Here is a 57,671-nt window from a genome sequence, read left to right as displayed (position 1 = left end):
TAATTCCCAAAGTTTTAATGACATCAAAGCAATGGCTAAGAAAATGGATAAACCTACGCTACCTAAGACATCAATAGCGGAATCTGCCACACGGAATTTGAAAATATGTGCCAATACATTACGAATAATAACGCCAGTAAACAAACACCAAACGAAAGTTGGCAATTGTAATGCCGTGCCTTTTGTTATGCTATCTAGATATTGACCGATTAACAAACAGAAAGACATCATTGCAATGGTTTCAATGATGGAACGTGCATTGACTTTACGTTGGTAGGTTGGATGCTCAAAGGCTTCCTGTACATCATCAACTTCATCATTTTCCGGGTTTTCCCCTTGTTTTTGACGATTTAATAAGAAACGTGCCACCGGGCCGCCAATAATTCCCCCAAAAACTAAGCCGAATGTTGCACAGGCCATTGCGATTTCTGTCGCCGCCGGTAAGTTAAATTTTTTGATGAAGGTTTCAGCCCAAGCCACGCCGGTACCATGACCACCGGTTAAAGTGACGGATCCGGCTAATAAACCATAGGCGGGATCAATCCCTAAAATTTGAGCACCGACAATGCCGATCACGTTTTGGAAGAAAATTAATGCCGCTGCAATAAATAGGAAAATAATGAGTGGTTTACCGCCCTTAATTAAACGGGCAAAGTTCGCACTTAAACCGATTGATGAGAAAAAAACTAACATCATTGTAGTTTGTAAACTTTTTTCAAAGGTAAATGAAGTACCATCCACTTGGTACCAAATTGACAGTGCGATAGCGATAATAAAACCGCCGACAACCGGTTCGGGAATGTTAAAGTTTTTAAGTACGCTAATGCGTTTTACTAAAAAATAGCCTAATAATAAAACAAGGCTGGCGAGTGCAAGTGTTTGATAAGTATCAAATACAATATTCACGAAATATCCTCCTGTAACTGGTTTCGAATAATTTAATTATGTGCAGGTTCGACGACCACAATATCCACATTACTATGTAAGCCACGGGGTAGTGGTGATCCTTTTCTGCCGCGTTCCGCTCGGAATTTTTGCAGTTCCTCCGGCTTTAATGTGATTTTTCTTTTGCCGGAGTGGAACTCAAGAGCGGCTTGATCTGAAATGAGCAATAATTTCACTAATAATTCGCTACGATCTTTTGCATGCGTCGCGGAAATACTCACGATTTTATTGCCTTTACCTTTTGATAATACCGGTAAATCTTGTACCGGGAAAATTAACATTCTGCCGGCTGAAGTCAAGGCAACGAGAAGTGCGCTTGAATCCGACAGAATTTTTGGCGCCAACACTTTGGCATTTTCCGGTAAAGAAATCAAGGCTTTTCCTGCTTTGTTACGTGCAATTAGATCTTCAAATTTACAAATGAAGCCATAGCCCGCATCAGATGACATTAATAATTCCTGCTGTTCCGGTTCCATGATGACATGCTCAATAGTGGCACCGACAGGCAGGGTTAATCTACCGGTGAGAGGTTCGCCCTGTGAACGGGCTGAAGGCAGGGTAAGCGGATCAACGGCATAGCTGCGTCCGGTGCTGTCAATAAATACGGCAGCTTGATTGCTTTTACCATAAGCATGCGCGCGATACTGATCACCGGCTTTATAACTTAATGCTTTCGGATCAATATCGTGCCCTTTCGCACAGCGTACCCAGCCCATTTCCGATAAAATGACGGTGACCGGTTCTGCCGGTGTCATCTCGCTTTCTGAAATGGCTTTTGCTTCTTCGCGCTCGACTAATTGCGACATCCGCGGACTGGCGTATTTTTGGGCATCTTCTTGGATTTCTTTTTTGATAAGCGTATTTAGACGGCGTTCAGAGCCTAAAATCGTTTCTAAATTTGACCGCTCTTTTTCCAACTCATTTTGTTCGGCACGGAGTTGGTGTTCCTCTAATTTTGCTAAGTGACGCAAGCGTAAGTTTAAAATCGCATCGGCTTGTTCATCGCTTAAATTGAAACGCGCCATGAGCTCCGCTTTCGGTTCGTCTTCGTGACGAATAATTTCAATCACGTCATCAATATTCAAAAATGCGATCATTAAGCCTTCTAAAATATGCAGACGGGAAAGCACTTTATCCAAGCGATATTGTAAACGGCGTGTGACGGTAGTACGGCGGAAATGTAGCCACTCATTGAGAATTTGCAATAACCCTTTTACTGCCGGTTTATGATCAAGCCCGATCATATTCATATTCACCCGATAGCTTTTTTCAAGATCGGTGGTGGCGAATAAATGTGCCATGAGGGCGTCGGTATCCACCCGATTGGAACGAGGCACGATGACAATACGAATCGGGTTTTCGTGATCGGCTTCATCACGAATATCTTCCACCATCGGCAATTTTTTTGCCGTCATTTGATCGGCAATTTGCGCAATGATTTTAGAGGGAGAAGCCTGATGTGGCAGGGCAGAAATAATGATTTCTCCGTCTTCTTTTTTCCATGTCGCACGCATCTTAATTGATCCGCGGCCTTGTTCGTAAATTTTACGAATTTCTGTTTTTGGCGAAATAATTTCCGCTTCCGTTGGAAAATCCGGCCCTTGTACAATGTTTAATAGATCATCAAGATTAGCTTTAGGATTATCAAGTAATAAAACGGCTGCATCGGCAATTTCATTAATATTATGAGGGGGAATATCCGTTGCCATTCCCACCGCAATCCCTGTTGTACCGTTAAGCAAGATATGCGGTAAACGTGCAGGCAAATATTGCGGTTCTTCTAACGTGCCGTCAAAGTTCGGTTGATAATCTACTGTGCCTTGGCCGAGTTCGGAAAGTAAAATTTCAGAAATTTTGGAAAGGCGTGATTCTGTATAACGCATTGCCGCAAAAGATTTAGGATCATCAGGCGCGCCCCAGTTACCTTGACCGTCCACCAACGGATAACGATAAGAAAAGGGCTGGGCCATCAATACCATCGCTTCATAGCAAGCGGAATCGCCGTGCGGATGGAATTTACCCAATACATCACCCACAGTACGGGCGGACTTTTTGTATTTTGCGGTGGCATTCAAGCCAAGCTCCGACATCGCATAGACAATACGGCGTTGAACGGGTTTTAATCCGTCACCGATAAAAGGTAACGCACGATCCATAATGACGTACATGGAATAATTAAGATAGGCACTTTCGGTAAAAGTGCGGAGCGGCATTTGTTCGATGCCTTCGTAGTTGATATTTGTGCTCATATAATTTTTTTCGGTTTATAAAATTCTTCTTCGTGATTAATCGGGGTTAAATGCTATCCCCAAAAAAATTATTAAAAATTTGACCGCATTTTATTGATTCTTTTCGATTATTTCTTGGTCGAGCCACTTTCCATATCTGCGTGGTAGTGCTGTGTCATCCCTTTGTGGCTATCGATTTCATAAGGAACGGGTTGTGGTTTTTGGGGATTAGGATCATTTTTAATTGGTTCATCTTTTAATTTGCCGGAATAAATTGACGGATTTTTTTCTCCCGTCACGATAATTTGCCCCATTGTTCCTTTGTTAGCAGCACGAAATATAGAATGATCCATAAAGACATAAGTGCCGGACACATCAATTTGGGTTTCGACAATGGTTGCACCGCCCGATGGAATGAGTGTGGTTTGAACATTGTGGTTGATTAATGTACCACCTTCCACATATACGTTATCAAACACCGCACCGATTAAATGGAATGATGAAATCAAGTTAGGGCCGGCATTGCCGATAAATAAACGAATTTTTTCACCGGTTTTGGCTTTGAGTGCATTTTCCCCCATCATTGCGCCGACTTTTCCATTGAACAGCACATAATCGGGGCGTTCATCAATGGCTTTACTCATGCTAAAGGGTTGCAGACCGGACTCACCAAATCGTCCTTTCGTATAAAATTCACTTTGCATAATATAGAATTCACGCTCGACTTTTGGTAAGCCTTCCTTCGGTTCAACTAAAATTAAGCCGTACATTCCCTTAGCAAGATGAACAGCAACCGGCTGACTACCGCAATGGTATAAATAAATGCCCGAACGCAATGCTTTAAACTGAAACGTACCGGTTCTGGTTGGGGCGGTTTCACTGGCGATAGCGCCCCCCATGGGTACGGCTGCCGCATGAAAATCAATACTATGCGACATCATCGAACTGGCTGAGTTGGAAAGCTGTACTTCCACTATATCCCCTTCCCGAACCCGAATAAACGGCGCCGGCACATTGCCATTAAACGTCCAAAATTTATATTGGACGCCGTTCATTAATTCCATAATTTTTTCAAGTGCGGTCAGTTTTACTACCACTTTTGCCGGATAATTACGCTCGATCGGTTTGGGTACTTCCGGTGCCAAGGTGATTTCCGCCTCTATTTCCGGTAGGGGTTGTTCCGGCGATATTGGGGAATTGTTGTCTTCTGTTGCTTGCGCAGGCGGCATTTGTATTAAGCCGGCACCCAGTGTGAGCGTAGCGATACTTAATGTACTGTTTTTAAGGAAATCACGGCGTTGTTCATTCATTTTTTTACCTGCTTTGTTGTCAATTACACCGCTAAATCCACTTGATCGCCTTTGGTTTGTAGCCAATTTTTTCGATCTTCGGAACGTTTTTTCGCTAAAAGCATATCCATTAATTCTAGGGTTTCCGCCCCTTGTTCTTCATCGAAATGATAGGTTAATTGCACCAAACGACGGGTATTCGGATCCATGGTGGTTTCCCGTAATTGAGAAGGATTCATTTCGCCTAACCCTTTAAAACGTTGCACGTTTGGCTTACCTTTTTTGTTTTTTAGGCGATCTAAAATTGCCTCTTTTTCGCTTTCATCCAAGGCATAGAATACTTCTTTATTTAAATCAATGCGGTAAAGTGGCGGCATTGCCACATAAACATGTCCGTTTTGCACTAATTTTGGGAAATGACGTAAGAACAACGCGCAGAGCAGGGTGGCAATGTGTAAACCGTCTGAGTCCGCATCGGCGAGGATACAGACTTTGCCGTAGCGTAATTGGGATAGATCATCACTATCCGGATCGATTCCTAAGGCAACGGCAATGTCGTGAATTTCAGTGGAGCCGAGCACCTGTTCCGGTGAAACTTCCCACGTATTTAAAATTTTTCCCCGCAACGGCAAAATTGCCTGATATTCACGATCTCGGGCTTGCTTTGCTGAACCGCCCGCAGAATCGCCTTCTACTAAAAAAAGCTCGGTTTTTTCCAGATCTTGAGATCCGCAATCCGCTAATTTACCCGGTAATGCCGGGCCGCTAACGAGTTTTTTCCGCACTACTTTTTTGGCAGCTCGCAAACGGCGTTGGGCAGAGCTGATCGCCATTTCGGCAAGTTTTTCCGCATCTTGTACATTTTGGTTAAGCCATAGGCTAAAGGAATCTTTTAACACACCGCTGACAAAGACCGCACTTTGGCGTGATGACAGGCGCTCTTTAGTTTGACCGGCAAATTGGGCATCTTGCATTTTTAGCGAAAGGATATAAGCACAGCGATCCCAAATATCATCGGCAGTGAGTTTTACGCCGCGAGGGAGTAAATTGCGGAATTCGCAAAATTCCCGTATCGCATCCAGTAAGCCTTGACGCAAACCATTGACATGTGTACCGCCTTGAATGGTGGGAATTAAATTTACATAGCTTTCGCCAATGAGTTCCCCTCCTTGTGGTAGCCACAATAATGCCCAGCTTACGGCTTCGTTTGTGCCTTTAAATTCACCGACAAAGGGTTTTTCAGGCAAGGTTTCTTCACCATTAACGGCTTCAATGAGATAGTCGGATAAGCCGTCTTCATACAACCACACATCTTGCGTATTATTGACTTTATCAATAAATTTGATTTCAAGTCCGGAGCAGAGAACCGCCTTGGCGCGCAATAAATGGCGCAGGCGGCTGACGGAAAATTTTGCACTGTCGAAATATTTCGGATTGGGTTTGAAATGAACGGTAGTTCCGGTAGTGCGTCTGCCGCAAGTGCCGATCACCTCAAGTTCTTCCACTTTTACGCCGTTTTCAAAGGCGATTTTATACACTTCGCCATTGCGTTTTACTTGAATATCAACCCGTTCGGAAAGGGCGTTCACCACAGAAATCCCCACACCGTGTAAGCCACCGGCAAATTCATAGTTCTTACTGGAAAATTTACCGCCCGCATGGAGTTTGGTTAAGATCACCTCTACACCGGAAACGCCTTCTGTGGGATGAATATCCACCGGCATTCCCCGACCGTTATCAATAACTTCGAGAGATTGATCGGCGTGTAAAATCACTTCAATTTTTGTTGCAAAACCGGCAAGGGCTTCGTCCACGCTATTATCAATGACCTCTTGTGCGAGGTGGTTTGGACGGGTGGTGTCGGTGTACATACCAGGGCGAATTTGCACCGGTTCGAGATCTTTTAAAACCGTAATTTCTTGAGCTGAATACTGAGTTGTCATTTTTAGGTTATTCATTAGATATAGAAAAATTGCGAGAGAGTGTATCAAAAAGTGCGGTTATTTTCGACCGCACTTTTTAGTTATATAAACTTGGATCACTTTCATTCGGGCGTGTTTTAAAACGACGATGTAGCCACATATATTGCTCTATGCCTTTCAGAATTTCTTTTTCTACCAGGCGGTTCATTCGTGTGCTAATGCTCGTTTCCTCCTCTAAATCCGTGAAATCTACCGGTGGCGAAATGCTTACCGTATAGCCGGAACCGTCTCGATTGCGAAGTGGCGCAAAGGGGATGATTTTGCTTTTCGGAGAGGATTTTAATAAATAGTAGCTGCCGGTGGTGGTACAAGCGTCGGGTACGGCAAAAAACGGCACAAATACGGCATTTTTTCGGCCATAATCGTGATCTGGCGCATACCAAATGGTTTCCCCATGGCGTAACGCTTTAATCATGCCGCGAAGATCTTTACGATCCAACATATCCTTGTTAGAACGCAAGCGTCCTTGTGTTTGTAACCAGTCCAAAAGCGGGTTGTCATTCGGGCGATATACCCCTAATCCGGGGTGATGTAACCCCACAATACGGGCACCGAGCTCTAAGGTGAGAAAATGTACCCCCACAAAAATAATGCCGTCCTGTTGATGATCTTTTAGATGATGTAGCCCCTCAATTTTCGACCACTTCTTTATGCGCGCATCAGACCAAAACCATGCCATACCGGTTTCAATAATTGCCATGCCGACGGCACGCAAATTTTCTTGTAATAGGATTTCCCGTTCATTTTCCGGCATATCGGGAAAGCAAAGCTCAAGATTGCGGCGTGTAATCGCGACACGGCGTTTGCCGATTTTTAAGTGGGAAAAAAGCCACCCCAAGCCGTTACCAATGTGGCGTAAAATCGGGTAGGGTAGGAGTAAAATTGCACGCCAAAGGGCAACGCCAAACCAGAATCCCCAATATTTAGGCGCAAGAAAAGCACGTTGAAATGTAGGGAGTTTGTTATTTTTCATTATCATTCTCCGTGAAATTGCGCGGTAGTTTAACGCAAAAATGACTTGTGGTAAAATCACGCCAATTTTTTACAAGAGAGAATAGCATGGCTCAGTATTTAGCAGAATTTAAACAGGCAAAAGTCCTTGTATTAGGCGATGTAATGCTTGATCGTTATTGGTTTGGCGCAACCAACCGAATTTCACCGGAGGCACCGGTGCCGGTGGTACGTGTGCAAGAAAATGAGGAACGTGCCGGTGGGGCGGCGAATGTCGCGATGAATATCGCTTCACTGAATGTACCGGTTCAGTTGATGGGATTAATTGGGCAGGATGAGACCGGCGCGGCGTTATCTGATTTGCTGAACGATCAACATATTGATTGTAATTTTGTGGCATTAAGCAGCCATCCGACGATTACCAAATTGCGTATTTTATCCCGTCATCAGCAGCTTTTACGCCTTGATTTTGAAGAAGATTTTAATAATGTAGATTGTCAGGATTTACTTGCTAAACTGGAAAGTGCGGTCAAAAATTACGGTGCTTTAGTGCTTTCCGATTATGGCAAAGGTACGTTAAAAGAAGTGCAAAAAATGATTCGGATTGCACGTAAAGCTAATGTGCCAGTGTTAATTGATCCGAAAGGCACGGATTTTGAGCGTTACCGTGGGGCGACCTTACTCACACCAAATATGACGGAATTTGAAGCCGTAGTGGGCAAGTGCAATACGGAAGAAGAAATCATTGAAAAAGGCTTGAAATTGATTTCAGACATCGAATTGACCGCACTTTTGATCACCCGTTCTGAAAAAGGGATGACCTTACTTCGTCCAAATCAAGAGCCTTATCATTTGCCAACGGTGGCGAAAGAAGTCTTTGATGTAACTGGCGCAGGCGATACGGTAATTAGTGTGTTGGCGACAGCTCTGGCAGATGCCCGTTCTTTTGAAGAAGCCTGTTATTTGGCGAATGTCGCCGCGGGTATTGTAGTAGGTAAATTGGGTACTTCAACAGTGTCTAATGTGGAACTTGAAAATGCGATTCATGCCCGCCCGGAAAGCGGTTTCGGTATCATGACTGAAACACAGCTCAAAGAGGTTGTCGCACAAGCGAAAGCCCGTGGTGAAAAAATTGTGATGACAAATGGCTGTTTTGATATTTTGCACCCGGGACACGTGTCTTATCTTGAAAATGCCCGTAAATTGGGGGATCGTTTAATCGTTGCGGTAAACAGTGATGAATCTGTAAAACGATTAAAAGGCGAAAGTCGCCCTATCAACAATCTTGATACCCGTATGGCTGTATTGGCAGGATTATCGTCGGTAGATTGGCTTGTTCCTTTTACGGAAGATACGCCGCAACGCTTGATTGGTGATGTATTACCGGATTTATTAGTGAAAGGCGGTGATTATAAACCGGAAGAGATTGCCGGTAGCCAAGAAGTTTGGGCAAATGGCGGGGAGGTGAAAGTGCTAAATTTTGAAAACGGTTGTTCCACCACAAATGTGATTGAGAAAATTAAATTGCTAAAAGATTAATAGAGGAAAGGTTGGAAAATTCCAACCTTTTTACTTTAATGTTTTTTTCATCATAATATCTGTTTGCGGATCGGTTCCCATCATAAAAGTATGCTTATCAAATTTGACGAAGCCGTTTTTTCGATAGAAATTTTGTGCTTTGTAATTATGCTCCCATACGCCAAGCCAGATATAATCCGCCTGATGTTGCTCGGCAAGTTTTAAGGCTTTGCGATACAAGACTTGCCCCACGCCTTTGCCGTGATATTGATTTAATACATAAATACGCTGAATTTCTACCGCACTTGGATCTTGTAATTCCGTTTGCGCTGCGCCGAAATTGACTTTGAGATAGCCGAGCATTTCTCCTTGTTGCTCTGCGACATAAAAATGCATTTCTTCATTTTTTAATTCGCTCTCAAGTTGGGTGAGATTAAAGCTATTTTCTAAATAATGTTGCATATCTTCATCGCTACAAGTGCCGACGAAAGTCTCAAAAAAAGTTTGTTTGCCTAGCGTTTGGAGCGATTCAAGATCGTTTAAGGTGAGTTTCCTAATATTTAATTGATTTTCCATTCGTAATTTAACCATTCGTTATTTTGTTGTGCGCCGAGTTTTTCGTAAAAATGCTTTCCGGCTTCATTCCAAGGAGCAACCGTCCATTTTATTTGCAGGCAACCGTGATTTTGAGCTTCTACTTTTAGGGCTTGCATTAATTTTTCACCGATTTGTTGTCCACGGTAATGTTCGTCAATATAGAGTTCTTTGAGATAAATAGCAGGGCGGTTTTGAGCGGTATAAGGCAGAAAATAATAAACGGCAATGCCAACAATATTTTCCTTATCAGCGGCAACGAGACAATAAAAATCCGGCGGATTTTTATTAAAACCACATTCTTCTACAATTTCAGGTGTAATTGCAAAGCTATCAATATAGTGTTCAAAAATGGCGAGTTCTTTCATTAAACGCCACATTTTGTTGCAATCTTGCCGTTGAGCTTTTCTAATTAGAATATTCATTGTCATCTCCTCGTTTTTGGTTAAGTTGGTGTGAAAAAATATTGAGTAACTGCTCAACCTCTGTTAAAAGTGCGGTCAATTTTTCGGGAGAATATTGCTGTTCGGTTTGCCATTCAATTTGAGTAATCTCTGAGATGATTGGCTCAATAAACATTTTGCCTTGTTCGGTCAATCCAATTTGTTTGCTGCGTTTATCTTTTTCATCGGTGATAAATTGAAGATAGCCTTTGCTATCAAGTTGTTTACAGATTGATGTAACGGTTTGTTTTGGTAAACTCCAACGTTCCCCAATGGCTGTTGGGGAAGATGTCCCATTGCGTCCAATATGGTAGAGAAAATGGAGTTCGTTTAAGGTGATGCCTCGCTGTTTCGCCCAATTTGCATAGAGAGAGGATAGTTTTGCTGAAAGATCAGAAAGTTTATCGAATTGTGTTAGCATTATTAGTCCTATTTCGGTGTTTTTGATATTTTAGTACGAAATAATATTAAATCAAGAGTATGATGGGGGATATGGTAGGTATTACTTGCTTTTACCATACACAATAGATAGAATGCCACTTCCTTGTCATCGCTGGGTTAGAGATCGGCGAATGATGTATCAACAACACTACCTTTTAGGAGTAAAAAATGTCTCTAAGTACTGAAAAAAAAGCGGCAATCGTTGCTGAATTTGGTCGCGATGCGAAAGATACCGGTTCTTCCGAAGTTCAAATCGCATTATTAACTGCACAAATCAACCACTTACAAGCTCATTTTGCAGAGCATAAAAAAGACCACCATGGTCGTCGTGGTTTATTACGTATGGTTTCTCGTCGTCGTAAACTTTTAGACTACTTAAAACGTACGGATCTTGCTTTATATCAAAGCACCATCGCACGTTTAGGTTTACGTCGCTAATTTTTATTACGATAAAAAACAATTTAGCCCTCAATTTTTGAGGGCTTTTTGTATCTACGGTATCTTGAAATAGTCGTTTTTGTGTACCTGATACATAATGCCGGAAAAAAATAAAAAGTGCGGTCGAAATTAACCGCACTTTTACTATTCGGGTTTTGCTTCTTCAATGGGGATGTTATCTAACACCTCCCATAAGCTACCACTAGGGGTTGATTGATTAGTTGGGGAAAGAGAATCTGTCGCTGAAGACGAGCAAAAACTTTGTCCTTTATTCGCCCAGACAGGAATAATTCGGCTGCTGCCGCAATCCCAACTGCCATATTGGCTAATGCCAACCCATTTTATTGCGGCGGGCTTTTGCAGTTTTAATTTTTCAATATAAACACGGTTGAGATAGTCTTTATAAATTTGTAATGCGCCGGAGGCTCCGGTGAGTTTAGTTTCTCCGTTATCATCGCGTCCCAGCCAGATGGTGCTGACATTTCGCCCGTCAATTCCAACAAACCAAGTATCTCGCGCATCATTTGTCGTTCCGGTTTTACCGGCAAGTTGAAGTCCGGCATAATCATTTTGTAGGCTGCGTGCCGTGCCGCGTTCGACTGTTTTTTGCATAGCAAATAAAGTTTGGAATGCCGCCTCTTGTGGCACCACTTGTTTAGCGCTTTTATCATGCTGATAAATCAGATTGCCTTGACGATCGGTAATACTGTCTATCGTGGTTAATTCAATCCTACCGCCTTGGTTTGCAATAGTCTGATAAAGTTTTGTTACGTCATAAGGTGAAATCGTATAAGCGCCGAGCAACATCGCAGGCACTTTAGGGATTTCTACATTATCCCAGCCCATCGCTTTTTGTGTGTCGATAACATTTTTCAAACCCACTTTCATACCAATATTCACCGTTGGGATATTTAACGAACGGGCGAGCGCATCCATCAGCATTACCGAACCGCTATATTTACGATCATAGTTACGCGGTTGCCAAGGCGGGCTCCCTTTTATATTAATTGTGATCGGTTGGTTATTAATCGGCGTGTTCAAACGGAATTGTTCGGGGTTGGAAAGTGCGGCCAAATAAATGGACGGTTTTACCAGTGAGCCAATTTGGCGTTTTGCCATTAATGCACGGTTGAAACCGGCATACTGTGTTTGTAATCCGCCTACGACCGAACGAATTTCGCCAGTGTGATAATCAGCCACAATCATCGCCCCTTCCAAATGAGGATTTTTCGTTTGTACTTGCAATTTAGAAACCGTATTTACCACGGCATTTTCCGATTGTTCTTGTTGTTTTAAATCCATTGTGGTGAAAATGCGTGCACCGAGTAAACCGGATATTTTGAGATCGCCAAGTTGGCGGCGTAAATCACTTTGTAAGGTTTGAATAAATGCCGGATATTTACGTGAAATTTGTCCTTTGGCTTGCACGCCGAGCGGGCGTTTACTGAGTAATTCATAAAGCTCGCCACCGATCATTTGATGATCCAGCATTAACTTTAATACCACATTGCGACGTTCAAGGGCATTTTGCGGGTTACGCCAAGGATTATACAGTGAAGGGCCTTTTACCATGCCCACTAGTAAGGCGATTTGATCGAGGCTAATTTCACGAATGGAACGCCCGAAATAAAATTGACTGGCAAGTTCAAAACCATGGATTTGAGTATCACCATTTTGCCCGAGGTAAATTTCATTGAGGTAGGTTTCAAGGATACGGTTTTTGTTATAACGCCAGTCTAAAATGAGGGACATTAACGCTTCATTGGCTTTGCGTATAATGGTACGTTCGCTTGATAAAAAAAGGTTTTTGACTAATTGTTGGGTTAATGTACTACCGCCTTGTACGGTTTGTCCAGCACGAATATTGGCAATTAATGCCCGAATGATCCCAATAGGATTGATCCCGCTATGTTCGTAAAAACGGCGATCCTCAGTTAAAATTAGCGCGTCAATCAATAAACGCGGGTAATTTTGTAGGGGAATCGCAAGACGATCTTCGTTGTCTGATTCCAACATCGCGATAAGTTTTGGAGCAAGGCGAAATTCATCAATAGCTTGTACTGCGACAAGATCTTCAATTCGGCTTAATTTATTGTTGCTAAAACGCAGGCGTAATACCCGTTGCGGCTCAGGTTTGTCAGGGAAAGGGAAAGCACGGCGTAGAACCACGATAGTGTCATCTTCTAATTTAAAATCGCCGGGTGCTGCAACCATCGTTGTTTGACGGTATTCGTTATCAAGCAAAATTCGAACGACTTCATCAAACGCAAGATTATCGGCGATTTTGACACGTTCAATACGGCTATATACTTCGGCCGGTAAATGCCAAATTTGCCCATCCATTTTTGAACGAATTTGCCAATCCAAATAGCCGCCATAAAATATTGCAAGGACGGTTGCTGTGAAACCGGCTTTGAGTAGAAATATCTTAAAAGCGCGACGTTTTCTTGGATTCGTCTGTTGATTTTCTTCTTGGTCGTGATTCTCTGTGGTCATAGCGGGTTATTCGATAAAATCAATATAGGCTTCAAGAAAATGAATAAAATCTTGTGTACCGCAAAAAGCGATACTTTCTTCATCATAATAATGGAAATTATCTTCTAATATTGTCTCGGATTCTATAACAAGATTATTGGCACGCACCATTACTTCGTCAGCATTGAGAAAGAGTGAGTATTCCGCACCGATTAAGCGTTTTTCTTGGTTTTCGGTTAATTGCCGTGCAGTAGAAAGTGCGGTCAAAATCGCTGTTGGATTTGACCGCACTTCAGTATTAAACCAGTTTGCAAGAGCAATATGTTCCATTGAGCATTTCGCTGAAATATTGCCTTGGTGAGAGGTAAATTGAAAATCCATGTTAAATGCTAAAAGACGAGCCACAGCCGCAAGTGCTGGTGGCGTTCGGATTATCTACGACGAAACGGGAGCCTTCCAATCCTTCGATATAATCCACCGTACCACCGATTAAGTATTGTAAACTCATTGGATCAATCACAAGCTGAACACCGGATTTTTCAATGGTTAAGTCCCCCTCGTTTACTTTTTCATCAAAGGTAAAACCATATTGGAAACCGCTGCAACCACCGCCGGTGATGTACACACGAAGTTTGAGGGCACTATTTTCTTCCTCGCTAATTAAACTTTTTACTTTATTCGCTGCCGCATCGGTAAATGTTAGCGGCACAGCAATATTATCTGTCATAATATTTCCCACTTTCCTAAATTTGAATTGGGCTATTATCCAATAACCGACTAATGCATTCAAGATTTTTCACGGAAATCGTGCTATAATCCGCACCCCGTTGTATTAAGTGAGGGAATAAAATGACTATTCCATTAAGAACCGAAAAAGAAGTGATAAAACTGCGTGAAGCTTGCAAATTGGCTTCTGACGTATTGGTGATGATTGAACCTTATGTGAAAGCCGGCGTGACAACAGGAGAATTAGATCGCATTTGTCACGAATATATGGTAAACGAACAAAAAGTCATTCCTGCCTGCTTAAATTATCATGGCTTTCCAAAAGCGACCTGTATTTCTATTAATGAGGTGGTTTGCCATGGTATTCCCAGTTCGGATAAGATTTTGAAAAACGGCGATATTGTAAACATTGATGTCACAGTGATTAAAGACGGTTATTTTGGCGATAACTCCAAAATGTATATTGTCGGCGGTGAAACCAATATACGCAGTAAAAAACTGGTGGAGGCAGCACAAGAAGCGCTCTATGTGGGATTACGTACGGTTAAACCGGGTATTCGTTTAAATGAAATTGGCAAATCGGTACAAAAATATACGGAAAGTCAAGGTTTTAGCGTAGTGCGTGAATATTGCGGTCATGGGATTGGCACGGAGTTTCATTGTGAGCCGCAAGTGTTACACTATTATGCTGATGATGGCGGCGTGATTTTAAAACCGGGTATGGTATTTACTATTGAGCCGATGATTAACGCCGGTAAGAAGGAAGTGCGGGTAATGGCAGACGGTTGGACGGTTAAAACCAAAGATCGAAGTCACTCGGCACAGTATGAACACCAGATTGTGGTAACGGAAAACGGCTGTGAAGTAATGACCATTCGTGATGAAGAAATTGCGGAAGGGCGAATCCAACGCATTATGGTGAATATTTAATTTGATGATAAAGCCTACTGTTGTGGGCTTTATTTTTATAGTGCAAGCCAAAGATAGCAAGGCAACTAAAATAATGACACTTTTTCCTTTTGAACCCCATTCGCTTTTCACTCCAAGTGCGGTCAAAATTCAACGAGAAAATCTCAAAGAATTTGAACGCGAACATTTTTCTCAGTACTCCATTTTTGAACTGATTAAAAATCGCTGTGATTTTTATGATGCCTTATTGCGAAAGTTATGGGATGAAATGGGGTTGAGCGGACAACCGCAGCTCTCGCTTATTGCTGTGGGCGGTTATGGTCGGCAAGAAACTTTTCCGCTTTCCGATTTGGATTTTTTAATCTTGACGGAACGGGAACTCAATCCTAATGAAAAAGAAAAGATCGCAAAATTTGTTCAGTTTTTATGGGATTGCGGTTTTGAAGTCGGGCATAGTGTGCGCACACTGGCGCAGTGTGACAGTGACGGTAAACAGGATATTACGATTGCGACAAATTTGCTTGAAGCAAGATTTCTTGTTGGAAATTTACCGCACTTTGAAGCGCTTTGTGAACTGGTAAAACGTGATGAGTTTTGGGCAAAAGAAGCCTTTTTTAATGCGAAAGTGCAGGAGCAGAGCGAGCGTTATCAACGTTATCATAACACTGCTTATAATCTTGAACCCGATATTAAATATAGTCCCGGAGGTTTACGGGATCTGCATTTACTATATTGGGTGGCACTGCGCCATACAGGGGCGCTAACTCTGGAGGCGATTTTACAAAGCGGTTTTATTTATCCGCAAGAATACCTACAGTTACAAGAAAGTCAGGCTTTTCTTTTTAAAGTGCGCTTTGCCTTGCATTTGATTTTAAAACGCTATGACAACCGTTTGTTGTTTGATCGACAAATTAAAGTCAGTGAATTACTTGGTTTTCAGGGCGAGGGGAATCAAGGTGTAGAAAAAATGATGAAACGGTTTTTTCAAGCGTTACACCGCATTTCGCTGATTAGTAATATATTAATTCAACATTATCGCGAGCATTTTTTATCTCCGCTTTATGATGTCTTTATTCATCAATTGGATGATGATTTTGACTTGATAAATGAACGCTTGTGTTTGCGTAAACCGGATTTATTTTTTCATCAGCCTGAGCGTATTCTCGATCTGTTTTTTTATTTAACCCAATTTGAACAAGCAACGATTCATTCTGAAACTTTACGTAAATTGCAACTTGCGCTTGAACAATTGCCGAACAAATTGTGTGAGATTCCCCCCGCACGCGAAAAGTTTTTGCGTTTGTTTAATCAGAAAAATGCCATTTCCCGTGCTTTCATTCCAATGCATCAGTACGGCGTGATCACCGCTTATCTTCCGCAATGGCAGGCAATTGAAGGGTTAATGCAATTTGATTTATTTCATATTTATACCGTGGATGAACATACTTTGCGGGTTATGTTAAAGCTGGAAAGTTTTTCCCATAAAGAAACCGAATCGGAACATCCGATTTGTTATCAAATAGTTAGCCGACTTTCTGACCGCACTTTATTGTATGTTGCCGCCTTATTTCATGATATCGCCAAAGGGCGGGGCGGGGATCATGCAGTATTAGGTGCGGCGGATGTAGCTGAATTTGCTCGATTGCATGGATTTGACCGACGGGAAATCAATACATTAAGTTGGTTGGTGGAAGCACATTTATTGATGTCGATTACCGCTCAGCGGCGTGATATTTATGATCCCGAAGTGGTGATGAATTTTGCCGAAACGGTACAAAATCAGGTTAGACTTGATTACTTAACTTGTCTCACGGTGGCGGATATTTGTGCAACCAATGGTTCACTCTGGAATAGCTGGAAACGCTCACTTTTTTCTTCTTTGTATGATTCGACTAAACAACAATTTAGCCAAGGCATGGTAGCGTTATTGGATTACTCGGAAAAATTGGAAGAGAATCGCCGTTTAGCTATGGCTATTTTGCAAGCTGATTTTCCAACTATGTCGGAAGAAAAAATTCATCAATTGTGGGCACGTTGCCCTGATGAATATTTTCTACGCAATAGCGCAAAACAAATCTCCGGGCATTCCGCATTATTGGTAGATTTTTCCGGTGAGTTATTGGTTAAGGTAACGAATCGCTTTTCTTTTGGGGGAACGGAGGTTTTCATTTATTGCCGAGATCAAGCACAGTTATTCAATAAAGTCGTCAGTACAATTGGGGTGAAAAAATTCAGTATTCACGATGCGCAAATTATTACCGCACAAGATGGTTATGTGTTTGATAGCTTTATTATTACGGAGCTTAATGGGGAGTTAGTAAAATTTGATCGTCGTCGGGAATTAGAAAATGCGTTGATTCAAGTATTACATAGTGATAAGTATCAACAACCTAGAATTTTTCCGAATCGCCAATTACAGCATTTTACGGTTAGAACAGAAGTGCGTTTTTTACACGAAAGTAAAACGGAACATACCGAAATGGAACTGGTTGCGTTAGATAAACCGGGCTTATTGGCGGAAATCAGTCAAATATTTAATGCTCTTCATTTAACTTTATTTAATGCAAAAATTACGACCGTAGGTGAAAAAGTGGAGGATTTCTTTATTTTGAGAAATCGTATGAATAAAGCCTTAACTTTAGAGGAAAGAACGCATTTACGTGAAGTAATTGAGCGGCGAATCTAAGGAAAAAGTGCGGTCAATTTTAACCGCACTTTTTTATGAATTAAGCGAGGGAGCGGAAGGCAATATCGGCAGCTTCCAATGTTTTGGCAATATCTTCATCAGTATGTGCTAAAGACATAAAGCCGGCTTCAAATGCCGAAGGGGCAAGATATACACCTAAATCCAGCATCTTATGGAAGAAAATTTTGAATTTTTCCGTATCACATTTCATGACTTCAGCATAAGAGGTTACTTCTTTTTGATCAGTAAAGAAAATACCGAACATACCGCCTACATAATTTACTACGAACGGCACATTATACTTTTCTGCCAAAGCTTTTAAACCGACACAAAGTTTTTCGGTTTTCTCGGTGAGCTTTTGTTCATTTCCTGCTTTTTTTAATTCATTTAAACAAGCTAAGCCTGCCGCCATAGCAATAGGATTGCCGGAAAGCGTACCGGCTTGGTAAACCGGACCGGTTGGTGCGAGGTATTCCATTACTGCTTTTTTGCCACCTACGGCACCCACCGGCATACCTCCGCCAATGACTTTGCCTAGTGTGGTCAGATCCGGTGTTACGCCGTAGTAAGATTGAGCACCGGCAAGCGCTACGCGAAAACCGGTCATGACTTCATCAATAATGAAAAGTGCGCCATAGTTGTCGCAAAGTTCACGTAATCCTTGCAAGAAACCGGCTTTTGGCGGAATACAATTCATATTGCCTGCAACGGGTTCGATAATGACGCAAGCAATGCTATCAGGAAATTGTTCAAATAATTGCTTTACAGAATCTAAATTGTTGTATTCCGCCGTGAGCGTATGTTTAGCAAAATCTTCCGGAACCCCGGGAGAACTTGGTTGTCCCAGTGTTAATGCACCGGAACCGGCTTTGACTAAAAGTGAGTCGGAATGACCGTGGTAACAACCTTCAAATTTTAAAATTTTATCACGTCCGGTGTAGCCGCGGGCAAGGCGAATGGCGGTCATCGTGGCTTCAGTGCCTGAACTCACCATTCTGACCATTTCAATAGAGGGCATTAGTTGGCAAACCAGTTCGGCAAGATCAATTTCGGAAGGAGTTGGCGCACCGAAACTCAATCCGTTTTCAGCCGCTTTCAATACGGCATTTAAAATAGTGGGATGGTTATGCCCCAGAATCATAGGCCCCCAAGAGCCAACATAATCAATATATGGTTTATTATCCGTATCATAAATATAAGCACCTTGTGCTTTCTGAATAAATATTGGTGTTCCTCCTACTCCTTTAAAGGCACGTACAGGAGAATTGACGCCACCGGGAATAATTTGTTGTGCACGAGAAAAAAGTGCGGTTGAATTTGTCATTGTTTTTCCTTGAGTATAAAAAAGTGCTGCTATTGTACTGAAAAATACAGGCATTGTTAAAAATATCTTTCTTGCTAAATTTTCCTTATGTTATCCTTTACAAAAATTATAAAGGTCAATCTATGTTAAGTCTTATTGTTACTTTTCTTGGCGCATTTCTGACCTTAATGGTAATGCGCCCTATTGCGAATAAAATCGGTTTGGTCGATAAACCGAATTACCGCAAACGTCACCAAGGCGCAATTCCATTAATTGGCGGTGTATCTCTTTTTATGGGAAACCTCTGTTATTACTTAATGGAGTGGGATCAACTTCGTCTTCCTTATTTGTACTTATTTAGTATTTTTGTATTGCTTGCGATTGGTATTTTAGACGATCGCTTTGATATTAGCCCATTTCTACGGGCAGGAATTCAATCTTTATTGGCTATTTTGATGATTGATTTAGGGAATGTCTATCTTGATCATTTTGGACAAATTTTAGGACCTTTCCAATTAACGCTTGGCTCTATCGGGTTGGTTATTACTGTGTTTGCAACCATTGCAATTATTAATGCTTTTAATATGATTGACGGTATTGATGGTTTGCTTGGTGGTTTGTCCTGTGTCTCTTTTGCCGCAATTGGTATTTTAATGTTTCGTGATGGGCAAATGGATATGGCGCATTGGAGTTTTGCTTTAATTGCTGCAATGCTACCTTACCTCATGTTAAACCTAGGGATTCCGTTGGGGACAAAATATAAGGTGTTTATGGGGGATGCGGGGAGTACATTAATTGGCTTTACGATTATTTGGATTTTGCTTCTAAGTACGCAAGGTAAAGGTCATCCGATGAATCCGGTGACCGCACTTTGGATTATTGCGATTCCACTCATTGATATGGTATCCATCATCTATCGCCGTTTACGCAAAGGGAAAAGCCCTTTTCGTCCCGACCGATTACATGTTCATCATCTGATGGTACGAGCAGGTTTGAATTCCCGTCAGGCATTTTTGTTGATTACATTTTTTGCTGCGGTTTGTGCTGCAATTGGAATTTTAGGAGAAGTGTATTACGTAAATGAATGGATAATGTTTATTGGCTTTATTATTTTATTTTTTCTTTATGCTTATTCGATTACAAAAGCATGGAAAATAACCCGCTGGATAAGAAGAACAAAGCGTAGAGCGAGAAGAAATAAAGGATAAATTTATTCTTTTTCGTTTATTTAAAACTAAAATATAAACAGAAAATTTATAAAATCTATGCAAATTGCACAAAAAATTATCTTTCAAAAAAAAATTACAAAAAAGTGCTAGACAAGGTATTCTGAAATCATTAATATACGCCCCGCAACGACGCAGCAACGCGTTCGTAGCTCAGTTGGATAGAGCGTTGGCCTCCGGAGCCAAAGGTCGCAAGTTCGAATCTTGTCGAGCGCGCCAGAGTCAATGCAATCTTCAATGGTGGCTATAGCTCAGTTGGTAGAGCCCTGGATTGTGATTCCAGTTGTCGTGGGTTCGAATCCCATTAGCCACCCCATCTTTTTATAAGATTTTATCGGCGAGTAGCGCAGCTTGGTAGCGCAACTGGTTTGGGACCAGTGGGTCGTAGGTTCAAATCCTATCTCGCCGACCATTTTTGCTCTTTAACAACGAATCAGACAATCTGTGTGGGCACTTGTTAATAGACTTGTTAAAATATTTTTAATTTTGAAGTCTTAATAGGTGCTTAAACTAGAAATTCATTATTACTTTTATAGTAGTGTTTATTAATAGCTAAGCAGTTTATTGAGCGATTGAACTTTGAATTGAAGAGTTTGATCATGGCTCAGATTGAACGCTGGCGGCAGGCTTAACACATGCAAGTCGAACGGTAGCAGGAAGGAAGCTTGCTTTCTTTGCTGACGAGTGGCGGACGGGTGAGTAATGCTTGGGAATCTGGCTTATGGAGGGGGATAACTGCGGGAAACTGCAGCTAATACCGCGTAAAGTCTTTGGACTAAAGGGGGCGTTTGCTCTTGCCATAAGATGAGCCCAAGTGGGATTAGGTAGTTGGTGGGGTAATGGCTCACCAAGCCGTCGATCTCTAGCTGGTCTGAGAGGATGACCAGCCACACCGGGACTGAGACACGGCCCGGACTCCTACGGGAGGCAGCAGTGGGGAATATTGCGCAATGGGGGGAACCCTGACGCAGCCATGCCGCGTGAATGAAGAAGGCCTTCGGGTTGTAAAGTTCTTTCGGTGATGAGGAAGGCAGTTTGGTTAATAGCCAAGCTGATTGACGTTAGTCACAGAAGAAGCACCGGCTAACTCCGTGCCAGCAGCCGCGGTAATACGGAGGGTGCGAGCGTTAATCGGAATAACTGGGCGTAAAGGGCACGCAGGCGGATTTTTAAGTGAGGTGTGAAAGCCCTGGGCTTAACCTGGGAATTGCATTTCAGACTGGGAATCTAGAGTACTTTAGGGAGGGGTAGAATTCCACGTGTAGCGGTGAAATGCGTAGAGATGTGGAGGAATACCGAAGGCGAAGGCAGCCCCTTGGGAATGTACTGACGCTCATGTGCGAAAGCGTGGGGAGCAAACAGGATTAGATACCCTGGTAGTCCACGCTGTAAACGCTGTCGATTTGGGGGTTGGGGTTTAACTCTGACGCCCGTAGCTAACGTGATAAATCGACCGCCTGGGGAGTACGGCCGCAAGGTTAAAACTCAAATGAATTGACGGGGGCCCGCACAAGCGGTGGAGCATGTGGTTTAATTCGATGCAACGCGAAGAACCTTACCTACTCTTGACATCCAGAGAATCCTGTAGAGATACGGGAGTGCCTTCGGGAGCTTTGAGACAGGTGCTGCATGGCTGTCGTCAGCTCGTGTTGTGAAATGTTGGGTTAAGTCCCGCAACGAGCGCAACCCTTATCCTTTGTTGCCAGCGATACGGTCGGGAACTCAAAGGAGACTGCCGGTGATAAACCGGAGGAAGGTGGGGATGACGTCAAGTCATCATGGCCCTTACGAGTAGGGCTACACACGTGCTACAATGGCGTATACAGAGGGAGGCGAAGCAGCGATGTGGAGCGAATCTCACAAAGTACGTCTAAGTCCGGATTGGAGTCTGCAACTCGACTCCATGAAGTCGGAATCGCTAGTAATCGCGAATCAGAATGTCGCGGTGAATACGTTCCCGGGCCTTGTACACACCGCCCGTCACACCATGGGAGTGGGTTGTACCAGAAGTAGATAGCTTAACCGTAAGGGGGGCGTTTACCACGGTATGATTCATGACTGGGGTGAAGTCGTAACAAGGTAACCGTAGGGGAACCTGCGGTTGGATCACCTCCTTACCGAACGAGCTATAGTAAGTGTCCACACAGATTGGCTGATATGTTGTAAACAACGTAGTGAAGAGTCCGTGACTTAAGAGCAACATCTAATTGACTCAAATAGTCTGCGTAAAGATAAGTAAAAGGGTATCTTTTATTGTTGTCCCCATCGTCTAGAGGCCTAGGACATCGCCCTTTCACGGCGGTAACCGGGGTTCGAATCCCCGTGGGGACGCCAATGAAAGATAACTTTAACGAATTATCTTCTGTTCTTTAAAAAATTGGAAACAAGCTGAAAACTGAAGAGACTTTTAAGTTCCGAAAGGAATAGAGGAAGTCTGAGTAGAAAAATCTTGACTGAAAAAAGGCAGTCAAGTGTTTAGTTGAATTAAAGATTCGCTTCAAGATGTAGGCCTGACTGAGTAGGCAGGCTGAAAACATTTGAGGTTGTATAGTTAAGTGACTAAGCGTACAAGGTGGATGCCTTGGCAATCAGAGGCGATGAAGGACGTGCTAATCTGCGAAAAGCTTGGATGAGTTGATAAGAAGCGTTTAATCCAAGATATCCGAATGGGGAAACCCGATGGATGAAGAATCCATCATTTCATTATGAATTCATAGTAATGAAAAGCAAACCGGGAGAACTGAAACATCTAAGTACCCCGAGGAAAAGAAATCAACCGAGATTCCGTGAGTAGCGGCGAGCGAAGGCGGAAGAGCCAGTAAGTGATAGTCAGTGTGTTAGGAGAATGAGCTGGGAAGCTCAACCGTAGGGGGTGATAGTCCCGTATCTTAAAACACGCTGACGGTACTAAGCTTACGATAAGTAGGGCGGGACACGTGATATCCTGTCTGAAGATGGGGGGACCATCCTCCAAGGCTAAATACTCCTGATTGACCGATAGTGAACCAGTACTGTGAAGGAAAGGCGAAAAGAACCCCGGCGAGGGGAGTGAAATAGAACCTGAAACCTTGTACGTACAAGCAGTGGGAGCCTGAAAGGGTGACTGCGTACCTTTTGTATAATGGGTCAGCGACTTATATTTTGTAGCAAGGTTAACCGAATAGGGAAGCCGAAGGGAAACCGAGTCTTAACTGGGCGATTAGTTGCAAGGTATAGACCCGAAACCCGGTGATCTAGCCATGGGCAGGTTGAAGGTTGGGTAACACTAACTGGAGGACCGAACCGACTAATGTTGAAAAATTAGCGGATGACTTGTGGCTGGGGGTGAAAGGCCAATCAAACCGGGAGATAGCTGGTTCTCCCCGAAATCTATTTAGGTAGAGCCTTGAGCGGACACCTTCGGGGGTAGAGCACTGTTTCGGCTAGGGGGCCATCCCGGCTTACCAACCCGATGCAAACTGCGAATACCGAAGAGTGATACTCAGGAGACACACGGCGGGTGCTAACGTCCGTCGTGGAGAGGGAAACAACCCAGACCGCCAGCTAAGGTCCCAAAGTGTATGTTAAGTGGGAAACGAAGTGGGAAGGCTTAGACAGCTAGGATGTTGGCTTAGAAGCAGCCACCATTTAAAGAAAGCGTAATAGCTCACTAGTCGAGTCGGCCTGCGCGGAAGATGTAACGGGGCTCAAACATAGCACCGAAGCTGCGGCATCAGGATTAATCCTGTTGGGTAGGGGAGCGTTGTGTAAGCGGATGAAGGTGTATCGGGAGGTATGCTGGACGTATCACAAGTGCGAATGCTGACATAAGTAACGATAAAACGGGTGAAAAACCCGTTCGCCGGAAGACCAAGGTTTCCTGTCCAACGTTAATCGGGGCAGGGTGAGTCGGCCCCTAAGGCGAGGCTGAAAAGCGTAGTCGATGGGAAACGGGTTAATATTCCCGTACTTGGTAAAGCTGCGATGTGGGGACGGAGCAGGTTAGGTTAGCGTGCTGTTGGATATGCACGTTTAAGTTGGTAGGTGGGGTGCTTAGGCAAATCCGGGCGCTTATTAACACCGAGAAATGATGACGAGGCCTCAAGGGGCTGAAGTAACTGATACCACACTTCCAGGAAAAGCCACTAAGCTTCAGGCTTTATTAAACCGTACTGAAAACCGACACAGGTGGTCAGGTAGAGAATACTCAGGCGCTTGAGAGAACTCGGGTGAAGGAACTAGGCAAAATAGCACCGTAACTTCGGGAGAAGGTGCGCCGGCGTAGCTTGTAGCCCCTAGCGGGTGAAGGGTGAACCGGTCGAAGATACCAGCTGGCTGCAACTGTTTATTAAAAACACAGCACTCTGCAAACACGAAAGTGGACGTATAGGGTGTGATGCCTGCCCGGTGCTGGAAGGTTAATTGATGGTGTAATCGAAAGAGAAGCTCCTGATCGAAGCCCCAGTAAACGGCGGCCGTAACTATAACGGTCCTAAGGTAGCGAAATTCCTTGTCGGGTAAGTTCCGACCTGCACGAATGGCATAATGATGGCCAGGCTGTCTCCACCCGAGACTCAGTGAAATTGAAATCGCCGTGAAGATGCGGTGTACCCGCGGCTAGACGGAAAGACCCCGTGAACCTTTACTATAGCTTGACACTGAACATTGAATTTTGATGTGTAGGATAGGTGGGAGCCTTTGAAGCGGTCACGCCAGTGATTGTGGAGGCGTCCTTGAAATACCACCCTTTAACGTTTGGTGTTCTAACGAAGATTGCGGAACGCGGTCTCGGACAGTGTCTGGTGGGTAGTTTGACTGGGGCGGTCTCCTCCCAAAGAGTAACGGAGGAGCACGAAGGTTTGCTAATGACGGTCGGACATCGTCAGGTTAGTGCAATGGTATAAGCAAGCTTAACTGCGAGACGGACAAGTCGAGCAGGTACGAAAGTAGGTCATAGTGATCCGGTGGTTCTGAATGGAAGGGCCATCGCTCAACGGATAAAAGGTACTCCGGGGATAACAGGCTGATACCGCCCAAGAGTTCATATCGACGGCGGTGTTTGGCACCTCGATGTCGGCTCATCACATCCTGGGGCTGAAGTAGGTCCCAAGGGTATGGCTGTTCGCCATTTAAAGTGGTACGCGAGCTGGGTTTAGAACGTCGTGAGACAGTTCGGTCCCTATCTGCCGTGGGCGTAGGAGAATTGAGGGGGGCTGCTCCTAGTACGAGAGGACCGGAGTGGACGCACCACTGGTGTTTCGGTTGTGTCGCCAGACGCATTGCCGAGTAGCTAAGTGCGGAAGAGATAAGTGCTGAAAGCATCTAAGCACGAAACTTGCCTCAAGATGAGTTCTCCCAGACTTAGAGTCTGTAAGGGTTGTTGGAGACGACGACGTAGATAGGTGGGGTGTGTAAGTGTAGTGATACATTGAGCTAACCCATACTAATTGCCCGAGGGGCTTAACTATACAACGCTCAAGTGTTTTTGGGCGGTTAATGTGAAGTACAACGAATTAAAGTATACCGTAATCAGTCATCAGCTTGTATCCGATAGAACAGATGAAAAAGATAAAAGAGATAAAACGAGATAAAAAGATAGAACAAGATAAAACTTGAAGAGAAGAAGTTATCGAAGAATTATCCCGGCGGCGAGAGTGCAGTGGTTCCACCTGAATCCATCCCGAACTCAGAAGTGAAATGCTGTAATGCCGATGGTAGTGTGGGGTATCCCCATGTGAGAGTAGGGCACTGCCGGATTTTAATTATATCATCCCCTGAATCGAGAGGTTCAGGGGTTTTTGTTATATGTAGAAAATGTTCTTTATACATTTTTAGTTAGCCAAAATACAGTTTTGAAAGATATCAAATTTTCATTTTCACAAATAACGTTAAAATCAACCGCACTTTACTTTTTGCGTTTCGTATGAGGATGCATGCATTCTAGTAAAAGAAAAAATAAAGTGCGGTTAAAACTTAGGACGTTTTCTATTTATTTTTGATATAAAATTTAAATGCTATCCCTCCATTTCAAAGATTATTTTTCCTGCTATCAACTTTTTTAAAGTTTAATCAATTATAAGTTTATTTTTACTGTATTTTTATTCATTAATGAAATTTGTTACACTAATGACAAATTTTAGCGGTGATATAGTTAGATTTCTTTTTTATGAGTAAAGTTACAAAAGTTTTTGCTGAAAGCGGTGCATTAAGCCAACATATTAAAGGTTTTCACCCGCGTATTGAACAGCTGGAAATGGCGCAAGCTATCGAAACAGTTTTTGCTGAAAAAAGCATATTAGTAGTAGAAGCTGGCACCGGTACAGGAAAAACTTTTGCTTATTTAGCTCCAGCATTGCTTTCCGGTAAGAAAACTATTATTTCTACCGGTTCTAAAAATCTCCAAGATCAATTATTTAATCGTGATTTACCGGCAATAAAAAAAGCATTGGGTTACACAGGAAAAACCGCTTTACTTAAAGGTCGATCTAATTATTTGTGTTTAGAGCGTTTGGAAGGCTTAATTGCGCAGGGCGTGTTGGGCGATAAATCGGTATTAGAAGATTTATTTAAAGTTCGACAGTGGAGCATTTCAAGTAAAACGGGAGATTTGACTGAGTGTGCCGATCTTGCAGAAGATAGCCCGATTTTATCCCAATTAACCAGTACGGCAGAAAATTGTCTTGGCTCAGATTGTCCAAATTATTCGGATTGTTACGTCGCACTGGCACGAAAAAAAGCGCTCAATGCAGATATTGTAGTCGTCAATCATCACTTGTTTTTTGCAGATATGGCAGTGAAAGAAAGTGGTTTTGGTGAACTTATTCCCCAAGCGGAAAATATTATTTTTGATGAGGCTCATCAATTACCTGATATTGCTAGTCAATATTTTGGACAATCTGTGAGTTCTCGACAATTTTTTGAACTTTGTAAAGATATTAGCATTGTTTACCATACGGAATTAAAAGATCTGAAACAGTTAAGCAGCGCGGCGGATACTTTACAAAAAACAGTACAAGATTTTCGTTTATTATTGGGAGAAGGAAATCTACGTAGTAATTGGCGTGAAATATTGAGGCAAAGTGCGGTCGAAAAATCATTTAAAATTCTTATTGAGAAATTATCTTTTTTGTCTGACGTAATTAAATTAGCTTTAGGACGTTCACAGACTCTGGATAATATTTTTGAACGGGTTGAGAATTTAAAAGGCAATTTACAACGTTTACAGGAAACAGATCGTGTCGGTCATTGTTATTGGTATGAGACTTTTGCTCGCCAATTTGCTCTGCATATTACTCCTTTAACAGTTGCGGATAAATTTGGTGAACAACTGAAAACCAAGCAGGCCGCTTGGATTTTCACATCCGCTACTTTAGAAGTCGGTGGGACATTTGATCATTTTTGTCATCGTTTAGGAATTGAAAATGCACGCCAGCTTATTCTACAAAGTCCGTTTAATTATACTGAACAGGCGTTATTGTGTGTACCACGCTATTTGCCAAATACAAACCAAACTAATACACAAACCGAGTTGGGTAAAATGTTGTTACCTATCATTGAAGCCAACCAAGGGAGATGTTTTGTTCTTTGTACTTCCTATGAAATGATGCGTAATTTAGCAGGGTATTTTCGTTTAAATAGCCAACTATTAGTATTGTTACAAGGAGAAATGTCGAAAACGACATTATTGGAACAATTTACGGCTAATCAAAATACAGTGTTAGTTGCTACGTCAAGCTTTTGGGAAGGGGTTGATGTGCGAGGTGATGCACTTTCTTTGGTTATTATTGATAAGCTTCCCTTTATGTCTCCTGATGAGCCTTTACTTAAAGCGCGTATTGAGGATTGCCGTTTACAAAGTGGCAATCCGTTTAATGATATCCAAATTCCTGAAGCCGTCATTACGCTAAAGCAAGGAGTGGGGCGTTTAATTCGTGATATTACGGATCGTGGTGTCGTCGTTATTTGTGATAATCGCCTTGTAATGCGTCACTATGGTGAAACATTTTTAAAAAGTTTGCCAAATTTAAGCCGTACCCGAGATCTCAACAAAGTGATACAATTCCTACAAAATAAATAATTGAGAAAAATAATGACAAATTTAACGTTATTAGCATTAGATACTTCTACTGAAGCCTGTTCTGTCGCATTGCTAAACAAGGGTGAAAAAACATATTTAAGTGAGTTGGCTCAACGGAGTCATACAAAACGTATTCTGCCGATGATAGATGAAATTCTAGCAAATTCAGGAATTCGCTTGACTCAAGTTGATGCGCTTGCTTTTGGTCGCGGCCCTGGGAGTTTTACAGGCGTTAGGGTTGGTGCAGGAATTGCACAAGGATTGGCTTTTGGCGCAAATCTACCGGTTATTCCTATTTCAAATTTAACGGCGATGGCACAGGCGGCTTTCGAATTACATCAAATGGAAAATGTTGCTGCGGCTATTGATGCGAGAATGAATGAAGTTTATTTTTCCCAACTTAAACGGGAAAAAGTGCGGTCTGATTTCGGTGAGTTTTTTCAGTGGCATGAAGTAATTACTGAGCAAGTTTGCTCGCCGGAGCAGGTTATTGCTCAATTTACCGATGAGGCGGCTTTTCGAGTAGGAACAGGTTGGAATGCTTATCCGCAATTTTCTGAAAAAAATTTTGTCGGTACGGATATTGAATTGCCCAATGCTTTCTATATGCTGGAGTTAGCCCGTGTGGATTGGTCACAAAAAAAAGTGATTTCAGCATTAGAGATAGAACCTATTTATTTACGTAATGAGGTCACCTGGAAAAAATTGCCGGGACGCGAATAATTTCCTTATAGAACGGTAGGAGGCACTTATGAGGGTAAAAGTAACACTATTTTTAACTGCATTTTCTTTCTTATTAACAGGCTGTATTACATCACCTCAAGGCTTAGAGAAAGATAGATTTTCTATTACGGATTATCGGACTATCTCTCCGCAAGATCTGAATTGTCACTGTAAAACCGTACGTTTAGGCGGGAAAATTATTCAATCGGAAATTTTACCGAATAAAACGAAAATTGAAGTATTAAGTCTGCCGATTGCTAATTATTCGGGTAAACCTATATTGGAATCACAGTCCCAAGGGCGTTTTATCGCTTATTTTGATGGTTTTGTTGATCCTGAGAATCTGAAAGATCGCTATATTACTCTAGGCGGTGTTTTATCCGGCAAAGAAGAAGGCAAAATTGAGCAGGCTAACTACTCTTATCCGGTTGTTCAAATTGAAAATTACCGCCTTTGGACATTGACTAGACATTACTACCCGTTGGATCATTGGAATGATTGGGGTTTTGGGGATTGGCGCTATCGTCCATGGCATACTGAGCCGGAAATTCGCTATTATTTAAATTAAGTGATAGAATCTGCCGTCGATTTTCCAACGATAAGGTTAATAAATGGAAAAAATTTGGTTTCAAAATTATCCGGAAGGTGCTGAAAAACATCTGGATACTTCAAAATATGAATCAATTTTAGATATATTTAATAAAGCGATTCGCGAACATCCTGATCGACCGGCATATATCAATATGGGGCAGGTTCTTACTTTTCGTAAATTAGAAGAGCGTAGTCGGGCTTTTGCGGCTTATTTGCAAAATGAATTTAAATTAAAACGAGGTGATCGTGTAGCATTAATGATGCCGAATTTGTTGCAATATCCTATTGCACTTTTTGGTATTTTACGGGCAGGTTTAATCGCAGTGAATGTTAATCCGCTTTATACTCCGCGTGAACTTGAACATCAATTACAAGATAGCAGTGCGGTAGCGATAGTGGTTGTTTCAAATTTTGCTTCGACGCTTGAGAAAGTCGTTTTTAACACTGATATAAAACACGTCATTTTAACCCGAATGGGTGATCAACTTTCCTTTGGTAAGCGTACATTAGTTAATTTTGTGGTGAAATACATCAAAAAATTAGTACCAAAGTATAAATTACCTGATGCCGTTACTTTCCGTGAAGTATTAAGTATTGGTAAACATCGTCAATATATTCAACCTGAAGTGAGACGCAATGATCTGGCTTTCCTACAATATACGGGGGGAACAACCGGTGTAGCGAAAGGGGCGATGCTTTCCCATGGAAACATTATTACCAATGTTTTCCAAGCAAAATGGATCGCAGAACCTTTCATCGGCGATCATGCTCGTGCCCGATCGGCTATTCTTGCCTTACCGCTTTATCATGTTTTTGCTTTAACCGTGAACTGTTTACTTTTCCTTGAACTTGGTGTTACGGCTATTTTGATTACAAATCCACGTGATGTTGATGGTTTTGTCAAAGAGTTAAAAAAATATCGCTTTGAAGCCATTACAGGAGTGAATACGCTATTTAATGCACTATTAAATAATGAAAATTTCAAAGAAGTTGATTTTTCGGCATTAAAACTTTCTGTTGGCGGTGGTATGGCTATTCAGCAATCCGTTGCTACTCGTTGGCACGATTTAACCGGTTGTAACATTATTGAAGGCTATGGTATGACGGAATGCTCACCTCTTATTGCCGCTTGTCCGGTAAATGTTGTGAAACATAACGGGACTATCGGCGTGCCTGTGCCAAATACGGATGTAAAAATTATCAAAGATGATGGTTCAGAGGCGAAAATCGGTGAGGCGGGAGAGCTATGGGTAAAAGGCGAGCAAGTCATGCAAGGTTACTGGCAGCGTCCTGAAGCAACGAATGAAGTATTGAAAGATGGCTGGATGGCAACCGGCGATATTGTCATTATGGATGAAAGCTATAGTTTACGTATTGTGGATCGCAAAAAAGATATGATCTTAGTTTCCGGTTTTAATGTCTATCCGAATGAAATTGAAGATGTTGTCATGCTTAATTATAAAGTTGCGGAGGCTGTGGCAATTGGCGTACCGAACGAAATTTCAGGCGAAACCATTAAAATTTTTGTAGTGAAAAAAGACGAAAGTCTTACGCGTGATGAACTTCGTCAGCATTGTCGTCAGCATTTGACCGGCTACAAAGTGCCGAAAGAAATTGAGTTTCGAGATGAATTACCTAAAACAAATGTTGGAAAAATATTACGCCGAATATTACGAGATGAAGAAATTGCTAACCGACCAACACACTAAGTTTCATCATTTAATCATGGGATAGTAATATCCCATTTTTGTTTTTTTAATCTAAGAGATAATGTCATGATAAAAGAATGCCAAGAACCATTGCATTTTTCATTGATCACAACAAATCAGGAGCTGAGTGAAATTTGTCAATTAGCACGCCAAAAAAGTGCGGTTGCTTTAGACACTGAATTTGTGCGGGTATCGACTTATTTTCCGAAATTGGGTCTGATTCAACTTTATGACGGGGAAAATGTTTCTCTGATTGACCCTTTAAGCATCAGCGATTTTTCGCCTTTTGTTGAATTATTGGCTGATCCTGATGTGCTTAAAGTGCTCCATTCTTGTAGCGAAGATTTAGTTGTTTTCTTACAGGAATTTGATCAATTGCCCCAACCAATGATTGATACGCAAATAATGGCACGTTTCCTTGGATTAGGAAATTCAGTGGGATTGGCAAAATTGGCACTAAATTATTTAAATATCAAAGTGGACAAGGGGGCGACCAGAACAAATTGGATTAAACGCCCTTTATCGGAAAACCAACTGCATTATGCCGCAGGCGATGTGTGGTATTTGTTGCCGATTTACTCTTGTTTACAAAAAGAGCTGGTGGCAACGCCTTGGCAAAGTGCTGTGCAGGCAGACTGTGAACTTGCTTTATCAAAAATCAAAAAACTGCAAACACGTGATGTGGAAAGTGCTTATTTAGACATTCCAAATTCATGGAAACTTAATCCATTGGAACTTGCCCGATTAAAAATTTTGGCACAATGGCGACAAGAAGTGGCAATGGAACGTAATTTGGCGCTTTCTTATGTAGTTAAATCAGAAAACTTATGGAAAGTGGCAAAATATAATCCGCGTAATACGTCGGAAATGCTTGAAATGGGGCTTTCCAATAATGAAGTAAGAGTACGTGGTAAGAAAATTTTACAACTCTTAGCAAAGGCACGTCGGGTATCACCTTATGATTATCCGAAGCGGATCGTGCGTATTGCCGATGATCCCCGTTATAAAAAGGCAATTCGCCTCTTACAAGAAAAAGCGTATGAGCTAACGCCTCAAGGATTAACATTAGAAATTTTAGCGAGTAAACGAAGTTTGGAAGAATTAATCAAATGGGTTTGGCTACACGATGAATCACCGGATAAATTACCGGATTTATTAGTTGGTTGGCGTAGAGAAATTGGATTACAGCTTTTGGCTTTATTGAAATCGATAGAATTTTAAAAATATGATAAAAAATGACCGCACTTAATCAAAGTGCGGTCAATTTTATATAAGTTTTAGATTAACTCTGGGTAGCTTGAATGGCAGTTAATGCAATGGTGTACACAATATCATCGACTAATGCACCGCGCGATAAGTCATTCACCGGTTTACGCATACCTTGCAACATTGGACCGATAGAAACTAGATCGGCAGAACGTTGCACCGCTTTGTAAGTCGTATTACCGGTGTTTAAATCAGGGAATACGAATACGGTTGCTTTACCTGCGACAGGTGAATTAGGCGCCTTAGAACGAGCCACATCTTCCATCACCGCCGCGTCGTATTGTAACGGACCGTCGATTAATAGATCAGGGCGTTTTTCCTTAGCAATTCTTGTCGCTTCTTTCACTTTTTCCACATCTGCACCGCTACCTGATGTGCCGGTAGAGTAGGAGATCATGGCTACTTTCGGATCAATACCAAAGGCTTTTGCCGAATCGGCGGATTGAATTGCAATTTCTGCAAGTTGTTCGGCTGTCGGATCAGGGTTGACCGCACAGTCACCGTAAACTAAAACTTGATCCGGTAGTAACATAAAGAAAATAGAAGAAACGATTGAGCTACCCGGTGCGGTTTTTATAATTTGCATTGGCGGTCTGATCGTATTTGCCGTGGTATGCACTGCTCCGGAAACTAAGCCGTCCACTTCGTTTGCTTCCAACATCATTGTTCCTAGAACCACGGTATCTTCTAACTGTTCACGCGCAGAGGCTTCTGTCATTCCTTTCGCTTTGCGTAATTCAACTAAACGATCGACATATTTTTCACGAACGTCGGCAGGATTAATAATGGTAATGCCTTGACCTAATACAACGTCTTGCGCTTCGGCAACGCGTTTCACATCATCAGGGTTGGCTAATAATACACATTCTGCAATGCCGCGTTCAGCACAAAGTGCAGCCGCTTTAATTGTACGAGGTTCGTCTCCTTCAGGAAGCACAATGCGTTTTTTCGCTGCACGTGCAAGCTCGGTGAGTTGGTAACGGAAAGCGGGTGGTGATAGACGACGTAAACGGGTTGACGCGGCAACTAGATTATCAATGAAGGCATTGTCAAATTGTTCGCTAGTATAACGTTTGATATTTTCAATGCGTTCTTTATCATCGCTCGGTACTTCAAGATTAAAGCTTTGTAACGTGAGCGCAGTTTGCCAAGTGTTACCTTCAATACGGAAAATCGGTAATTTAGTGCTTTCAAAAGCGTGCTGACATAATTTTTTGATTTGTGCGTCAATTTTGTAGCCGCCGGTTAATAAAATCCCACCGATTTCTACGCCGTTCATTGCGGCAAGGGCGGCGGCAACCAATACATCCGGACGATCCGCCGAAACGACTAATAAACTGCCGGTACGGAAGTGTTCGAGCATATTCGGTAAACTTCTTGCACAGAACGTAATTCCGCGAATGCGGCGATTGATGTCGCCTTCATTAATAATTGCTGCACCAAGGTGTTTGATAATATCTAATGCACGAGTTGCAATTAATTCCGCTGACCAAGGCACGCAAGCTAATAATTTAATCGGGCTGTTTGTAAACAGTTTGTTGATTTCCGCTTCACTATTATGGCTATGTTGGAAAGAATCAAAAATTTCGGTTAAATCAGGGCGGGTACGACCGGATTCATCGACAGGCGCATTGAATTTATTGACCACAACACCCAGAATATTCGGATTATTTTTTCCACCGAACAACGATGCGGCCGCTTCAACGCGTTCTTTAAGTTGCTCAGGCGTTTCTGTTGCCGGTGCGGCAACTAAAATAATTTCAGCATCAAGTGCTTGAGCAATTTCATAGTTAATGCTGTTGGCATAACCGTGTTTACGGGTTGGAATTAAGCCTTCAACAATAACAATTTCATTGTTTTTGGTTAGTTGTTGATGATTCGCAACAATTTTTTCCAGTAATACATCCGATTGATTTTGTCCGATTAAGGATTCAGCAACACTTAACATAAACGGTTCGGCAGTATCAAGATTGGTACTGGTACGAATAATTGATGTGGTGCGATCTAATTTATCTTCACCTGAACTTGGTTGAGAAATCGGTTTCATAAAGCCGACTTTTGCGCCTTTTTGTTCTAAAGATTGAATCAGACCGAGACTAATACTGGTAAGCCCAACTCCGGCGCTGACCGGAATTAAAATAATAGTACGAGACATAATAACCCTTATTTATTTTTGATTAAAATGAAAACTGCCGAATTTTTCGGCAGTTTGTCGAGATGATTAGAAACTGAGTTTTGCAGTATCTTGTGCAATCACTAATTCTTCATTAGTTGGAATAACAAGCGCAAGCGGTGTGTTATCCGCAGTGATGACACCTTCATTACCAAAGCGAGCAGCTAAGTTTTTCTCATTGTCTAATTGGTAACCGAATAATTTTAAGTGTTTGAGTGTTTCTTCACGCACTTTTGCCGAGTTTTCCCCGATACCGCCGGTAAATACGATGGCATCTAAACGATCACCAATAACCGCCATATAAGCACCGATATATTTTGCCAAACGGTAGCAGAATACATCTAATGCACGTTTTGCCGGCTCTTCTTTATCATAGTTATCTTCGGCATAGCGACAGTCGCTGGTAACTTCGGTTAAACCGAGTAAGCCGGATTTTTTCACTAAGGTTTCTTCGATTTGCTCAACAGACATTCCTAATGTTTTATGCATATAGAAAATGATAGCCGGATCCAAATCACCAGAACGGGTTCCCATTACTAAACCTTCTAACGGGGTAAAACCCATTGATGTATCAATACATTTACCGTTACGCACCGCGGCAACAGACGCTCCATTACCCAAGTGACAAGTGATAACATTCACTTTATCTTCAGTAACGCCCAAGCGTTTTGCCGCTTCACGGCTGATAAAATAATGGCTGGTACCGTGCATTCCGTAGCGACGTACGCCATGCTCTTTATAGAGTGAGTAAGGAAGCGCATAAAGGTAGGCTTCTTCCGGCATCGTTTGATGGAATGCAGTGTCAAATACGGCAACGTTTTTATCTTTTAAATGAGGGAATGCTTTAAATGCTTCTTCAATACCGATTAAATGCGCCGGATTATGGAGTGGGGCAAATTCTGCGGCATCTTTGATACCTTGAATAACTTCATCGGTAATCACAACGGATTGCGTATATTTTTCGCCGCCGTGAACGACACGATGACCGATCGCCGCAATAGAATTTTTCAATTCGTCAGTTAGAATATTTGCTACGATAAAATTCAACGCTTCACAGTGTGCTGCGCCAGCACCTAAATCAGCATTACCCTTTTCACCGTTAAGTTTCCATTTAATGCGAGATTCAGGAAGGAAAAAAGCTTCAGCCAAACCGGATAATTTTTCTTCTCCTGTAGCAGGATCAAGAATTGCAAATTTTAACGAAGAACTACCACAGTTAAGGATAAGAACAAGTTTTGACATAGGAACCCTATAGTTGATTAAAGTTAATAAAAATCCAATCAGAGAGATTGGACTGCAAAGTCGTGCATAGGATACACCTTTTACGCAATAAAATAAATTAATCAAGAAAGAAAAATCTAACTTCTGTCAAAGAAAAATGTCATTGGCATTAATTTGGTAAGATAGAAATTCCAGGCGAACTGGAGTATCATAAGTGCGGTTATTTTTAAGGGTGTTTTTATTGTTTTATGTCATTTTTTTCTATTTTCAAGCAAGGACAAATTTATCTTAACACTTGGCCGAAAGAGGCTAAATTAGGGATCATTTTTCCTGAGCACCGTGTCATAAAAAGTACGCGTTTTGCACAAAATGCGATGCCGTTAATTGCCGTATTCGCTATTGTTTGGCAACAGCTTTATGCCAAACATGATGTTATGGCTTTTTCTGCAGCGATTTTAACCGCACTTTTTGCTTTATTAATCCCACTACAAGGACTGTATTGGTTAGGTAAACGTGCAATTTCACCTTTGGAAGCGCAAAGTGCAACATGGTTTTACGATATTTGTGAACGTTTGAGAAATATCCAAGAATCTGTTCCTCCCTTACAAGGTAAACCCACTTATCAACATTTAGCCGAAGTTTTAAGGAAAGCGGAGCTGCGGTTAGACAGGGCTTTTTGGAAAGAAATTTAGCAAAATTTATATGACGCAAACGTTTTCCTTTTTACTTTATTTTTTGTAGAATACACAGGCTGCTTTAGGCAGCTCTTTTTATTGAGAGACTTTTTAATGATCGATTACATTATTATTGGCATTATCGCTTTTTCTATTCTTGTCAGTTTACTACGTGGTTTTGTACGCGAAGTGCTATCACTTGCCAGCTGGGTCGTTGCATTTATCGTGGCAAGCCAGTTTTATCCTTACCTTGCAACTTATCTAACTCAAATTGAATCCATGTATGTGCGGAATGGCACGGCAATTGGCATTTTGTTTGTTCTAACATTAATTGTTGGCGGGATCATCAATTTTGTGATTGCACAGTTGGTTGATAAAACAGGATTAAGCGGTACTGATCGTGTATTAGGGGCGGTCTTTGGTTTATTACGCGGTGCGCTAATTGTTGCGGCGATCTTATTTTTCTTGGATACCTTCACAAACTTTGAACAAACCGATTGGTGGAAAGAAGCAAAACTTATTCCGCATTTTGGCTTCATTATTGAATGGTTTTTCCAACAACTTCAAGCGAGTTCCAGTTTCTTAAATTCAACACTTAATCAATAAGGATCATGAAATGTGTGGTATTGTCGGTATTGTTAGCCAAAGTCCTGTTAATGAATCTATTTATGCAGCATTGACGCTGTTACAGCACAGAGGGCAAGATGCAGCGGGGATTGTTACCATCGACGATGAAAATCGTTTCCGCCTACGTAAAGCGAATGGATTAGTCAGCGATGTTTTTAGACATGAGCATATGTTGCGTTTACAAGGTCATGCCGGAATGGGGCATGTACGTTATCCTACTGCCGGCAGTTCTAGCGTGTCGGAAGCCCAACCGTTTTATGTGAATTCACCTTATGGGGTAACGTTGGTACATAATGGTAATTTAACCAATTCGACCGAGTTAAAACAAAAAGTGTTTAAAACGGCACGTCGCCACGTGAATACCAATTCCGATTCCGAACTGCTTCTAAATATTTTTGCTAATCACCTTGACAATATTCCGCAAGATCATCTTGATCCGCAGGATATTTTCTATGCGGTAGGGAAAACCCACAAAGATGTGCGTGGCGCTTATGCGTGTTTGGCGATGATTATCGGGCATGGCATGGTAGCATTTCGTGACCCTTTTGGTATCCGTCCTTTAGTGCTGGGGCAGCGTGAAGAGAATGGTAAAACGGAATATATGTTTGCTTCAGAAACTGTTGCGTTGGATGTCGCAGGCTATGATTTTGTTCGTGATGTTGCACCGGGTGAAGCGATTTATGTTACCTTTGTGGGGGAACTTTACGCACAACAATGTGCTGAAAGTGCGGTCTTAAATCCGTGTATTTTTGAGTATGTTTATTTTGCCCGTCCTGATTCCATTATGGATGGCGTGTCGGTATATGCGGCTCGCGTTCATATGGGGGAGCGCTTAGGACAAAAAATAGCCCATGAATGGAAAGATGAATTAGACAATATTGACGTGGTTATTCCTGTACCGGAAACATCAACGGATATCGCATTACAAATATCTAACGTGCTAAATAAACCTTACCGCCAAGGTTTTGTGAAAAACCGCTATGTTGGGCGTACCTTCATTATGCCGGGTCAAGCACAGCGTATTAATTCCGTTCGTCGTAAACTCAATACGATTAAATCGGAATTTAAAGATAAAAATGTCTTATTAGTGGATGACTCCATCGTGCGTGGCACTACATCCGAGCAAATTGTAGAAATGGCGCGTGCCGCCGGAGCGAAGAAAATCTATTTTGCCTCTGCTGCACCGGAAATTCGTTATCCAAATGTGTATGGTATTGATATGCCAACCAAAAATGAGCTGATTGCTTATGGTCGCAGTGTGGAGGAAATTGCGAAATTGATTGGGGTGGATAAATTAATTTTCCAAGATCTTAGCGCATTAACGGAATCTGTTCAGCAAGAAAACCCGACGATTCAAGCATTTGATTGTTCGGTTTTTACCGGTGAATATATCACAGGTGATATTACCGATGAATATTTAGATGGTATTGCCTCGCAACGCAATGATGCAGCAAAGAAGAAAAGGGAAAAAGATGCGACAAATTTAGAAATTCATAATGAGCGATAAAAAAAGTGCGGTTAATTTTAACCGCACTTTTTGTTGGAATATATCCCTTAAATTATTCAACTTTCACAATCCAACCTTCTGGGGCTTCAATATCACTAAACTGAATTCCGGTGAGCTCTTCGTAAAGTCTGCGTGTAATCGGCCCTACTTCCGTTTCGGAATAAAATACGTGGAATTTATCTTTATGCTGAATACCGCCTACCGGAGAAATGACCGCTGCCGTACCGCAAGCGCCGGCTTCAGCAAATTGATCAAGTTGATCAATATACACATCTCCCTCAATGACCTCCATGCCTAAACGTTCTTTAGCAATATAGAGTAGGGAATATTTGGTAATACTCGGTAAAATGGATTCTGATGTTGGAGTAATAAATTTATTATCTTTGGTGATACCAAAGAAATTTGCCGCACCGACTTCTTCAATTTTTGTATGGGTTTTCGGATCAAGATAAATGGCATCGGCAAATTTTCGTTCTTGCGAACCCTGCTCAACCGCTAACTCATGGGGGAGTAGGCTTGCCGCATAGTTACCGCCCACTTTCACGCCGCCTGTTCCCATCGGTGCTGCTCGGTCGTATTCAGTCGTGATGAAATTAGAGGGAGTTAGCCCGCCTTTAAAATATGCGCCTACCGGACAGCAGAATACGGAGAAAATAAATTCAGGAGCAGCCTTTACGCCAATATTTTCACCAACACCGATGAGGAATGGACGTAAATATAAGGTTGCGCCCGAACCGTAAGGGCCAACCCAATCTGCATTTGCTTTAACGACCTCTTTACAAGCCCGAACAAATAATTCCGTTGGTACCTGCGGCATTAATAGACGATCAGCTGTGCGTTGCATACGCTTGGCATTTTCTTGAGGACGGAATAAGTTAATAGAATTATCCTTGCAACGATAGGCTTTTAAACCTTCAAAACATTGCTGACCATAGTGAAGTGCGGTCGAACCTTCGTGAATATGTAAAGTATTATCTGTGGTGAGCTTTCCTTCGTCCCATTTACCGTTTTTCCAATGGGCGATAAAACGATAGTCGGTTTTAATGTAATTGAAACCAAGGTTATCCCAGTCTAAATCTTTCATTTTGCTTTCCTCAATATGATGTTGTTAGTGAACTGTCGTTTAATCTACATCATTATTTTGAGCATTTGAACCTTAAAGCTTAAATTTTTTTGTGATTTCTTAAAATTTACTCAAGTTATTTTAAACGTCATCAAGTAAAACGAGAAAAGGAAAGAGAGCTGTGTTAGAATTCCGGCATGAAAAAAACGCCACTCAAAATGGGTGGCGTCTAACCAAAAGGTTCAAATTATAGGAAGTAAACGAGTAACTTATTGTTACTCAAGTTCAGTTACCTGAACTATATGCAAACACAACATCATACTTAAGTCCGAAACTCATTAACTCGTAAAGAATTACCAACAGTTAAGTATGGGGTGTATTGTAAGAATTGAAAATGAGAAGAACAAATGACGTTTTTTTATTTGAAGGATTAGAAAAATTAATCTGAACTAAATCTGTCTAAGTATAGACGAAAAAATTATATTTTGGAAGAACTATGTATAAACGTTTGCCACCCTTGAATTCATTGAAGTCTTTTGAATCCGCATCACGACATTTAAGTTTTACAAAAGCGGCCGATGAGCTTTTTGTTACTCAGGCAGCTGTTAGTCATCAAATTAAACTATTAGAAGATTTTTTAGGCGTCGAATTGTTTAAACGTAAAAATAGAGCCTTAGAATTAACAGAGTTTGGTAAAGCCTATTTTGTCGATATTAATAAAATTTTACGTAAGTTGAATGAAGCGACAGAGCGATTATTAGCACTAAAAGATGATCCCCATTTAAGTATTAGTGTCCCTCAAACCTTTGGTCTGCAATGGCTTGTCCCGCATTTAAGTGAATTTAACCGGATTCATCCCGAAATTGAAGTTCGCTTAAAAGGAGTGGATCAAGATGAGGGCTTATTAAATAAAGAAATCGATCTTGCCATTTATTATGGAAAGGGAAATTGGCAGAATTTACAGGTTGATCGTTTAGGTAAAGAAAACTTACTGATTTTAGCTTCACCGGAATTGCTTGCCAAAAAACCGGTTCGCGACAAGCGGGATTTAAAGCAACATACGCTGCTCCATACGCATACGCGTGATAACTGGCGGATTATGGCGGATTATTTAAAACTTGAAGATTTGAATATCCAGCAAGGCCCCTTATTTAGCCATACGTTTATGGCATTGCAGGCAGCAAGCCACGGACAGGGAATTGCGTTAGCTAATCGTTTGATCGCGTTGCAGGAAATTGAACAGGGTACACTTCAGGTAGTATTACCGACAAATTTACCTGATCCTAAATCTTTTTATGTCGTGAATCATCTCGATCGTCTTGATGACGAACAAATTCAGGCTTTTCGTCAATGGATTATTAATGCAATAAAAAAAGAAGAATATGAATAAACTCGCATTATATTGCCGCCCCGGCTTTGAAAAAGAAATGGCAGCGGAAATAACCGATCGCGCCGCAGCTTTAGGCATATTTGGCTTTGCCCGAGTGCAAGAACATTCAGGCTATGTAATATTTGAATGTTATCAACCAAATGATGCCGATCGTCTGGCACGTGAAATTCCATTTAACGGGCTTATTTTTGCCCGTCAAATGTTAGTGGTGTCCGACTTATTGGAGAATCTCGATCCGACCGATCGTATTAGCCCCATTATTAAGGACTTTGAGACGATTTCAGCGCAAGCAAATATCAGGCTATCCGCAGAGCTTTTTGTAGAAACCGCAGATACGAATGAATCAAAAGAACTTTCCACTTTCTGCCGTAAATTTACGGTGCCACTACGTCAGGCATTAAAAAAGCAGGGTTGGCTAGCGGATAGACCGAATCCAAAGAGCGGTCATTTTTTGCATTGTTTTTTTGTTAAGCCAAATTGCTGTTATGTGGGCTATTCCTATACCAATAACCATTCCGAGTATTTTATGGGGATTCCTCGTTTGAAATTTCCGTTTGATGCACCGAGCCGTTCTACGTTGAAATTAGAAGAGGCGATTTTGACATTTATTCCCCGTAAGGAAGAAGAAAAACGTTTAAATGACAGTATGGTCGGTGTGGATTTGGGGGCTTGTCCGGGCGGCTGGACATATCAGTTGGTTAAACGGGGTTTATTTGTCTATGCGGTAGATCATGGGAAAATGGCGGAAAGCCTACACGAGACCGGTCGAATTGAGCATTGTGCGGAAGACGGTTTTAAATTTCAGCCGCCAAAACGTAAAAAAATCGATTGGTTGGTGTGCGATATGGTAGAACAGCCAAGCCGCATTACCAATCTGATTGGCAAATGGTTGGTGAACGGTTGGTGTCGTGAAACGATTTTTAATTTAAAGTTACCAATGAAAAAACGTTATCAAGAAGTGATGCAGTGCTTGGAAAATCTCACTGATATGTTGAATAAACAAAATTTGACCTTTGAGATTCAGGCAAAACATCTTTTCCACGATAGAGAGGAAATTACAGTTCATATTGTTATTAAATGAGAAAAAGCATTTTTCCCCCATTGAGGAAAAATGCTTTTTACCGATAAGACATATGAAAAAAGCACCGATAAAATCGATGCTTTAAAAACTGGTTGCGGGGGCCGGATTTGAACCGACGGCCTTCGGGTTATGAGCCCGACGAGCTACCAAGCTGCTCCACCCCGCGTCTGATGGGCGTACTATACTGCATTCAAGAAATTTTGCAAGTATTAAACAAAAGTTTATGTCGCGTTTGTTAATAAAATAACCAAAACGAATATAAATTAAACGCTATTGAGGAAATAGTGCTAGTGGTTTCAGACAATTTTTGATAGCGTATGCAGCCTCATAAAATTCATTTTTTGTTTAGGAATAAGATATGAAATTTTGTAAAAATCTCGGTATAAAAGTTTTTTCTCTTTTCGCAATCACATCAATTTTGGTAGCCTGTGGTGGTTCATCACACAAATCATCAAATAACGGTTCGCCTATTCTCACACCAACAGGCGATGATCCTAAAAAATTTGGTGCAAAATACAATGGACGTCCCTATCAACAAAGTATTTTATCGCCGGTTGCTCGTGTGGAAAATCAAAGTGCGGTCATTAATCAAGGTGATTTTTTAACTCAACTTTCTAATATTAAAGCTTACTCCGACAGACTATCCGAGCGTTTTTATGGCCACTATCAAAAAATTACGAATTGGGTGCTTGCCGGTGCGGATGTGCGTGAATTGTCGCAATACGGTATTTCTTCACAAATTATGAAAGGCTTTGATGGTTATCAAAATGTATTGATGACGGGCTATTACTCTCCGGTGATTCAGGCCCGCCGAACACCACAAGGGAAATTTCAACACCCAATTTATGCCATGCCAACCTATAAGCGTTTGTCTCGTGCGCAAATCTATGCAGGGGCATTGGAAGGGAAAGGTTTAGAATTGGCTTATAGTGATTCTATGATTGATAACTTCTTGTTAGGTGTACAGGGAAGTGGTTATGTTGATTTTGGCAACGGCAATTTGAATTATTTTGCCTATGCCGGACAAAATGGTTTTAAATATCAAGCAGTAGGGCGTTTGTTGGTGGAAGATGGGGAAATTCCAAAAGAGAAAATGTCAATTCAAGCCATTCGTGATTGGGGAAAAGCGAATCCTTCACGAGTGCAAGGCTTATTAGAGCGCAACCCATCCTATGTATTCTTTAAAAATGATCCAAGTGGAAAAGTAAAAGGTTCCGCAGGAGTACCTCTTGTACCAATGGCGGCGGTGGCTTCCGATCGTAATGTGATCCCATCGGGTTCCGTTTTATTGGTCGAAGTGCCGGATATTGATAATGACGGTAATTGGAGAGGTTCGCATAAATTACATTTAATGGTGGCATTAGATGTGGGTGGCGCGGTAAACGGACACCATTTTGATTTATACCGTGGAATCGGCGAGCAAGCAGGGCATATTGCCGGACTTTCAAAACATTATGGTCGTGTTTGGGTATTGCAATAATGGCGCGTATAGATAATTACGAACAGCGTTTTGGCGGGATTGGGCGACTTTATACCCCTGAGGGATTGGCACGCCTTCGGCAAGCTCATATTTGTGTTATTGGGATTGGCGGTGTCGGTTCGTGGGTGGTAGAAGCGTTAGCCCGTTCTGGAATTGGTCGGCTGACTCTAATTGATATGGACGATATTTGTGTCACCAACATCAATCGCCAACTTCCGGCATTAAGCGGTAATATCGGTAAACTTAAAACGGAAGTGATGGCAGAACGGGTAAAACTGATTAATCCCGAATGTCTTGTCAATATTATTGATGATTTTATTTCACCCGATAATCAGGCTGATTATCTCAATCGAGGCTATGATTATGTGATTGACGCCATTGATAATGTTAAAACCAAGGCAGCGATGATTGCCTATTGCAAACGTAATAAAATTAAAATTATCACCGTGGGTGGCGCAGGGGGACAAACGGATCCTACGCAAATTCAAATTGCCGATTTAAGCAAAACTATTCAAGATCCCCTATTGGCAAAAGTGCGGTCGGTTTTACGCAAGGATTTTAACTTTAGCCAAAATCCACAGCGTAAATTTGGTATAGATGCGGTATTTTCCACACAACCGCTTATTTTTCCTCAAACGGGGGAGGGCTGCACGGTATCCGCGACGATGAATTGTGCAAACGGTTTTGGTGCGGCAACCATGATTACCGCCACATTTGGCTTTTTTGCCGTTTCACGGGTGATTGATAAATTGCTGAAAAAATAAAAACTCAATATCTCATGGAAGGCAACAAAAGTTGCCTTTTGTTTTTTATGACATTCAATTTTTCTTTCACGCAAAAATCTCACCAAATTTTTGTGTAAAACCATTGCAATTTGTTTTAAAACGTGTAGCCTTTTACGACTATTTGAGAATCATTATTAACAATTGAGGAGACAAAATGAAAACTACATTAAAAATAAGTGTAATTTCAACCGCACTTTTAACCTTGCCAATGGTGGCAAATGCGGATGTATTAGCTTCGGTTAAACCGCTTGGGTTTATTGCTTCGTCTATTGCGAACGGCGTAACTAATACGCAGATTCTTGTTCCCACAGGGGCATCACCGCATGATTACAGTTTAAAATTGTCGGATATTCAAAAAGTGAAATCGGCCGACTTAGTGCTATGGGTAGGTGAGGACATCGATTCATTTTTAGCAAAACCGGTGAGCCAAATTGAGCGTAAAAAGGTGATTACTATTGCCGATCTCGCTGAGATTGAACCTTTGCTAAGCCAAGCACATCACGAGCATTTACATGAAGATGGCGATCACGAGCACAAACATGAGCATAAACACGAACATAAGCACGAGCATAAAGGTGGACACGAACATCATCACGCTCATGAAAATCACGAAGGATTAAGCACCAACTGGCATATTTGGTATTCGCCGGCAATTAGCCAAATTGTGGCACAAAAAGTGGCGGATAAACTGACCGTGCAATTTCCCGATAAGAAAGAGCTGATTGCAAAAAACCTTGCCGATTTTAACCGCACTTTGGCGGAACAAAGCGATAAAATCAAGGCTCAGCTTGCCCCTTTTAAAGAAAAAGGTTTCTTTGTTTTCCATGATGCTTACGGTTATTTCAATGATGCTTACGGCTTAAAACAAAGCGGTTATTTCACTATTAACCCATTGGTCGCGCCCGGTGCGAAAACCCTTGCACATATCAAACAGGAGATCGCAGAACATCGCGTTAATTGTTTGTTTGCCGAGCCGCAATTTACCCCGAAAGTGATTGAATCTTTAGCAAAAGGTACGGCAGTGAATATAGGGCGTTTAGATCCGATTGGTGATAGCGTACGGTTAGGGGCGAATTCCTATGCCGATTTTCTGCAAGCAACAGCAGATAGTTATACACAGTGTTTGAGTAAATAAATGGCATCAACTGAAAGAAAATGGTGGGAAATCCCACCATTTTTTATGAAAGGAAAGAGGTGATTTGAATTCAATACTTCAGATTATGCTATAATTCGCCAAATTTTTTTATAGAGATCCTTAATGAAACACCTATTCGCCACCACATCCCGTGGCTTTGAAGAACTGTTAAAAGTTGAACTAACCGAGCTGGGCGCGCTTGAGACAAAAGTTGTACAAGGCGGTGTGCATTTCCATGCCGATGATGAAACACTTTACCGAACGTTGCTTTGGTCGCGTCTTGCCTCACGCATTTTATTGCCCTTGATCGAAACCAAAATTTATAGCGATTTAGATTTATATGCGGCGATTTCCGGCTTTAATTGGTTGGATTATTTTGATGAACGTATCACTTTTTTTGTGGATTTCAACGGAACCAATCAAGAAATTCGCCATACTCAGTTTGGTGCAATGCGGGTGAAAGATGGTATCGTGGATCACTTTGAACGCAAGGGCAAAATACGTCCGAATGTAGATAAAGCCCAACCGGATGTGCGTATCCATTCCTATTTAAACCGAGAAGAATTAGTCATTTCTTTGGATTTGAGCGGAGAAGCCTTGCATCTGCGTGGTTACCGTGAAGAAACGGGACAAGCCCCCTTACGTGAAACTTTAGCGGCAGCCATTGTGTTGCGTTCCGGTTGGAAAGCAGGTACTCCGTTGCTGGATCCGATGTGTGGTTCGGGCACACTTTTGATTGAAGCGGCACAAATGGAAGCCAATATTGCACCTCAATTATATCGTTTACATTGGGGCTTTGATTTTTGGAAAGGGCACAACCAACAGGCATGGGAAAAAGTGAAGAATGAAGCCATTATTTTGGCACAAGAAAAACAAGTTGAAATTCAACCGCACTTTTATGGTTTTGATCTCGATCACCGTGTGTTAAAAAAAGCCCAACACAATGCGAAAAATGCCGGTGTTGCCCACTTGATAACATGGCAGCAAGGTGATGTGGCGGCACTCACCAATCCGACTTCAAATGAGGTGGGCACGGTGATTTGTAATCCGCCTTACGGTGAACGTTTAGGCACGACACCGGCGTTGATTGCCCTTTATTCTGTGTTTGGACAACGTTTGAAAAAAGAATTTGGCGGCTGGAATGCTTCAATTTTTAGTAGTGAATCCACCTTGTTGGATTGTTTGAAAATGCGTGCAAACCGACAATTCAAAGCAAAAAACGGGCCGTTAGATTGCGTGCAAAAAAATTATCAAATTTCACTCCACAAGGCGGATGAAAACTCGGTCGAAAATTCCCTTGAATTTAACCGCTCTTCTCCCACTGTGGCAGTAGATTTTGCCAACCGGCTACAAAAAAATATCAAGAAAATTGAAAAATGGGCAAAGCAACAAGGTTTGGATGCCTACCGTCTCTATGATGCCGATCTACCGGAATATAATTTAGCGGTGGATCGTTATGCCGATCATATTGTGGTGCAAGAATATGCCGCACCGAAGAATATTGATGAAAATAAAGCACGCCAACGTTTATTGGATGCGGTGACGGCAACGTTAAACGTGACCGGCGTAGAAACCAACAAGCTGATTTTAAAAGTCCGCCAAAAACAAAAAGGCACGAATCAATATGAAAAATTAGCCAATAAAGGCGAGTATTTTTATGTGAACGAATACGGCGCACAACTTTGGGTAAATTTAACGGATTATTTGGACACCGGGCTATTTTTGGATCATCGCCTTACCCGAAAAATGGTGGGGGAGTTGGCAAAAGGGAAAGATTTCTTGAATTTGTTTGCCTATACGGGCTCAGCTACCGTTCATGCCGCATTGGGCGGGGCAAAATCCACTACGACGGTGGATATGTCGAACACTTATCTCAACTGGGCGGAACAAAACCTGATTCTCAACGATCTTGAAGGCAAGCAACATCAACTCATTCAAGCGGATTGTTTGCAATGGTTGGAAAAATGTGATCGTCAATTTGATTTAATTTTTGTGGATCCGCCTACTTTTTCCAATTCAAAACGAATGGAAACAAACTGGGATGTTCAGCGAGATCACATCAAATTAATGGGAAATTTAAAACGTATTTTACGTCAGGGCGGCACCATTGTTTTTTCTAATAATAAACGGGGCTTCAAAATGGATTTTGCCGGGCTGGAGGCATTGGGGTTAAGTGCAGTGGAAATTTCCCACAAAACCTTACCACTGGATTTTGAACGCAATAAACAAATTCATAATTGTTGGTTGGTTACTGAGAAAAACTACGCTAGCTAATTCTAAATTCACGGAGATTACAATGTCATGCTCAAACTGTTGTCATTCAACACCTGTTCACATCTCTTCAGAATACCGTAAAGCTCTATGGATTGCCTTTGGGCTAAATTTCGCAATGTTTTTTGTGGAAATTCTCGTAGGTATAACATCAAGATCAACGTCATTATTATCTGATAGCTTAGATTTTTTTGGAGATAGTGCCAATTATTTAATCAGTCTATATGTTCTACCGATGGCGTTGGTTCATCGTGCCAAAGCCTCTCTAGTAAAAGGGGTAACAATGGGGGGATTCGGTATGTTCATTCTTTTTACTACTATATACCGTTGGTTCTATGGCGAAATTCCTCACTATAGTCAAATGAGTATTGTTGGCTCCCTTGCATTATTGACTAACCTTGTTGCGATGTGGGTTCTCTACCGTTTCCGAGAAGGAGATAGTAATATGCGTGGTGTTTGGCTTTGTACAAGAAATGATGCAATGGGGAATCTGGTGGTTATTTTGGCAGGTGTAGTGGTTTATTTTACACAATCCAAATACCCTGATTTAGTTGTTGCTTTTATCCTCTCATTTCTTGCGATTCAAGCGTCTAAAGCGATTATCTTACAAGCTTTGGGGGAATTAAAATAGCAATCGAGGGTTGTGAAATATTGTTTCATGAATAAAAAATATTTCTTACATGGGTGAATGATACACTCTATGGATATAAAATAGCTCACAACCCATTCATCGCATTAATCAGCCTAATTTCATCATATTTTTCAATATCTTGTGCATAAATTGTGGTTTCTCTAATTTTGCCTTGCTGCAATAATTTTCCCCGTTGTGTACCGGCTAATAATGGCGTATCCGATGTGAGCCATTGATCGCCTTGACGAAAAATAAGATTACCGATGGAGCAATCCGTCACTTTTCCGTTTTTAATAATTATAATCTCATCGCACTTTCCCCGCTGAGCTAAAAGGGAATTGAGTAAATCCCGATTGGCATATTTCAGACTGTAATCAATTTCGTCACAGACAATTGGTTGAAAAGTGCGGTAGATTTTCCGTGTGTATTCAACGTACTGAATTTGGGTGCTTTCGGCATTGTAATCAACACGACAACGTACAAGATGATTTTGTAAGTGGGGCGGCACTTGGATTAATTCAAAAAGATTAAAAATATTGACCGCACTTTTGCCGTAAAATTGTCGTAAGCTCTGTTCATAACGGGCTTGATGATATTCAATATTTTGAATTTTACCCTGTTCAATGGCAAGGGTTTCAAATAAGGGAAACATCATTTTGTCTCCTCAATCGGAAAATAGACTTTTTCGAGTAATTCTTGATATTCATCTTCCAAACGGCTTTGAATGGTAATACCACCACCGCTGTGAAAATAATATTTCTCACTCACTTGAGAGATGAAGCGAATAGCTACTGCACTTTGTAGGTTTTTACCATCAAAAAGACCAAAAATGCCCGTGTAATAACCTCGGGGTTGGCGTTCCGCTTGTTGAATAATTTGCACGGTTTTTTCTTTGGGGGCGCCACTAATCGAGCCTGCAGGCAATAACGTGGCAAGTATATTGCCAATATTTTGTTGCCAATGTTCATCTAGTTCGCCGCAAATCTCCGAACTTGTCTGCAAAATTTCGCCTTTTTGTGTCGCAATACGATCGACATAGCGAAATTTTGTGACCTGAATATTGGTCGCCACCATGGCTAAATCGTTTCGCATTAAATCTACAATGGTGTAATGCTCACGCAGTTCTTTTTCATCATTTAGCAGTTGCTGTTCTGCATTGGGGAGGGCGGAATTAATTGTTCCTTTCATCGGATAAGTGAAAATTTTGTTATCTTGAATATTGATAAAACATTCCGGTGAGAAGCAAACAAATTGATTTTTTAACCATAATTTATAAGGTGCAGAGGATTGATAAAAAATCTGTTCAAGGGAAAAATTACCCGAAATTTCAGTGGGCGAAGTGAGATTTAACAAATAAGAATTGCCCTTTTGAATCTCTTTCTGCACAACTTCAAAACCTTGTTGATAATGGGAAAGGGGAATCGGGTGCTTTTCAAAATGAATATTTGTGGAGAAATCTTTTTGCTCGTTGATATTGGTTTTCCCTAAAATATCAAAAAGAATACCTTGTTGAATTGCTTCTTCTAAAGGAAAAATTAACGGTTTTTGTTGTTCAAAATCAATCAAAAAAAAGAAAGGGGCGGATTTTGCCCCGTAATGATTGGCTTGTCGGATAAAATGTTGCATTGTGCTATTTCTAATTTCGAGTAAAATTGCCCGATTATAACGAAAGCCGAACAGTTATGAAATTACTCATCATTAATAATCACGATTCTTTTACTTTCAATTTAGTCGAACTGATTCGTCGCCTTGGTGTGCTTTTTGATGTACTCAATGTAGAAGATTTACAAGAAAATACACCCGAATCCTATAGCCATATCTTAATTTCTCCCGGACCTGATGTGCCGCGGGCTTATCCGCAACTTTTTGTAATGTTGGAACGGTATCATCGGCAAAAATCAATTCTTGGAGTATGCTTAGGGCATCAAACATTATGTGAGTTTTTTGGCGGAACGCTTTATAACCTCGATCAAGTTCGCCACGGGCAAAAACGGAGGTTAAAAGTGCGGTCAAATTCGCCGTTGTTTTTAGGTTTGCCGCTGGAATTTGATATCGGCTTATACCATTCTTGGGCGGTGAAGGCTGACAATTTTCCTCACGAATTAGAGATTACCGCCATGTGTGATGAAAATGTGGTGATGGCGATGGCTCATCAATCTTTACCGATTTATGGCGTGCAATTCCATCCGGAATCTTATATGTCCGAATACGGAGAGCAAATTTTACGAAATTGGTTAAATATTACCCCATAATAGTGCTTGATTCTTCATCTAAAATTCGTATTATAGCCGTCTATACGTCAATACATCCAAATTAAAAAGAGAGAAACTATGTCTAGTTATTTATTTACCTCGGAATCCGTGTCTGAAGGGCACCCAGATAAAATTGCCGACCAGATTTCTGATGCAGTACTTGATGAAATTCTAAAACAAGATCCAAAAGCCCGTGTCGCTTGCGAAACCTATGTAAAAACCGGTATGGCGTTAGTGGGCGGGGAAATCACCACTTCAGCATGGGTAGATATCGAAAACCTCACCCGAAAAGTGATTTGTGATATTGGTTATGAACATTCCGAGATGGGATTTGACGGTCATTCTTGTGCCGTATTAAATGCTATTGGTAAACAGTCTGCGGATATTAACCAAGGTGTTGACCGTGAAAATCCATTGGATCAAGGCGCCGGCGACCAAGGTATTATGTTTGGTTACGCCACAAATGAAACCGATGTATTAATGCCTGCAGCCATTACTTATGCTCACCGTTTAATGCAAAAACAGGCGGAAGTACGTAAAAACGGTAAGTTAGCTTGGTTACGCCCGGATGCCAAAAGCCAAGTAACCTTAAAATACGAAGATAACAAAATTGTCGGGGTGGATGCGGTTGTTCTATCAACCCAACATGCGGAAGATATTAACCAAAAAGATCTTCACGAAGGGGTGATGGAAGAAATCATCAAACCGATATTACCAAGCGAATGGCTTTCAAAAGACACTAAATTCTTTATTAATCCGACAGGTCGTTTTGTTATCGGCGGCCCGATGGGGGATTGCGGTTTAACCGGCCGTAAAATTATTGTGGATACCTACGGTGGTGCGGCACGCCATGGCGGCGGTGCATTCTCTGGTAAAGATCCGTCAAAAGTGGATCGTTCGGCGGCTTATGCGGCGCGTTATGTGGCGAAAAATATTGTGGCTGCCGGTTTGGCGGATCGTTGTGAAATTCAACTTTCTTATGCTATTGGTGTGGCAGAACCGACCTCAATTATGGTGGAAACTTTCGGTACGGGCAAAGTGGCAAATGAATTATTGGTGGCATTAGTACGTGAATTTTTTGATTTGCGCCCTTACGGATTAATCAAAATGCTTGATTTAATTCAACCGATTTATCGTGAAACCGCTGCTTATGGTCACTTTGGTCGTGAACAATTCCCATGGGAAAAAGTGGATCGTGCGGAAGAATTACGCGCGGCGGCAGGTTTAAAATAACGCCCTCATAAATGATTAAAACCGCTATTTTGGCGGTTTTTATTTTTCTGAATTCTATGCAATCATCACAAACTCGGTTTCGTCATTTGAAAATGCAGGTTCAGCGCAAACTTGCGGAATCCTTACGCCTTGCAGAAACTTATTTTAAACGTGAATTTCCAATGCCGACGATAAATTATGATTTACGGGGTGTGAAAGCCGGCGTGGCGCATTTGCAAAAAAACGAAATTAAATTTAACCGCACTTTATTGCTTGAAAATACGTATGAGTTTATTCATCAAGTGGTTCCCCATGAATTGGCGCATTTAATTGTGTATCAAGTATTCGGACGTGTTAAGCCCCATGGCAAAGAATGGCAAGGGGTGATGAACGGGATTTTTCATTTGCCCGCAGAGACTTGTCATCAATTTGATGTGCAAAATGTTCAAGGGAAAACTTTTGAATATCGTTGTGTTTGCCAAACACATTTTTTGAGTATTCGCCGCCATAATCGAATTTTACAAGAGGGGGTAGAATATTTGTGTCGAAAATGCAAAGGGAAATTGGTTTTGATGGATGATAACTAATTTAGATTATGTTACACTCCAATCGGTTTTTACCCTCAATAATATAGGAGTTATCCAATGAAAAAATCATTATTAGCATTAGCTATCGGTACATTAGTTGTAGCTTCCAGCGCAAGTGCAAACTGGTATGTACAGGGTGATTTAGGTGTATCAAAAACAAAATTTACATCTTATTCTGATCTTAATAAGACTAAAGTAGAACCTCGTATTTCTGTAGGCTATAAATTAGGGAATGTTCGTTTAGCAGTGGATTATACCCATCATGGAAAGTTTTCAGGAACGGCAGGGATTGATACTACGGCTAAAATTCAAGGCTTAGGCTTTTCAGCAATCTATGATATTGATCTCAATTCTACAATAACGCCTTATGTTGGTGCTCGTCTTTCAGCTAACCAATTTAAAGTCACGAACCGTGCTGTGGATATTTTTGAAGATAAATCCGAAACTAAATTTGGTTATGGTTTAGTCGCTGGAGCAAAATATCAATTAAGTGGAAATTGGTATGTAAATGGTGGAGTAGAATATAATCGTTTAGGTTCTTATGAGGATACCAAAGTCAATAATTATGGCGCAAAATTAGGCGTGGGTTACGAATTCTAATTTGTCTTCCTTAAAAGAGCGGTAAAATCAACCGCTCTTTTTTCTTTTCCCCCTTGAAAATTCCGTTTTCATTCTTATATCTGTGACATTCAATTTTTACTTATTTCATTTTATGAGGAAAATCTATGTCTCAAAACAAAGAAACTCGTGGTTTCCAATCGGAAGTCAAACAATTATTACAATTAATGATTCATTCTCTTTATTCCAATAAAGAGATTTTTTTACGCGAATTAATTTCTAACGCTTCCGATGCGGCGGATAAACTCCGTTTTAAAGCGCTTTCGAATCCGGCTCTTTATGAAAATGACGGGGAGTTACGTGTACGTATTAGCTTTGATAGTGAGAAAGGCACATTAACTATCAGTGATAACGGTATCGGTATGACCCGTGATCAGGTTATCGATCATTTAGGCACTATTGCGAAATCCGGAACAAAAGAGTTTTTGAATGCCCTCGGTAGTGATCAAGCCAAAGATAGCCAACTTATCGGTCAATTTGGTGTGGGATTCTATTCTGCCTTTATTGTTGCGGATAAAGTGACGGTGAAAACCCGTGCAGCGGGCGAGGAAGCGGGTAAAGGCGTACTCTGGGAATCTGCCGGAGAAGGGGAATACTCGGTTGCCGATATTGAGAAAAAATCCCGTGGTACGGATGTGATTTTGCATTTACGTGAGGATGAAAAAGAATTTTTAAATGAATGGCGCTTGCGTGATGTGATTGGCAAATATTCTGATCATATCGGTCTTCCGGTGGAAATGCTAACCAAAGAATACGATGATGAAGGAAAAGAAACCGGTGAAAAATGGGAAAAAATCAATAAATCAGATGCCCTTTGGACACGTAGCAAAAATGACATTTCCGATGAAGAATATAAAGAATTTTACAAACACCTAAGCCACGATTTTGCCGATCCGCTTTTGTGGGCGCATAATAAAGTGGAAGGTAATCAGGAATACACCAGCTTGCTTTATGTGCCGTCCAAAGCCCCTTGGGATTTATTTAATCGTGAGCATAAACATGGATTGAAACTCTATGTTCAACGTGTATTCATTATGGATGATGCGGAACAATTTATGCCGAATTATCTCCGTTTTATGCGTGGTTTAATTGATAGTAACGATTTACCGTTAAACGTTTCCCGTGAAATTTTACAAGACAATAAGGTTACCGCAGCATTACGCAAAGCCTTAACCAAACGTTCTCTACAAATGTTGGAAAAATTGGCAAAAGACGATGCGGAAAAATATCAACAATTCTGGAAAGAATTTGGCTTAGTCTTGAAAGAAGGGCCGGCGGAAGATTTCAGCAATAAAGAAAGCATTGCGAAATTGTTACGTTTTGCTTCTACTCATAATGACAGCAGCGAACAAGCCGTTTCTTTAGAGGACTATGTTTCTCGGATGAAAGAGGGACAAAAAACTATTTATTACATTACGGCAGATAGTTATGTGGCGGCGAAAAACAGCCCGCATTTAGAATTATTCAACAAAAAAGGTATTGAAGTCTTACTATTGTCCGATCGTATTGATGAATGGATGTTAAGCTACTTAACAGAGTTCGACGGCAAACCGTTACAAACTATCAGCAAAGCGGATTTGGATTTAGGCGATTTAGCGGATAAAGACGAAGAGGAACAAAAAGAGCAGGATAAAGCCTTTGAAAGTTTTGTTGAACGAGTGAAAACCTTGCTAGGCGATCGTGTGAAGGAGGTTCGTTTAACCCATCGCTTAACGGACACCCCTGCGGTAGTTTCGACCGGTAACGATCAAATGACTACCCAAATGGCAAAACTCTTTGCCGCTGCCGGTCAGCCTGTACCGGAAGTGAAATATACCTTTGAGCTTAATCCGGAACATCATTTAGTGAAAAAAGTCGCCGATATTGCTGACGAAACACAATTTGCTGATTGGATCGAATTGTTACTTGAACAGGCAATGCTTGCCGAACGCGGATCGTTGGAAAATCCGGTGGCATTTATTAAACGGGTTAATTCTCTACTAAGTTAAAGAAAGAGCGGTCAAATTTGACCGCTCTTTTTTATATGTAATATCAAATTATCGACGACAAACAGACGATCCGTATTTGCTACCACCGGGTAAACATTCACAAGCTTCACCGTCTTTATCTCTATCCAAATAATTTGCACCATTTTCTCTCATATATTGTTGAGCTTCATCTTGAGTTGCAAAGTCAGAACATCTAACTCTAGCAGCTAAAGAATCATAAGAAAGAGTAAAAAGTGATACACCTAGTAAGATTTTTTTCATTTATCTTCCTCCAGGACGACGATCAGCTGCTCGATCGCCACAACGAGAACCATCTTTCGCCTGTTGCCAACTATGATCGCAGCTTCCTGCATTAGCAAAGGATGAAAATGTAGATAATGTAAATGTAGCTAATAAAATCATAATGATCTTTTTCATATATACTCCAATGTGAATTAAACTTACTACGAATTATGCACGACACCTTGATGACTTTAGGTTAAAATCGCAGGGGGCGAGCCTCTTTTAATATTATAAATAGGTGTTTATTATGAAGAAGATTGCAATAGTTACAATATTCTATACTGTTTGTTACTTGACAATGTGAGGAGAGAGAAAATGGGAATAAATGAAAAAGTGCGATTTTTTCGAGAATTAAATCAATGGTCGCATGAAGAAATGGCGGAAAGAATGAATATGTCAGTGACGGGCTATGCAAAAATTGAACGTGGTGAAACTAATCTTAGCCTACATAAACTTAAACAAATTGCTTCTGTTTTTCAAATTGATTTAATTGATCTTTTATCTCCTAATGATAATGGTGTGATATTGATTGGAGGAGAAAATAACCAGAATCACTTCCGTAATAATTATTATGGTCATCAAGAGGCAGAATTTAAAATTGAGAAACTAGAATTAGAACTTAGACATAAAGATGAATTATTAGCCCAAAAAGATCATGAATTAGAAAATCTCAAAGAGTTAATTAATTTACTAAAACAAAATATAGGAAAATAGGTGATTTATGATTACCGTTTACGGCATTAAAAATTGCGATACTGTGAAAAAAGCATTGAAATGGCTTGCGGATCACAATATTGAGCACAAACTGCATGATTATCGTATTGACGGTTTGGATACGGCATTTTTACAACAGGCGGAAGCACAATTCGGTTGGGAAAATCTGGTGAATAAACGGAGTACAACGTGGCGAAACCTCGATGGGGAAATTAAAAAAAACTTGTCAAAAACGACCGCACTTTCCGTGCTTATGGATAACCCGACATTAATTAAACGCCCGATTATTATGCAGGACAATCAGGCATTAATTGGGTTTAATGAGAAAGAATACGAAAAAGCGTTTGCCTAAAGTGCGGTTAAAATTTGAGGTGTTTTTATGAAAGAAAAGATCGTGCAATTAGCGCAGGACTTAATCCGCCGTCCTTCCATCAGCCCGAATGATGAGGGCTGTCAGACATTGATTGCGGAGCGTTTGGAAAAACTCGGATTTGAAATTGAATGGCTTCCTTTTAATGAAACCTTAAATCTTTGGGCAAAGCACGGTACAGGCGAGCCGGTGGTTGCCTTTGCCGGCCATACGGATGTGGTGCCGGTTGGTGACGAATATCAATGGAATTATCCTCCTTTTGCTGCAGAAGTTGTCGGAGATAGGCTTTATGGGCGGGGAGCGGCGGATATGAAAGGCTCGTTGGCTGCAATGATTGTGGCGGTGGAAGAATATGTGAAAGTCAGTCCTCATCACGCAGGCACCATTGCCTTATTAATCACTTCTGATGAAGAGGCTTCGGCAAAAGACGGCACGGTTCGTGTGGTAGAAACCTTGATGGAACGTGGCGAAAAAATTACGTATTGTATGGTGGGGGAGCCATCAAGTTCGCAAATCTTAGGTGATGTGGTAAAAAACGGCCGTCGTGGTTCTATCACCGGTAATCTGTATATTCAGGGGATTCAGGGACATGTAGCTTACCCTCATTTAGCGGATAATCCTGTTCATAAAGCGTTGCCATTCTTACAAGAACTCACCACCTATCAATGGGATAACGGTAATGCGTTTTTTCCGCCGACAGGGTTGCAAATTGCTAATATTCAGGCAGGCACCGGTAGTAATAATGTGATTCCGGGTGAACTCTATGTACAGTTTAATTTACGCTACTGTACGGAAATCACTGACGGGCTGATTAAGCAAAAGGTGACGGAAATGTTGGAAAGACACGGTTTGACCTACCGTATAGAATGGAATCTTTCCGGTAAACCGTTTTTAACCAAACCGGGTAAATTGGTGAATGCGTTGGTGGATAGTATTCAAGGAATAACCGGTATCACACCGAAACTCGAAACCGGTGGAGGCACATCCGACGGGCGTTTTATCGCTTTAATGGGGGCGGAAGTGGTGGAGTTTGGACCGCTTAATGCCACTATTCATAAAGTGAATGAATGTGTGAGCGTAGAAGAGCTCGGCAAGTGCGGTCAAATTTATC

General features: G+C 41.5%; 47 protein-coding genes, 5 tRNA genes and 3 rRNA genes (2 of these 55 running past the window's edge). 35 read left to right on the top strand and 20 right to left on the bottom strand.

Annotation, left to right across the window (positions count from 1 at the left end; translation table 11 throughout):
• The 5 genes from gltS to PNEUHYL_RS07615 form a co-directional block, all read right to left on the bottom strand.
• A protein-coding gene (gene gltS / locus PNEUHYL_RS07635; protein WP_059366775.1) for a sodium/glutamate symporter crosses the window boundary here: on the bottom strand, positions 1-906 show its 5' portion. 312 nt of this gene lie to the left of the window's left edge; only the first 906 of its 1,218 coding nucleotides appear in the window; the start codon lies at positions 904-906; its stop codon lies beyond the left edge, outside the window.
• A 32-nt stretch (positions 907-938) separates the two neighbouring features.
• Positions 939-3,194: a DNA topoisomerase IV subunit A gene (gene parC, locus PNEUHYL_RS07630; protein WP_059366773.1), complete on the bottom strand. Its 2,256-nt coding sequence runs from the start codon at positions 3,192-3,194 to the stop codon at positions 939-941.
• Between the two features lie 107 nt (positions 3,195-3,301).
• Positions 3,302-4,483, bottom strand: a complete 1,182-nt coding sequence (gene nirK, locus PNEUHYL_RS07625; RefSeq protein WP_059366771.1) for a copper-containing nitrite reductase — start codon at positions 4,481-4,483, stop codon at positions 3,302-3,304.
• 23 nt (positions 4,484-4,506) lie between these two features.
• On the bottom strand, positions 4,507-6,405 hold the full coding sequence (gene parE / locus PNEUHYL_RS07620) for a DNA topoisomerase IV subunit B (RefSeq protein ID WP_059366769.1): 1,899 nt from the start codon (positions 6,403-6,405) through the stop codon (positions 4,507-4,509).
• A gap of 76 nt (positions 6,406-6,481) precedes the next feature.
• A complete protein-coding gene (locus PNEUHYL_RS07615; protein WP_059366767.1) occupies positions 6,482-7,417 on the bottom strand; it encodes a Kdo(2)-lipid IV(A) acyltransferase in 936 nt (311 codons plus the stop codon).
• An 86-nt stretch (positions 7,418-7,503) separates the two neighbouring features.
• Between PNEUHYL_RS07615 and hldE the strand changes: the two genes are divergently transcribed.
• Positions 7,504-8,934 (top strand): bifunctional D-glycero-beta-D-manno-heptose-7-phosphate kinase/D-glycero-beta-D-manno-heptose 1-phosphate adenylyltransferase HldE, encoded by a 1,431-nt coding sequence (gene hldE, locus PNEUHYL_RS07610; protein WP_059366765.1) that lies wholly within the window; start codon positions 7,504-7,506, stop codon positions 8,932-8,934.
• A gap of 30 nt (positions 8,935-8,964) precedes the next feature.
• Here hldE and PNEUHYL_RS07605 read toward each other — a convergent pair whose 3' ends face one another.
• The 3 genes from PNEUHYL_RS07605 to PNEUHYL_RS07595 are packed head-to-tail and all read right to left on the bottom strand — an operon-like array spanning position 8,965 to position 10,371.
• Positions 8,965-9,489 (bottom strand): GNAT family N-acetyltransferase, encoded by a 525-nt coding sequence (locus PNEUHYL_RS07605; RefSeq protein WP_059366763.1) that lies wholly within the window; start codon positions 9,487-9,489, stop codon positions 8,965-8,967.
• Positions 9,474-9,932, bottom strand: a complete 459-nt coding sequence (locus PNEUHYL_RS07600) for a GNAT family N-acetyltransferase (RefSeq protein ID WP_059366761.1) — start codon at positions 9,930-9,932, stop codon at positions 9,474-9,476. Before PNEUHYL_RS07600 ends, PNEUHYL_RS07605 begins: the two co-directional genes overlap by 16 nt.
• A complete protein-coding gene (locus PNEUHYL_RS07595; RefSeq protein ID WP_059366760.1) occupies positions 9,916-10,371 on the bottom strand; it encodes a MarR family winged helix-turn-helix transcriptional regulator in 456 nt (151 codons plus the stop codon). Before PNEUHYL_RS07595 ends, PNEUHYL_RS07600 begins: the two co-directional genes overlap by 17 nt.
• A gap of 188 nt (positions 10,372-10,559) precedes the next feature.
• Here PNEUHYL_RS07595 and rpsO point away from each other — a divergent pair, with 188 nt between their 5' ends.
• A complete protein-coding gene (gene rpsO / locus PNEUHYL_RS07590) occupies positions 10,560-10,829 on the top strand; it encodes a 30S ribosomal protein S15 (protein ID WP_005628925.1) in 270 nt (89 codons plus the stop codon).
• Between the two features lie 144 nt (positions 10,830-10,973).
• On the opposite strand, the gene mrcB is transcribed toward rpsO, so the two are convergent.
• From mrcB to erpA, 3 genes are read right to left on the bottom strand one after another with little or no spacing between them, the layout of a single operon-like run.
• Positions 10,974-13,325, bottom strand: coding sequence for a penicillin-binding protein 1B (gene mrcB / locus PNEUHYL_RS07585; protein WP_059366758.1), 2,352 nt, complete (start codon positions 13,323-13,325; stop codon positions 10,974-10,976).
• A 6-nt stretch (positions 13,326-13,331) separates the two neighbouring features.
• Positions 13,332-13,685, bottom strand: coding sequence for a YacL family protein (locus tag PNEUHYL_RS07580; RefSeq protein WP_059366757.1), 354 nt, complete (start codon positions 13,683-13,685; stop codon positions 13,332-13,334).
• Between the two features lies 1 nt (position 13,686).
• On the bottom strand, positions 13,687-14,031 hold the full coding sequence (gene erpA, locus PNEUHYL_RS07575) for an iron-sulfur cluster insertion protein ErpA (protein WP_059366753.1): 345 nt from the start codon (positions 14,029-14,031) through the stop codon (positions 13,687-13,689).
• A gap of 122 nt (positions 14,032-14,153) precedes the next feature.
• On the opposite strand from erpA, the gene map reads away from it, so the two are divergent.
• Positions 14,154-14,960 carry a type I methionyl aminopeptidase gene (gene map / locus PNEUHYL_RS07570; RefSeq protein WP_059366751.1) on the top strand — a complete coding sequence of 269 codons (807 nt, stop codon included), beginning with the start codon at positions 14,154-14,156 and terminating at the stop codon, positions 14,958-14,960.
• Positions 14,961-15,033: 73 nt separating this feature from the next.
• The gene (gene glnD / locus PNEUHYL_RS07565; RefSeq protein WP_059366747.1) at positions 15,034-17,625 is read left to right on the top strand and encodes a bifunctional uridylyltransferase/uridylyl-removing protein GlnD; all 2,592 of its coding nucleotides are present in this window, start codon (positions 15,034-15,036) and stop codon (positions 17,623-17,625) included.
• 40 nt (positions 17,626-17,665) lie between these two features.
• Here glnD and hemL read toward each other — a convergent pair whose 3' ends face one another.
• A complete protein-coding gene (gene hemL / locus PNEUHYL_RS07560; RefSeq protein WP_059366745.1) occupies positions 17,666-18,949 on the bottom strand; it encodes a glutamate-1-semialdehyde 2,1-aminomutase in 1,284 nt (427 codons plus the stop codon).
• A 122-nt stretch (positions 18,950-19,071) separates the two neighbouring features.
• Here hemL and wecA point away from each other — a divergent pair, with 122 nt between their 5' ends.
• The 13 genes from wecA to rnd all read left to right on the top strand — a co-directional run bounded on the left by wecA (position 19,072) and on the right by rnd (position 32,454).
• Complete coding sequence (gene wecA / locus PNEUHYL_RS07555; protein ID WP_059366743.1) at positions 19,072-20,136, top strand: UDP-N-acetylglucosamine--undecaprenyl-phosphate N-acetylglucosaminephosphotransferase; 1,065 nt, start codon at positions 19,072-19,074, stop codon at positions 20,134-20,136.
• Positions 20,137-20,296: 160 nt separating this feature from the next.
• Positions 20,297-20,373 (top strand) — tRNA-Arg (locus tag PNEUHYL_RS07550).
• A 21-nt stretch (positions 20,374-20,394) separates the two neighbouring features.
• Positions 20,395-20,470 (top strand) — tRNA-His (locus PNEUHYL_RS07545).
• A 19-nt stretch (positions 20,471-20,489) separates the two neighbouring features.
• Positions 20,490-20,566, top strand: a tRNA-Pro gene (locus PNEUHYL_RS07540).
• A gap of 169 nt (positions 20,567-20,735) precedes the next feature.
• A 16S ribosomal RNA gene (locus tag PNEUHYL_RS07535) occupies positions 20,736-22,271 on the top strand.
• A 141-nt stretch (positions 22,272-22,412) separates the two neighbouring features.
• Positions 22,413-22,488, top strand: a tRNA-Glu gene (locus PNEUHYL_RS07530).
• 215 nt (positions 22,489-22,703) lie between these two features.
• Positions 22,704-25,601: ribosomal RNA gene (locus tag PNEUHYL_RS07525) — 23S ribosomal RNA — on the top strand.
• A 173-nt stretch (positions 25,602-25,774) separates the two neighbouring features.
• A 5S ribosomal RNA gene (rrf, locus tag PNEUHYL_RS07520) occupies positions 25,775-25,890 on the top strand.
• Together the 16S, 23S and 5S rRNA genes with 4 tRNA genes alongside form the textbook arrangement of a ribosomal RNA operon.
• 409 nt (positions 25,891-26,299) lie before the next feature.
• Positions 26,300-28,210: a DNA repair helicase YoaA gene (locus tag PNEUHYL_RS07515; protein WP_059366740.1), complete on the top strand. Its 1,911-nt coding sequence runs from the start codon at positions 26,300-26,302 to the stop codon at positions 28,208-28,210.
• A 12-nt stretch (positions 28,211-28,222) separates the two neighbouring features.
• Positions 28,223-28,933, top strand: coding sequence for a tRNA (adenosine(37)-N6)-threonylcarbamoyltransferase complex dimerization subunit type 1 TsaB (gene tsaB / locus PNEUHYL_RS07510; protein ID WP_059366738.1), 711 nt, complete (start codon positions 28,223-28,225; stop codon positions 28,931-28,933).
• A 28-nt stretch (positions 28,934-28,961) separates the two neighbouring features.
• Positions 28,962-29,501, top strand: a complete 540-nt coding sequence (locus PNEUHYL_RS07505) for a Slp family lipoprotein (protein ID WP_059366736.1) — start codon at positions 28,962-28,964, stop codon at positions 29,499-29,501.
• A 43-nt stretch (positions 29,502-29,544) separates the two neighbouring features.
• Entirely contained in the window at positions 29,545-31,233 is a 1,689-nt protein-coding gene (gene fadD, locus PNEUHYL_RS07500; RefSeq protein WP_059366734.1) for a long-chain-fatty-acid--CoA ligase FadD, read from the top strand.
• A gap of 66 nt (positions 31,234-31,299) precedes the next feature.
• A complete protein-coding gene (gene rnd, locus PNEUHYL_RS07495) occupies positions 31,300-32,454 on the top strand; it encodes a ribonuclease D (RefSeq protein ID WP_059366730.1) in 1,155 nt (384 codons plus the stop codon).
• 61 nt (positions 32,455-32,515) lie between these two features.
• On the opposite strand, the gene pta is transcribed toward rnd, so the two are convergent.
• Positions 32,516-34,654: a phosphate acetyltransferase gene (gene pta, locus PNEUHYL_RS07490; protein ID WP_059366727.1), complete on the bottom strand. Its 2,139-nt coding sequence runs from the start codon at positions 34,652-34,654 to the stop codon at positions 32,516-32,518.
• A 66-nt stretch (positions 34,655-34,720) separates the two neighbouring features.
• The gene (locus PNEUHYL_RS07485; RefSeq protein ID WP_059366724.1) at positions 34,721-35,914 is read right to left on the bottom strand and encodes an acetate kinase; all 1,194 of its coding nucleotides are present in this window, start codon (positions 35,912-35,914) and stop codon (positions 34,721-34,723) included.
• A 227-nt stretch (positions 35,915-36,141) separates the two neighbouring features.
• On the opposite strand from PNEUHYL_RS07485, the gene yfbV reads away from it, so the two are divergent.
• From yfbV to purF, 3 genes are all read left to right on the top strand, one after another.
• A complete protein-coding gene (gene yfbV / locus PNEUHYL_RS07480; protein WP_059366722.1) occupies positions 36,142-36,585 on the top strand; it encodes a terminus macrodomain insulation protein YfbV in 444 nt (147 codons plus the stop codon).
• A 96-nt stretch (positions 36,586-36,681) separates the two neighbouring features.
• A complete protein-coding gene (locus PNEUHYL_RS07475) occupies positions 36,682-37,173 on the top strand; it encodes a CvpA family protein (RefSeq protein ID WP_059366720.1) in 492 nt (163 codons plus the stop codon).
• A gap of 10 nt (positions 37,174-37,183) precedes the next feature.
• Positions 37,184-38,701 carry an amidophosphoribosyltransferase gene (purF, locus tag PNEUHYL_RS07470; RefSeq protein ID WP_059366719.1) on the top strand — a complete coding sequence of 506 codons (1,518 nt, stop codon included), beginning with the start codon at positions 37,184-37,186 and terminating at the stop codon, positions 38,699-38,701.
• Between the two features lie 52 nt (positions 38,702-38,753).
• Here the strand turns inward: purF and PNEUHYL_RS07465 are convergent, their stop codons facing one another.
• On the bottom strand, positions 38,754-39,785 hold the full coding sequence (locus tag PNEUHYL_RS07465) for a branched-chain amino acid aminotransferase (protein WP_059366718.1): 1,032 nt from the start codon (positions 39,783-39,785) through the stop codon (positions 38,754-38,756).
• Between the two features lie 475 nt (positions 39,786-40,260).
• On the opposite strand from PNEUHYL_RS07465, the gene PNEUHYL_RS07460 reads away from it, so the two are divergent.
• On the top strand, positions 40,261-41,154 hold the full coding sequence (locus PNEUHYL_RS07460) for a transcriptional regulator GcvA (protein ID WP_059366715.1): 894 nt from the start codon (positions 40,261-40,263) through the stop codon (positions 41,152-41,154).
• Positions 41,147-42,235 (top strand): 23S rRNA (cytidine(2498)-2'-O)-methyltransferase RlmM, encoded by a 1,089-nt coding sequence (gene rlmM / locus PNEUHYL_RS07455; protein ID WP_059366713.1) that lies wholly within the window; start codon positions 41,147-41,149, stop codon positions 42,233-42,235. Before PNEUHYL_RS07460 ends, rlmM begins: the two co-directional genes overlap by 8 nt.
• A gap of 89 nt (positions 42,236-42,324) precedes the next feature.
• Here rlmM and PNEUHYL_RS07450 read toward each other — a convergent pair.
• Positions 42,325-42,401: transfer RNA gene (locus PNEUHYL_RS07450), tRNA-Met, on the bottom strand.
• Between the two features lie 192 nt (positions 42,402-42,593).
• On the opposite strand from PNEUHYL_RS07450, the gene mltA reads away from it, so the two are divergent.
• From mltA to PNEUHYL_RS07425, 5 genes are all read left to right on the top strand, one after another.
• On the top strand, positions 42,594-43,715 hold the full coding sequence (gene mltA / locus PNEUHYL_RS07445) for a murein transglycosylase A (RefSeq protein ID WP_059366709.1): 1,122 nt from the start codon (positions 42,594-42,596) through the stop codon (positions 43,713-43,715).
• Entirely contained in the window at positions 43,715-44,479 is a 765-nt protein-coding gene (gene tcdA / locus PNEUHYL_RS07440; RefSeq protein ID WP_059366707.1) for a tRNA cyclic N6-threonylcarbamoyladenosine(37) synthase TcdA, read from the top strand. Before mltA ends, tcdA begins: the two co-directional genes overlap by 1 nt.
• Before the next feature lie 175 nt (positions 44,480-44,654).
• Positions 44,655-45,635, top strand: coding sequence for a zinc ABC transporter substrate-binding protein ZnuA (znuA, locus tag PNEUHYL_RS07435; protein ID WP_059366703.1), 981 nt, complete (start codon positions 44,655-44,657; stop codon positions 45,633-45,635).
• Positions 45,636-45,758: 123 nt separating this feature from the next.
• Entirely contained in the window at positions 45,759-47,909 is a 2,151-nt protein-coding gene (rlmKL, locus tag PNEUHYL_RS07430) for a bifunctional 23S rRNA (guanine(2069)-N(7))-methyltransferase RlmK/23S rRNA (guanine(2445)-N(2))-methyltransferase RlmL (RefSeq protein ID WP_059366700.1), read from the top strand.
• Positions 47,910-47,931: 22 nt separating this feature from the next.
• Entirely contained in the window at positions 47,932-48,537 is a 606-nt protein-coding gene (locus tag PNEUHYL_RS07425; protein WP_026215441.1) for a cation diffusion facilitator family transporter, read from the top strand.
• 85 nt (positions 48,538-48,622) lie between these two features.
• On the opposite strand, the gene PNEUHYL_RS07420 is transcribed toward PNEUHYL_RS07425, so the two are convergent.
• Together PNEUHYL_RS07420 and PNEUHYL_RS07415 are read right to left on the bottom strand one after the other, a co-directional pair.
• On the bottom strand, positions 48,623-49,189 hold the full coding sequence (locus tag PNEUHYL_RS07420) for an aminotransferase class IV family protein (RefSeq protein ID WP_059368841.1): 567 nt from the start codon (positions 49,187-49,189) through the stop codon (positions 48,623-48,625).
• Positions 49,189-50,178 (bottom strand): aminodeoxychorismate synthase component I, encoded by a 990-nt coding sequence (locus PNEUHYL_RS07415; protein ID WP_110890449.1) that lies wholly within the window; start codon positions 50,176-50,178, stop codon positions 49,189-49,191. The genes PNEUHYL_RS07420 and PNEUHYL_RS07415 overlap by 1 nt, the downstream gene beginning before the upstream one ends.
• 41 nt (positions 50,179-50,219) lie before the next feature.
• On the opposite strand from PNEUHYL_RS07415, the gene PNEUHYL_RS07410 reads away from it, so the two are divergent.
• The 5 genes from PNEUHYL_RS07410 to htpG all read left to right on the top strand — a co-directional run bounded on the left by PNEUHYL_RS07410 (position 50,220) and on the right by htpG (position 55,194).
• A complete protein-coding gene (locus tag PNEUHYL_RS07410; protein WP_059366692.1) occupies positions 50,220-50,789 on the top strand; it encodes an anthranilate synthase component II in 570 nt (189 codons plus the stop codon).
• A gap of 78 nt (positions 50,790-50,867) precedes the next feature.
• Complete coding sequence (gene metK / locus PNEUHYL_RS07405; protein WP_059366688.1) at positions 50,868-52,022, top strand: methionine adenosyltransferase; 1,155 nt, start codon at positions 50,868-50,870, stop codon at positions 52,020-52,022.
• A gap of 56 nt (positions 52,023-52,078) precedes the next feature.
• On the top strand, positions 52,079-52,588 hold the full coding sequence (locus PNEUHYL_RS07400; RefSeq protein ID WP_059368840.1) for a SprT family zinc-dependent metalloprotease: 510 nt from the start codon (positions 52,079-52,081) through the stop codon (positions 52,586-52,588).
• A 57-nt stretch (positions 52,589-52,645) separates the two neighbouring features.
• The gene (locus tag PNEUHYL_RS07395; RefSeq protein ID WP_059366685.1) at positions 52,646-53,188 is read left to right on the top strand and encodes an OmpW family outer membrane protein; all 543 of its coding nucleotides are present in this window, start codon (positions 52,646-52,648) and stop codon (positions 53,186-53,188) included.
• Positions 53,189-53,313: 125 nt separating this feature from the next.
• Positions 53,314-55,194, top strand: coding sequence for a molecular chaperone HtpG (gene htpG, locus PNEUHYL_RS07390; protein ID WP_059366683.1), 1,881 nt, complete (start codon positions 53,314-53,316; stop codon positions 55,192-55,194).
• Between the two features lie 48 nt (positions 55,195-55,242).
• On the opposite strand, the gene PNEUHYL_RS07385 is transcribed toward htpG, so the two are convergent.
• Positions 55,243-55,455 (bottom strand): excalibur calcium-binding domain-containing protein, encoded by a 213-nt coding sequence (locus PNEUHYL_RS07385; RefSeq protein WP_059366681.1) that lies wholly within the window; start codon positions 55,453-55,455, stop codon positions 55,243-55,245.
• Positions 55,456-55,611, bottom strand: coding sequence for a hypothetical protein (locus tag PNEUHYL_RS13445; RefSeq protein ID WP_164703641.1), 156 nt, complete (start codon positions 55,609-55,611; stop codon positions 55,456-55,458).
• 180 nt (positions 55,612-55,791) lie between these two features.
• Between PNEUHYL_RS13445 and PNEUHYL_RS07380 the strand changes: the two genes are divergently transcribed.
• The 3 genes in view from PNEUHYL_RS07380 to dapE are tightly spaced (at most 27 nt apart) and all read left to right on the top strand, a layout consistent with a single transcriptional unit that may run on beyond the window.
• Positions 55,792-56,190: a helix-turn-helix domain-containing protein gene (locus tag PNEUHYL_RS07380; protein ID WP_059366678.1), complete on the top strand. Its 399-nt coding sequence runs from the start codon at positions 55,792-55,794 to the stop codon at positions 56,188-56,190.
• Between the two features lie 7 nt (positions 56,191-56,197).
• On the top strand, positions 56,198-56,542 hold the full coding sequence (locus tag PNEUHYL_RS07375) for an ArsC family reductase (RefSeq protein WP_059366676.1): 345 nt from the start codon (positions 56,198-56,200) through the stop codon (positions 56,540-56,542).
• Positions 56,543-56,569: 27 nt separating this feature from the next.
• Positions 56,570-57,671, top strand: the 5' portion of a protein-coding gene (gene dapE / locus PNEUHYL_RS07370; RefSeq protein WP_059366674.1) for a succinyl-diaminopimelate desuccinylase. 32 nt of this gene lie beyond the right edge of the window; the window shows 1,102 of its 1,134 coding nt (coding positions 1-1,102); it begins with the start codon at positions 56,570-56,572; its stop codon lies beyond the right edge, outside the window.

The sequence above is a fragment of the Rodentibacter caecimuris genome (assembly GCF_001019715.1).
GTDB classification, from domain to species: Bacteria; Pseudomonadota; Gammaproteobacteria; order Enterobacterales; family Pasteurellaceae; genus Rodentibacter; species Rodentibacter caecimuris.
This window is presented reverse-complemented; position numbering and strand designations above follow the sequence as displayed.

Coding starts and splice junctions, on each gene's coding strand:
- parC (WP_059366773.1), bottom strand. CDS start 3,194: ATGAGCACAAATATCAACTACGAAGGCATCGAACAAATGCCGCTCCGC.
- nirK (WP_059366771.1), bottom strand. CDS start 4,483: ATGAATGAACAACGCCGTGATTTCCTTAAAAACAGTACATTAAGTATC.
- parE (WP_059366769.1), bottom strand. CDS start 6,405: ATGACAACTCAGTATTCAGCTCAAGAAATTACGGTTTTAAAAGATCTC.
- PNEUHYL_RS07615 (WP_059366767.1), bottom strand. CDS start 7,417: ATGAAAAATAACAAACTCCCTACATTTCAACGTGCTTTTCTTGCGCCT.
- hldE (WP_059366765.1), top strand. CDS start 7,504: ATGGCTCAGTATTTAGCAGAATTTAAACAGGCAAAAGTCCTTGTATTA.
- PNEUHYL_RS07605 (WP_059366763.1), bottom strand. CDS start 9,489: ATGGAAAATCAATTAAATATTAGGAAACTCACCTTAAACGATCTTGAA.
- PNEUHYL_RS07600 (WP_059366761.1), bottom strand. CDS start 9,932: ATGAATATTCTAATTAGAAAAGCTCAACGGCAAGATTGCAACAAAATG.
- PNEUHYL_RS07595 (WP_059366760.1), bottom strand. CDS start 10,371: ATGCTAACACAATTCGATAAACTTTCTGATCTTTCAGCAAAACTATCC.
- rpsO (WP_005628925.1), top strand. CDS start 10,560: ATGTCTCTAAGTACTGAAAAAAAAGCGGCAATCGTTGCTGAATTTGGT.
- mrcB (WP_059366758.1), bottom strand. CDS start 13,325: ATGACCACAGAGAATCACGACCAAGAAGAAAATCAACAGACGAATCCA.
- PNEUHYL_RS07580 (WP_059366757.1), bottom strand. CDS start 13,685: ATGGATTTTCAATTTACCTCTCACCAAGGCAATATTTCAGCGAAATGC.
- erpA (WP_059366753.1), bottom strand. CDS start 14,031: ATGACAGATAATATTGCTGTGCCGCTAACATTTACCGATGCGGCAGCG.
- map (WP_059366751.1), top strand. CDS start 14,154: ATGACTATTCCATTAAGAACCGAAAAAGAAGTGATAAAACTGCGTGAA.
- glnD (WP_059366747.1), top strand. CDS start 15,034: ATGACACTTTTTCCTTTTGAACCCCATTCGCTTTTCACTCCAAGTGCG.
- hemL (WP_059366745.1), bottom strand. CDS start 18,949: ATGACAAATTCAACCGCACTTTTTTCTCGTGCACAACAAATTATTCCC.
- wecA (WP_059366743.1), top strand. CDS start 19,072: ATGTTAAGTCTTATTGTTACTTTTCTTGGCGCATTTCTGACCTTAATG.
- PNEUHYL_RS07515 (WP_059366740.1), top strand. CDS start 26,300: ATGAGTAAAGTTACAAAAGTTTTTGCTGAAAGCGGTGCATTAAGCCAA.
- tsaB (WP_059366738.1), top strand. CDS start 28,223: ATGACAAATTTAACGTTATTAGCATTAGATACTTCTACTGAAGCCTGT.
- PNEUHYL_RS07505 (WP_059366736.1), top strand. CDS start 28,962: ATGAGGGTAAAAGTAACACTATTTTTAACTGCATTTTCTTTCTTATTA.
- fadD (WP_059366734.1), top strand. CDS start 29,545: ATGGAAAAAATTTGGTTTCAAAATTATCCGGAAGGTGCTGAAAAACAT.
- rnd (WP_059366730.1), top strand. CDS start 31,300: ATGATAAAAGAATGCCAAGAACCATTGCATTTTTCATTGATCACAACA.
- pta (WP_059366727.1), bottom strand. CDS start 34,654: ATGTCTCGTACTATTATTTTAATTCCGGTCAGCGCCGGAGTTGGGCTT.
- PNEUHYL_RS07485 (WP_059366724.1), bottom strand. CDS start 35,914: ATGTCAAAACTTGTTCTTATCCTTAACTGTGGTAGTTCTTCGTTAAAA.
- yfbV (WP_059366722.1), top strand. CDS start 36,142: ATGTCATTTTTTTCTATTTTCAAGCAAGGACAAATTTATCTTAACACT.
- PNEUHYL_RS07475 (WP_059366720.1), top strand. CDS start 36,682: ATGATCGATTACATTATTATTGGCATTATCGCTTTTTCTATTCTTGTC.
- purF (WP_059366719.1), top strand. CDS start 37,184: ATGTGTGGTATTGTCGGTATTGTTAGCCAAAGTCCTGTTAATGAATCT.
- PNEUHYL_RS07465 (WP_059366718.1), bottom strand. CDS start 39,785: ATGAAAGATTTAGACTGGGATAACCTTGGTTTCAATTACATTAAAACC.
- PNEUHYL_RS07460 (WP_059366715.1), top strand. CDS start 40,261: ATGTATAAACGTTTGCCACCCTTGAATTCATTGAAGTCTTTTGAATCC.
- rlmM (WP_059366713.1), top strand. CDS start 41,147: ATGAATAAACTCGCATTATATTGCCGCCCCGGCTTTGAAAAAGAAATG.
- mltA (WP_059366709.1), top strand. CDS start 42,594: ATGAAATTTTGTAAAAATCTCGGTATAAAAGTTTTTTCTCTTTTCGCA.
- tcdA (WP_059366707.1), top strand. CDS start 43,715: ATGGCGCGTATAGATAATTACGAACAGCGTTTTGGCGGGATTGGGCGA.
- znuA (WP_059366703.1), top strand. CDS start 44,655: ATGAAAACTACATTAAAAATAAGTGTAATTTCAACCGCACTTTTAACC.
- rlmKL (WP_059366700.1), top strand. CDS start 45,759: ATGAAACACCTATTCGCCACCACATCCCGTGGCTTTGAAGAACTGTTA.
- PNEUHYL_RS07425 (WP_026215441.1), top strand. CDS start 47,932: ATGTCATGCTCAAACTGTTGTCATTCAACACCTGTTCACATCTCTTCA.
- PNEUHYL_RS07420 (WP_059368841.1), bottom strand. CDS start 49,189: ATGTTTCCCTTATTTGAAACCCTTGCCATTGAACAGGGTAAAATTCAA.
- PNEUHYL_RS07410 (WP_059366692.1), top strand. CDS start 50,220: ATGAAATTACTCATCATTAATAATCACGATTCTTTTACTTTCAATTTA.
- metK (WP_059366688.1), top strand. CDS start 50,868: ATGTCTAGTTATTTATTTACCTCGGAATCCGTGTCTGAAGGGCACCCA.
- PNEUHYL_RS07400 (WP_059368840.1), top strand. CDS start 52,079: ATGCAATCATCACAAACTCGGTTTCGTCATTTGAAAATGCAGGTTCAG.
- PNEUHYL_RS07395 (WP_059366685.1), top strand. CDS start 52,646: ATGAAAAAATCATTATTAGCATTAGCTATCGGTACATTAGTTGTAGCT.
- htpG (WP_059366683.1), top strand. CDS start 53,314: ATGTCTCAAAACAAAGAAACTCGTGGTTTCCAATCGGAAGTCAAACAA.
- PNEUHYL_RS07385 (WP_059366681.1), bottom strand. CDS start 55,455: ATGAAAAAAATCTTACTAGGTGTATCACTTTTTACTCTTTCTTATGAT.
- PNEUHYL_RS13445 (WP_164703641.1), bottom strand. CDS start 55,611: ATGAAAAAGATCATTATGATTTTATTAGCTACATTTACATTATCTACA.
- PNEUHYL_RS07380 (WP_059366678.1), top strand. CDS start 55,792: ATGGGAATAAATGAAAAAGTGCGATTTTTTCGAGAATTAAATCAATGG.
- PNEUHYL_RS07375 (WP_059366676.1), top strand. CDS start 56,198: ATGATTACCGTTTACGGCATTAAAAATTGCGATACTGTGAAAAAAGCA.